The sequence below is a fragment of the Streptococcus sp. AS20 genome, assembly GCF_000524255.1.
Lineage (GTDB): Bacteria > Bacillota > Bacilli > Lactobacillales > Streptococcaceae > Streptococcus > Streptococcus constellatus.
Genome location: NZ_JANS01000013.1, coordinates 1 through 57,671 on the forward strand (window position 1 = coordinate 1; position 57,671 = coordinate 57,671).

A 57,671-nucleotide genomic window follows, 5' to 3' on the forward strand; every position below is an offset into this window, starting at 1 on the left:
TAGTAAGGCTGACCTATATTTGGCACCTTCTTAGGACGTGCACGACAGAGCCAACTATTCTCCTTCATAATTCGATAGACTTTCTTGCGATTAACGATTAGTCCATGGATTTAAGTAGTCGTGTAATAGTACGATAGCCGTAGATAAAATGATGTTCCATACAGAGTTGCTCGATTTTCTCTACAACCTCGTCTCTCTTCTCAAGTTTTTCGCCTCTTGCTTTCCAACGGTAGAAAGTTGAGCGTTTGACGCCGAAACAGGACTGAACCGCTGACCCTCTGCGATTGCCTGACCAAGCTCCGATACTTTTTTAAGAGTTGCACCTGTAATCGTAGTTGTTCTACTTCAGATAGCTCCTCCAGACCTTTACCGTAGGAATCTTGCTTACCAACAGGTGGATGGAAACGGTGGAGCTCTTCGTTCTTATGCCATCTCATCCATGTATAAATCTGACCATCATTCAATCCCAACGTCTTCTTAATGACCTTGTTAGAGTTACCTGCTTTCTTCATTTCGATACAGGCTAACTTAGTTTCCACTGAATAGGCTTTTTTGAGCATAATAAAACACTCCTGTTTCTAGTTTCCTAGATTTCAACAGAAGTGGTTTTCTTATGTCTCATTTTATGGAGCTAGTACCATATATCTAAGCTTGTTTTTATATGTTTTTTATCAATCATGGTATTCGCCGCGATCCCATTTGGCATTTTCTTCGTCAAAGATATGATTATTTTTTGCAATTTCAGGGTTTACTTCAATGACCTTGTCAATTTTTTCAATTAATTTTTGATTAGTTTTTGTTGGTTCGTATTTGGTTTCTAGAAAGACATCAACAATATTGTTAATGAGATTTTGTCCCAGAATGCGTCCTCCGAAAGCAATGATATTGGCATTAAGCTCTTTTTTGGCATATCGTGCTGTTAAGACATCTCCAACGAGGGCAACACGTGTACCAGGAACTTTGTCGGCAGAAGCAGAAATTCCGACACCGGTTCCACAAAGAGCAATTCCAAGATCGGCATTTCCGGAAACGACATTTTCTGCGATTAGGCGACCAAAGATGGGATAATGAGTACGGTGAAAGTCATAGGTACCGACATCAATGACTTCATGTCCAAGCTCTTTTAGGTGTTCAGAGATTTTCATTTTTGTATCTGTGACAATGTGATCACAACCAAGTGCAATTTTCATAGCATTTCCCTCCTAGCACAATTTATTTAACATATCAATCCGTACTTGGTGACGACCCGCATCATAATCTGCAGTTAAATACGCATCCACGCAGGCATTGGCTAATTCTTCACCAAGAATTGCAGATCCGAGAGTGATGATACGAGTAGAATTGTGACGAATTGTCATCATGGCCGAATGTTCATCTGAAACAGCAGCACAGATAATACCTCTATGCTTATTTGCGACCATGTAAGAGCCGACAGCAAAACGGTCAAACAAAATACCACGAGTAGTATCATCTTTTCGTAATTCTTCTACAAGGGCAACTGTTGAATCTATAAAATCAACAGCCCCTTCTTGCTCATTAAGGTCTTTTATCTCATAACCGAGCTGAAGCAAATGAGTTTTCACTTTATTTTTTAACTCAAAACCATCAAGGTCTGTCCCTAGTATAACTTTCATGTTTATACCTCCTTTTTTATTTTGCAACAATATTATAACGTTTAAAACAAACAATGTCAAATATAAAACAACAAAACAAAACACAATAAACTATTGACAACGCTTTCAAATAATTATATAATGATTTTATAAACAAAATAGCACAAACAAACAGAAGGAGAAGATAAGATGGGACTTAATCATTTTTTTGATAAAGATTTAGTCTTTTGTCTGCAAGCTGACAATAAAGAGCATCTTTTTAGCCAAGTTGCGGATCTTCTTGAAAAAAGGAAGATTGTGACCTCTTCTTATAAAAAGGCTTTGATTGAGCGAGAAAAGTCATTTCCGACAGGACTTGACATGGAATTTTTGGGAAAAGGTTTACCTAATGTAGCTATTCCACATACGGATATAGCACACAATTTGGCAGAAAAAGTAGTAGTGGTACGGTTAGAACAATCAGTCATTTTTCATAATATGATTGCTCCTACAAAAGAAGTGGAGGTTTCGCTCTTATTCTTTATTATCAATAATTCTAATGCGAGCCAGACCAATATTTTAGCGCAGCTAATGGATTTCTTTACAGCAGATGGAAAATTGTATGCGCTATCACAATTAAACAATTCTGAAAAAATATTTCATTATTTATCAGAAACAATCAAGGATTAAACTATTAAAAATAAAAAACGGAGGATTTTAAAATGATTAAAATTTTAGCAGCCTGTGGAGCGGGGGTAAATTCTAGCCATCAAATCAAAAGTGCTCTTGAAGAAGAACTTTCTAATCGTGGTTATGATGTCCAATGTGACGCTGTCATGGTCAAAGATGTCAATGAAGACTTGATAAAAGGTTATGATATTTTCACGCCGATAGCAGCGACAGATTTAGGCTTTGAACCAGGAATTCCTGTTATTGAAGCAGGGCCTATCTTGTTTCGGATTCCAGCTATGAGCGCGCCTGTCTATGACAATATTGAGGCAGCTATCAAAGAGCATGGTTTGCACTAAATTCTTTATATAGAGCTTAATAAAATAAAAAATACAATTCAATAAAATATGATCGGGAGGATTTATTTATGAATGTCATTATTGACTTAGCTAATAAATTTTTTAAACCCATACTAGATATGGGTGCACCAATTATTATGCTGATTGTTTTGACTGCTTTGGTTTTGCTTTTTGGAGTAAAATTTTCAAAAGCACTTGAAGGCGGTATTAAATTGGCTATTGCTCTTACTGGTATTGGAGCCATCATCGGAATGTTGAACGGTGCTTTCTCTGCTTCATTGACAAAATTTGTTGAAAATACAGGGATTAAATTGAACATTACAGATGTTGGATGGGCGCCTTTGGCAACGATTACTTGGGGTTCGGCTTGGACACTTTATTTCTTGCTCATCATGCTCATTGTAAATGTAGTTATGTTAGTTACCAAGAAAACAAATACTCTAGATGTTGATATTTTTGACATTTGGCATTTGTCAATTACTGGTCTGTTGATTAAATGGTATGCTGATAATAACGGTGTGAGTCAGGGTGTTTCTCTCTTTGTTGCCACCTTAGCGGTTGTGCTAGTCGGAGTGATGAAAATCATCAATTCAGACTTGATGAAACCAACATTTGACGACTTGCTCAATGCACCAAGTTCTTCGCCGATGACTTCAACTCACATGAATTATATGATGAATCCAGTTATTATGGTGTTGGATAAAATTTTTGATAAATTTTTTCCATGGCTTGATAAATATGACTTTGACGCTGCAAAGCTCAATAAGAAAATCGGTTTCTGGGGTTCTAAATTTTTCATCGGTTTTATTCTCGGTATTGTTATTGGAGTGATGGGAACACCGCATCCAGTTGCAGGTGTAGAAGAAGCTAAATCATGGGAATTGGTTATCAAAAGTTGGTTATCGCTTGGTTTGACTGCTGGTGTCTGCTTGGAATTGTTCTCATTGATTGGTTCTTGGTTTATCGCAGCCGTAGAACCACTGTCGCAAGGTATTACAAATGTTGCAACGAAACGTTTGCAGGGTCGTAAATTCAACATTGGTCTTGACTGGCCATTTATCGCTGGTCGCGCTGAAATTTGGGCATGTGCTAATGTACTGGCTCCAATCATGCTCGTTGAAGCTATTCTTTTATCAAAAGTTGGAAATGGAATTTTACCGTTGGCAGGAATTATCGCTATGGGAGTCACGCCAGCTCTTCTGGTTGTCACACGCGGTAAATTGATTCGGATGATTGTTTTTGGAACCTTACTGCTTCCATTGTTCCTTCTTTCAGGAACCCTTATTGCACCATTTGTTACTGATTTAGCGAAGGGTGTAGATGCGTTCCCTAAAGGTGTAGCAAGCACACAATTAATTACTCACTCTACTCTTGAAGGACCGATTGAAAAGCTATTCGGCTGGACAATTGGAAATGCGACAACAGGTGATGTTAAAGCGATTATTGGAGTGCTTCTTTTCTTAGCATTCTATATCGGAATTTTTGCTTGGTATAAAAAGCAAATGATTAAGCGAAATGAAGAATACGCTGCAAATGCAAAATAAAATAACAATAAGCTAGGCTATTCCTTTTGAAATAGTCTGGCTTTTATGTGAAAAAGAAAGGAAAAAAGATGATTCATTTGGTTTGTCCCAATCCAGCTTTGGATCGGACTGTTTTACTTAGCCATTTTAAAGAAAATGTGGTCAATCGACCAATTCAAGTGCACGAAAATGCTGGCGGAAAAAGTTTTAATGTTGCTTATGTTTTGAATTGCGAGAAAGGCGAAGAGCAAGTGAATTTTTGTATTCACACAATGCTAGGCGGCAAAATGGGGGAATATCTTCAGCAACTAAATAAAGAAAATCAAATTCCATTAGTTGTGACAGAAGTTGATAAGAATACACGTACGTGCACGATTATGGTTGATACAGAATCAGGAAAAAACTACCTTGTGTACGAAGCAGGATTTGAGCTGAGTGAGGAATTGTTAGAACATTTTACGACAAAGCTTCTAAGCCACGTTCAATCTGGTGATAGTGTTGTTTTTTCTGGTTCTTTGATGAAAGGGATGCCGGATGATTATATCGCGCAAATTGGTCGTCTTTTGCCAGAAAATGTGAATTTAGTAGTAGATACTAGTGGTGCAGCTTTGGAAGCAACTCTTCCAGCTAAGCCTAAAGTTGTAAAAATTAACGATGAAGAATTAGCAGAATTAACAGGGCGATCAGTTGAATCGGCAGAAGAAGCAGTGAATCTTCTCAAAGAATACGCTGAAATTCCATATTTCATTGTAACAATGGGAGAAAAGGGAGTTGTTGCGCGTTTGCAAGATGATATTTTTCAGCTCACTTTTCCAAAAATTCAAGTTAAAAATCCAATTGCTTCAGGTGATTTCTTCTTAGGTAGTATCTGTTATTCATTAGAAAATAAAGGACTAGTTGATAGAGAAGCCGTTATTCGTGCCTGTGCTTATGCGACAGCTAATTGTTTGCAATGGACTCCTAAAGTAGGGCTAGAAGATGTGAAAAGGATTATTCAGGAAATGAAACTAACAAGTTTGTAAATTTTTAGGGAACTATATAGCACTTTACACTAATCACAATATATAGTATCTTAAAATAAGATTTTTGTAAATTTGGCAACTATACTTTGTAGTTGTGTAAACAGGTATATAATCCCCTTAATTTAAATGGAGAAGGAGAAAAAGGAATGTCTATTTATGCATTAAAAGGTATTGACGAGTATAAATTAGATGTGGATATTCCAAGAATAGATTGGGATTGGCTAATTACCCTAAAGGTCTTTATGATATGATTATGCGTATTGTTAAAGATTATCCAATTATAAGAAAATTTACATCACAGAAAATGGTTTAGGCTATAAAGATGAGTTTGTAGATAATATGGTTTATGATGATGCTCGGATTGACTATGTTAAGAAACATTTGGAAGTTTTAGCTGATGCTATTGCGGACGGCGTCAATGTAAAAGGCTACTTCTTATGGTTGCTGATGGATGTATTTTCTCGGTCCAACGGTTATGAAAAACGCTATGATCTTTTCTATGTTGACTTTGAAACTCAAGAGCGTTATCCTAAAAAGAGTGCTTGCTGGTGCAAAAAAATAGTGCAAACACGAGAAATTCGTTAACTAAGTTGTTTTTATATTGAGTGACAGTTCAATAGAGCTGTCACTTTTCTATTGTCCTGCTTTGAAAGTATGATTTATGTAAAGATTTTCTAAAATCTGTATGATATTTTTTAAAAGTATTGACTCATAGAATCTTCTCTTTATATAATGAAGTTAATTTTGTTTTTATAAGGAGGTCGTATGACTTTATCAGGACTCATTGTTTTAGCTGTATTTGTATTTCGATTGGTATTTTTGAAAATATCTATTAAAAATGAGAAAGCGATACTAGCAAATGGCGGTCAAGAATTTGGGGTACAAAATACCAAGTACATCACTATTCTTCATATTTTATTTTATCTTTCTTGCTTTGTTGAAGCCACAATACGTCAGGTTCGTTTTGATGCGCTCAGTAGCGTGGGGCTAGGACTATTAGTATTTTCCATGTTCATGCTTTATGTTGTGACACAGCTCTTAGGTGACATTTGGACTGTAAAATTGATGCTGGTTAAGAATCATAAATTTGTTGATCATTGGCTTTTCCGCTATGTCAAACATCCAAATTATTTCTTGAATATCATTCCAGAGTTGATTGGTTTAGCACTGCTTTGCCATGCGCTTCTTTCATTTTGTGTCTTGTTTCCTTTTTATGCTTTTGTTTTATATAATCGTATCAAGGAAGAAGAGAAACTTCTTCAAGAAGTCATTATTCCAAATGGGATTGCACAGAAGTGAGCTTTTTCAAATATGAAATGAAAGAGTTCAAAATTAAACATTATTATCATTTTGTATAATTTTTTAAAAACAAAGTAAGAAATTGAGCTTTACATTGACAAAAGAGACAGAGGTGACATTGGGAGTGACTGTGAAAGCAAATAAAGGTTCTTGGGGGACGATTGACGATTTGCTTTTAACCAAAGAAGATGTGGATAAAACAGATTTGGCAACAGCAATTTCTGCTGCAAAAGAAAAATTGACAAAAGGTACACATTATACAAAAGATTCGCTTGCTAAATTGAAAGTTCAAGTAGAAGAGGCGCAGGCTGTTTTACAAAAAAATGATACAACACAAGCAGAAGTTAATGCAGAAAGCGAAGCTTTACAGACTGCCATTCAAGCACTTGTACCACTAGAAAACCAGTCTTCTTCTACTGTTCAGCATGAAGATGGTAAAAAAATAAAGGAAAATTCTGATAACAAAGAACAAAAAGGAGGAAACTCTCATGCTGGATTGACAGATTCTGATTTGTCTAATAAAAACGAAGAGACCTCTCAAATAACTAAAACCAAAGAAACTTTGCCTACTACAAGCGACGAAAAATTAGCTAAATCCAATGAACTATTACCAAGTATCGTTACTAGCATGTCATATCTAGCTGGTATTGGCGTTGTTTTTCTAAGTGTATTTGTTGCTGTTCTCTCTAAGCAAAGTATTAAGTAAATCATTGCAAAAAAGTAGAAAGCAATAAAACTTTCTACTTTTTCTTATCTGCAATATATTCTAATTTTTGTTGTCGTGTTTTTCTTTTAAAGAGGGCTTCAGCTGACATGGCAGAAGGTTTATCAGGGAATTCTTCTTGGTACAAAAGCGTAACGGGTAATCGTGCACGTGTGTATTTGGCACCCTTTCCAGCATTGTGTATATGAAGTCGTTTTTTGATATCGGTCGTGTAACCTGTGTAGAGAGAACCGTCAGCACATTCAAGGACATACATAAAGGCTTTATTTTCCATAATAAATTTCGTGAATTTCTGGAGTATAACTGCCATCTTGATTGTGAATGAAAAGTGGTGGCAGAATTTTTAGTCCGTCGCGAGAGCCGTCTTTGATAGCTTCAATGAGAAGCATATTGGCTTTTCGATTTGCCTTTGGGTAAACAAACTGAATGCGTTTCGGAGCTAAATTGTGAGCTGTCATGGTCTCAATAATATCAAGGAAGCGTTCAGGACGATGGACCATTGTTAAACGTCCGTTTGATTTTAAAACCCGTTGAGAAATTTGACAGATTTCTTCCAAATTTGTCGCAATTTCATGACGTGCAAGCAAATAATGTCGGCTTGCATTAAGATTAGAATGTTCATCTACTTTAAAATAAGGTGGATTGCAGAGGATCATGTCTACTTTGCTACCACTGATATATCTGGTGAGATATTTCAAATCATCTTGAATGACCTGCATTTGGCTGGTTAGATTATTTAGCTCAATAGAGCGCTGGGCCATATCTGCAAGACGTTCTTGAATCTCAACAGCAATGATTTGGGCTTGCGTGCGCGTGCTTGCAAAAAGTCCAACAGCACCATTTCCGGCACAGAGATCCACGATAAGACCACGCTTAGGTAAGTTTGGAAAGCGGGAGAGGAGCACGCTATCTACTGAATAGCTAAAGACCTCTCGATTTTGGATAATTTTGACGTCAGTAGAAAAGAGCTGATTGATTCGCTCACCGTCTTTTAAAAGAATTTCTGCCATATACCCTTATTATATCATGATGTAGAGGAAAAGAAGCAATAAAAATAAGCAGTAAGACAAAAATGTACGGTTTTTCTTACTGCTATAGGTTAAATTTTACAAATTCTGTTCCCGTTCATTCTGTCTGTGTGTCACAACAATAAAAGTAATTGTAAAGAGGAGCATCAGAATGAAATAGATTGGCAAACTGTTGCTGGTTAAGGTAGTGATTTCAATGTACTTTTGCAGGATAATGGCTGTTCCGAAGAAGCCAATGAGCGACCAGAGGATAAGTAGAATCCGCCAGAGATTGAGCGGAAGGCAGGCTCGGACAACAGATAGAAATCCGATAGAGCCTAATAAATAATAAAGCAAAGTTGAGATTTCTAGTTGTGACCAACCATGCAATCCACCGAAAACGTTGACAAATAAAACACTAAAGACGACCATTAGTCCGCTAGGTAGCGCCTTGAAAATTGCTTTTTTAAGGAAATCTTGTTCAACAGGTTTGATATTCCGCTCAAAGGTGAGGACAAAGGGCGGCAAACCTTCAACAAATTGGTCGATCAAGGTGATTTGAATGGGGATAAATGGAAAGACTAAGAGCCATTCTGCTCGACCCAGTAAGATACTGGAAATACAAATGATTGTCAAAATGAACGAATAAGTTGTTTTAATGAGGAAAATTGGTGCAATGCGGGCGATATTATTAACGACGCGGCGTCCTTCAAAGAGAATTTCAGGTACATCGTTAAAATCAGAATTAAGCAACACCAGATTGGCAACTTGTCGTGTTGCAGGATCCCCTTCAGCCATGGCAATGGAGCAGTCTGCTTCCCGTAAGGCTAGAATATCATTGACTCCGTCACCAGTCATTGCTGTGGTATGCCCTGCTTTTTTCAGGGTTTGAATGATAAGTTTCTTTTGATGAGGAGAAACGCGGCCAAAGATAGCTGTCTTTTCTGTCAACTCAATCAATTCTTGATCCGTTACTTTTGAACAGTCAACATAACTTTGGTAATTTGAAAAACCAGCTTTTGCAGCAATGTTTGATACAGTAATTGGATTGTCACCTGAGATGATTTTTAAGCCCACTTCTTGTGAGCGTAAGTATTCCAAAGTATCAGCTGCTCCGTCACGAATCGGATCTGTGATTTCTAAAATGGCAATGGGTTGAATGCTACTTGGTAAGTGAATGTGTTTATGGTCAATGCGTTCAGGACTAATAGCTAAAGCGAGCACACGCGAACCACGCTTTTGAGCTTCCTGTGCTAGCTCAATTTCTTCATGAAAGAGCATTTCAGGCGCACCGAGAAAGACAGTACCTAAGTTCGACATTTCCATAGCTCCCCATTTACGGTCACTCGAAAATGGAATCATATTACTTGTTTGATAGTCAGTCGGAGTGATAAATTGCTTGCGAATGGCTTGGGCAGTTGGATTATTGTCATCGCTTGCAGTGATATAAGCACTCAGAATGTCAGAGATTGCTTGTTCTGAAAAATCTTCTGTGAGTGGGCTGAAGGTTTCAACGTGCATTTTCCCTTGTGTAATGGTGCCTGTCTTATCAAGACAGAGCATATCAACACGAGCCAATGTTTCAACGGAGTACATTTCTTGTACGAGGACTTTTCGTAAGCCCAGCTTGATGACAGCTGTTAAAAGAGAAGTAATCGTTAAAAGAGCAATTCCTTTTGGTAGCATTCCCAGAAGAGCCGTTGAGGTATTGACAACTGAGTCTTTGACAGGTAAATGTTTTACAAAGAGAGCTTCTAGAAAGAGCGCAATTCCGAAAGGGATAATGATTTTTCCTGTAAAACCTGCAATCCTGTCCATGGATTTCATGATACGAGAATTGATTGGTTTGACAGTCTTAGCCTCTAGCATCAGTTTAGAAGCATAATTATCAGAGCCTACATGAGTGATTTTGGCAATAACACGCCCGCTGGCAAGAAAACTTCCTGAGAGCAATTGCTCCCCAATCTCCTTTTGAACAAGGTCACTTTCACCTGTCAACATGGCTTCGTTCACTTCTGCAAAACCGTCTAAAACAGTTGCGTCACTTGGAATCTGCTCCCCCGTAGCCAGTTGAATACAGTCATCCAAGACTAAGTCTTCTGGATTGATTTGACTAGATTTACCATCGCGAATGACCGTTATCTTTTCTTTGTTTAAAAGATTCAGTTTGTCGACCATGTGTTTAGCTCGCAATTCTGTCACGATACCAGAGAGGGCATTGAAGCAGATAACAGCAAAGAAAACCAAGTTGCTCCATGCTTGCACAGCAACAAGCGCCAGGGCAATTGCAAAATTTAGTGCATTAAATAGCGTAAAAACATTGCGCTTGATGATTTGCCAGGTGCTGGTACTCGTATTGGCTGTAAAATCATTGGTAAGTCCTTGAGCAATTTTTTCTTGGACTTGTTGGTGGGTTAATCCCGTAAATTCTTTCATGTTCATGAGGATAATCATACCATTTTTTTAGTAAAATTTCTAATAGAATCCATTCGGCTGCGACACTTTTATGACGAAAAAAGTTTGCGAGCAAGAATTGGATAAGGTATAATGGAAGAAATAAGAAGGGAGAGGTTATGTTCTACAGATATTTAAGAGGATTAGTGATGTTGATTTTATGGGCTATAAATGGTAATGCTCATTTACATCATCTGGAGAATATTCCTGACCAAGAGGAAAATTATATTTTGGTAGCACCGCACCGTACCTGGTGGGATCCTGTTTATATGGCTTTCGCTACAAGACCCAAGCAATTTATTTTTATGGCAAAAAAAGAATTATTCACGAATCGCGTTTTTGGTTGGTGGATTCGGATGTGTGGTGCTTTTCCGATTGACCGTGAAAATCCTGGAGCATCCGCTATCAAATACCCTGTAAAAATGCTGAAATCAAGCAACCGCTCGTTGATTATGTTTCCAAGTGGCAGCCGTCATTCTAAGGATGTTAAAGGAGGAGTAGCTTTGATTGCCAAAATGGCAAAGGTACGGATTCTTCCGGCCGTTTATGTCGGACCGATGAGCCTGAAAGGTTTAGCAAAAGGTGAGCGTGTGGACATGGATTTTGGCCAGCCGATTGATATTTCAGACATCAAAAAGATGAATGATGAAGGCCTAGAAGAAGTCGCCCGTCGTATTCAGACAGCATTTGATCGTTTAGATGCAGAAGTAGCAGCTCTTGAAGTGAAAAAAAGTCCGAATATATTATTGCTATTGCCACGTTTGATTGCCCTCTTACTATCCCTTGTTGTTGGCTTGTTGACATTTATTTTTAGTTTTATCGCAAGCTTTGTTTGGGATCCTGAAAAGCATAGAAAATAAAATCTCTTATGGAGGATGATAACTATACACCTATCTGGATAGCAGCAATCGTACAGAATGAAATGGAATTTGTATATCTGTTGGCAAAGTAAGTTTATCAAACATCTGATCTATGTTTCTAAAAGGAGCCTCTATGAAAATAGCAGTTTTGTTGTATCCAGCGTGCTCATTGCAGGAAATCATAACTTTGACATCAACGCTTTGTCTTTCTTTTGGGTAGTCTTTGGACTATCTTGCTTCAGAAAAGAAAATTTATACAAGTGAAGAAGGATTGCAAGTTATTCCGGATTTTACTTTTAAAGAAGTTCAAGGTGTAGTGTATGATTGTATCATATTGCCAGGTACACAGGAGCCTTTTGTTAGTCTTTATGATTCTAGACTCATTTCTTTTTTGAAAAATGTAGATATCAAGCGAACAATAGTAGCTGCCATTTCTTCGTCACCTATGTTTTTGGGAAAAGCTGGTTTATTGAGAAATCGATATTATACAGGCGGTTTATATATGGAGTTGGTAGACTATTTTTCTTTTTTGGAAAAAGAAAATATGCTCCATCAGCCAGTTGTAAAAGATAAGAATGTTATCACAGCTATTGGATTTGCCTATACAACATTTTCTCAGACTGTTTTGGATACTTTGGGATTAGAATTACCGAGCGATTTCTTTTTGAGAAAAAATTTCTACAGCCCAGAGGAGTTAACTTATCATTTAGAAGCAAGTGATTACCAAAAAATACTGCAAAAAATCTCACAATATGAACAATGTACCCAGGAATGATTTCCTGGTTTTTTATTGTAAATGTTAGGACAAAAAGAACAATCAATACATAAATTATACATGAAAGCGCTTGCTAAAATAGATTTAAAATAGTATACTAAATTTAAGGTATACGGTTTTAAAAAGGTGATAAGAGTGTGCATTGCTCTTATTTATAAAAAGTTGATGTATTCAACATGCAATGATAAAAGGAGAAATATATGAAAAAATTGATTTTTCGTTTAACAATTTTATTATCTGCTCTCATTCTCTTTCCTTTCCAAGCAGTTGAAGCTTGTACAGGTTTTATTGTTGGGAAGAACTTGACAGCAGATGGTTCGACTTTGTATGGTCGTACAGAGGATTTGGAGCCTCATCATAATAAAGTCTATAAAGTCCATCCAGCTAAGGACAATAAAGCAGGTGCAAAGCTGATTGATGAAGCCAATGGTTTTGAATGGCAGTTACCTGCTCGGAGTTATAAATACACTTCGGTTTCAGACGTCACGCCAAAAGAAGGTATTTTTGACGAAGTAGGCTTCAATGAACATGGAGTATCTATATCAGCCACTGTTTCTGCAAAAGCAAATAAAGCTATTCAAAAAGTTGATCCTTATGTTGAAAAAGGCTTAGCAGAGTCTATTATGACTACAGTCGTTTTACCACATGTAAAAACGGCTCGTGAAGGCGTGGAACTCATCGCGGAGATTGTCAAAAAGCAAGGTGCTGCTGAAGGCAATATCGTGACGATTGCGGATAAAACGGGTGTTTGGTACATGGAAATCCTCTCTGGCCACCAATATGTTGCCATTAAATATCCCGATGATAAATATAGTGTTTTCCCTAATACTTTCTTCTTAGGAAGTGTTGATTTTAATGACAAGGAAAATGTCATTGCTTCAGAAAATGTGGAAAAAGTAGCGCGTGATGCTAATTCTTACAAGGAGATTGATGGTAAATTCCATATTTCCCAATCTTATAATCCACCAATGTCAGAGGCAGATCGTTCGCGTGCTTGGGCAGGTATTAAGGCTTTGAATCCAGACGCACCAGTCAATTATGATGATAAATATTTTGATTTGTTGCAATCTAGCAATAAGAAAATCAGTGTTGCAGATGTGATGCGGATGCAGCGGAATCGTTTTGAAGGAACGCAATTCAAACCACTAGACCAAATGGAATTAGACGGTAAAGGCATTCCTCAACGTGGAAAAGTAGATCCAGTCTATAAATATCCGCTTGGCAACCCAAACGTAATGGAAGCACACATTTTCCAATTGAAAGATAATATCCCTGCCAGCATGGGTGGTGGTACGATGTGGCTTTCCGTTGGAAGTCCTCGTTTCGCTCCATACCTACCATATTATGGAAATATTACCAATACGTATTCAGCTTACCAAGTTGATACAACGAAGTACGATAAAAATTCGTGGTATTGGGTTGCATCTCACATTTACGATATGGCGGCCAAACACCAAAAATTATTTGGCAATAGTGTACAGGAAAAATGGAAAGCTTTAGAAGCACAATGGATTGAAGAACAAGCTAAGGCTGACGAACAATACGCAGCTGCAGGCGGAGCTTCGTCAGAAGAAGTGACTGCAGCTAGTATGGCACGTGCGGAAAAAGTCTTTAAAGAGATGAAAGCTCTAGAAGCTGAAATGGAAGAAAAGATCAAAAATGAGCAAACGCCGCCAAGTTCTAGCACAGAACCATCTTCAAGTACAAGTGAGTCATCTTCAACTTCGTCTACATCTCAATCTTCGTCAAGTACAAACGAAACTTCTACATCTAGTTCATCAGATGTTGAAAAACCAAAACCAAACGAAACTTCTGATACCTTAGTGGATACAGCTACAGGTGTTCGTTTGCAAAATGCAGATTTAGTAAAGGCTAATCTCAAATTAGCAGTTAAAAAGACAATTGAAGAAAATGCAGATAGCTATGATATTACTTTGACCAATCCAAAAGGTGAAGCAGTGTCACAAGTTAGCTCCACATTAGTGACAGTACCAGTGAAACAAGGTGCTATGGTGGAATCTGTTTATGCTATGAAAGATGGTAAACAAGCAGAAAAATTTGACTTTGTTCTCAATAAAGATAAAACGATTAGCTTTAAAACAACTCACTTCTCTACTTACAAAATAAATTATAAAGTTGTAAAAGAAGCGCCAAAGCAAAACAAACGTGGTTTTCTTCCATCAACTGGTGAAAAAGTGACTTTCCTTGGTTTAGTAGGGATCGTTATTTTAGGAATTGTGATCTTTATCTTAGCAAAACGTTCAAAAAAGAATAATGAATAGTTGAAGCAAGAAAGTCAATATCATCTTGAAGAATTCCTTCAAAGTTGGATACAAACTAACTTTGGGGGATTTTTATATGGATTGGATAGCTGTATACTATAAATTGAAAATGATAATATTTATTTTGATAATAATAATTGTCAAAATGACAAATATATGTTGTAATAAAATTGTGAAAGGAGAATATGGTATGAAGTTGAGAAATCGGCTCAAGGAACTTCGAGCAAGAGATAGGCTCAATCAAACAGCACAAGCCAGAAAAGCAGGAATTTCTCGACAAACCGTCAGTTTAATCGAACGGGGAGAGTATGCTCCATCTGTTATTATTGCCTTAAAGATTGCTCATATTTTTGGAGAAAACGTAGAAAATGTAGTTTATCTAGAGGAGAATAGTAATGAAAAAAAGGATGAAAATTAGTGATTTGATGATAGTCAGTGTTTTGATGGGAATTTTTGTAGCCAATAGCTGACTCGAAACTTTCCATTTTCCAACTTTTTTAAATAGTACACTTTTAGGATGGATTATTCGTTTGCTCAATCTGATTTTATTCTGCACGATGATTTATTTACTATCTTCTAGTCGGAAAATTCAGAAACAATCGGAATCAAGAAAATGAGTTAAATGAGTAACTTTACCAGAAGATGTTTAAAAATCTGGAATACGGCACCATTTCCCTAGATGTGATGACAATTTTGGTAATTTTTGATATACTAACTTCACTTAGTTTAGCTATCACTAAAAATAGTTTTTCACTTAGAATCAGTTTGTTTTCTTATTTAACCTTGTCTTTCGTCATATATAGGCAATATTACCTTTAAAAAACAATTGAGCAGGTTAGGCATTTTAAACTACCAACGTTTGCATTTCCTGAAGACATTTTAATATTTATGAAAACTTATGATGAAGCAGAACGAGAAGCGTATTATAAGCAGAACTTTAAAATCCTTTTTCAGTTAAATCAGTTTATTTTGCCAGTACTTTACGTTTTCATCTTTGTCATCTCGCTTAGCTTACGTGAGATTCAATATCTTCCCATTGCAATTGTAGTATTTATCCACTATACGTCAATGTGATGAACTTTTCTATGGTGAAAAATAATTTTAAATAAGCCGTAAACACTGTAAAATAACTAGTGAGAAAGGGAGAATCTTTAATGAAAAAAACAGCCCATATAGGACTTGGAATTTTAAAATTATTGGGATTAATTGTTTTAGTTATGGTCATCAATGGCATTCCTATGTTATTCTTAGCAAAAGGACAAAATCTACCAATATATACAGAAATTTTACTAGTTTTAGCCTACCTTGTGCTCGTGTTTTTTGCTATCCGCACTTTATGGAGAAGATACCAAACACATATCTCAAAAGACGTCAAAGTTCTGTCGTTTTCTTGGGGAGATTTTGGAAAAGCCTTGTTATTCTTTTTAGTGGCGAGAGTGGTAGCAGTAGTTGGAACTTATCTAAATATTCTGTTAACAGGGCAAAGTACAACTAGCAACGATAACGCTTTACAAAATCTAGGAAAAATTATGTCAGTTGATCACATCTTTTTTGCTTTGTTATATGTGATGACGGTTGCAGTGATAGCTCCGATAATTGAAGAACTGGTGTTTCGCGGTTTTGCGACGATCTTTTTCTTTGAAAAAGATCAAAAAATAGTGGCAGCGCTCATAACATCTATCATTTTTGCACTTCCTCATATTTCAAAATGGACAGAATTTCCATTATATTTTGCAATGGGATTAGTGCTTTATGCCGCATTTGCACGTCGGGGAAATCTGAAAGATTCAATCGCTGTACATATCTTAAACAATACACCAGCAGCTATAATCATGCTGATTGCGATGTTTCAATAGTGATCTAAAAATAGTGCAATCATTACAATAAAAACACGAATGGAATTTTGGTTCCAGCTATTTGCTGGTGTTACCTCATTCGTGTTTTTATGTTATCAAATGTTATTTTAATGAGCAGGTGTTTTATAATCCATAATTGTAATCGTCATCTTGCATGGCTTCAACTTCACCAAGAAGATAACCATTTCCAACTTGAGAAAAGAAATCGTGGTTAGAAGTTCCAGTTGAGATACCATTCATGATAATCGGATTGACATCGTCAGCTGTGTCAGGGAAAAGTGGATCTTGTCCGAGATTCATGAGCGCCTTATTAGCATTGTAGCGCAAGAACGTCATAACTTCATCTGTCCATCCTATGGCGTCATAGAGTGTTTTTGTATAGAGTTCTTCATTTTCGTAGAGGGTGTATAGCAGGTCGTACATCCATTCTCGGAATGTTTCTTGTTCTTCTTCTGACAATTCGTTGAAACCAAGTTGAAACTTGTAGCCGATATAAGTACCGTGAACGGATTCGTCACGGATAATCAATTTGATGATTTCAGCGACATTGGCTAATTTGTTATTCCCAAGATAGTAAAGAGGTGTGAAAAAACCAGAGTAGAAAAGAAAGGTTTCAAGGAAAGTTGAAGCGACTTTTTTTTGGAGTGCATTTCCATTGAGGTAAATCTCATTGATGATCTCAGCTTTCTTTTGTAAATAAGGATTGGTATTGGTCCATTCAAAGATTTCGTCAATTTCTGATTTTGTGTTAAGAGTCGAAAAAATAGATGAATAGGACTTAGCATGAACAGACTCCATGAATTGGATATTGTTTAGCACAGCTTCTTCATGAGGCGTGCGAATATCTCCTCGAATAGCTTCCACACCAGATTGAGATTGCATGGTATCAAGAAGTGTCAGCCCGCCAAAGACTTTACCAACAAGGTCTTTTTCTTTAGCTGATAATTTTCTCCAATCATCTAAATCGTTGGAAAGAGGGATTCGTGTGTCGAGCCAGAATTGCTCGGTTAGTTTTTCCCAAGTAGATTTGTCAATGACATCTTCGATGGCATTCCAGTTAATGGCTTTGTAGTAGGTTTTCAAGTAGATTACTCCTCCAATTTTTTATAGGTATCATATACTTTATCAACAGATGATATTCCAATGAATGTAAGCGCTAGCATAAGTATTTGACTGGTTAAAGGCAGTTTGGAATTGAATTCTGTCATCTTTATTAAGAAATGGACTGCAGTAAGTAGTTGCCAATATGATATAGGTAAAATCTTGATAAAAATGTTCTTAGTCTTAATCGATACAATTTTCAAAATTATATATATAAAAATTAGTAAGAAAGTTGTAAAAGTAATGAAATTTATTTCTGTGCTTTTAGGGCTAAGATAGCTGACAATATTTATAAAAATAAGAAAACAAATATCTATAATTAAACTATCAATTAAAAAATAAAAGAGATATTTGCAAAAATTGATGGATTTTTGTTTCGTATTCTTCATGTTTAAATCACACAACTTTCACACTGATTGGCTCCGACTTCACCGCCGTCATCTGTAAAGGTGCGGACATAATAGATAGATTTGATCCCCTTGTTAAAGGCATAGTTGCGCAGAATAGAAAGGTCGCGGGTGGTCTGTTTGCTCTCGGTTTTCCATTCATAGAGACCTTGAGGAATATCGCTGCGTAGAAAGAGAGTCAGAGAAAGCCCTTGATCCACGTGCTCAGTGGCTGCAGCGTAGACATCAATGACCTTACGCATATCCATGTCATAGGCGCTGGTGTAGTAAGGAATAGTCTCAGTTGACAGACCTGCTGCTGGATAGTAAATTTTTCCGATTTTCTTTTCTTGGCGTTCTTCAATGCGTTGGGTAATCGGGTGAATCGAAGCAGATACATCATTGATATAGCTGATAGATCCGTTTGGCGCAACAGCCAAGCGATTTTGATGATAAAGACCGTCTGTCATGACTTTCTCACGCAGCTCAGTCCAATCTTTGGCAGACGGAATAAAGATATTTTGAAAGAGTTTTTTCACTCGATCAGATTTCGGTACAAATTCGCCAGTCACATATTTGTCAAAGTATGAACCGCTTGCGTAGTCAGACTTTTCAAAGTTATGGAAGGTCATACCACGCTCACGGGCAATATTATTGGATTCAATAAGGGTCCAATAATTCATGAGCATAAAGTAAATACTAGTAAACTCAACAGATTCAGCTGAGCCATATTCTATCAATTGCTGAGCTAGGTAACTGTGCAAGCCCATGGCGCCTAGCCCAAAAGTATGAGCTAAGCTGTTGCCATGATCAATTGTTGGAACAGCTTTGATGTGGGAACTATCTGTAACGAAAGTCAGAGCACGAGTCATGGTTCGGATAGACTTGCCAAAGTCTGGTGAAGTCATCATATTAACCACATTGGTAGAACCGAGATTGCAAGAAACATCCGTTCCCAGTTTGATAAATTCTTGCGCATCATTCAACAATGAAGGTTCTTGTACTTGTAAGATTTCAGAGCAGAGGTTGCTCATGATAATCTTACCATTCACTGGATTTGCACGATTAGCGGTGTCAATATTGACGACGTAAGGATAGCCAGATTCCTGCTGCAACTTGGAGATCTCGGTTTCTAAATCACGAGCTTTAATCTTTGTTTTGTTAATCTTAGGATTGGCAACCAATTCGTCATATTTTTCGGTAATATCAATATAGGCGAACGGAACGCCATATTCACGTTCGATAGAATACGGACTGAAAAGGTACATTTCTTCATTCTTGCGAGCCAATTCGTAAAATTTATCTGGAATGACAACACCTAAAGAAAGAGTTTTCACTCGCACTTTTTCATCGGCATTCTCTTTCTTGGTTGAAAGAAAAGAGATAATATCCGGATGGAAGACATTGAGATAAACTACTCCAGCCCCTTGACGCTGACCTAGTTGATTAGAGTATGAGAAACTGTCTTCAAAAAGTTTCATGACTGGCACCACTCCAGATGCGGCCTCTTCATAGCCCTTGATAGGAGCACCAGCTTCACGCAAATTACTGAGGGAAATTCCAACACCGCCGCCAATCCGAGATAGCTGCAGAGCTGAATTGATCGAGCGACCGATAGAGTTCATATCATCCGTTACTTGAATGAGGAAACAGGAGACTAGTTCTCCGCGACGAGACCGGCCGGCATTAAGGAAACTTGGAGTAGCAGGTTGATAACGTTGATGAATGATTTCATTAGCAATATCTTTGGCAATTGCTTCATCACCGTTGGCAAAATAGAGCGCATTAAAAAGAACACGCTCTTCCATGCTTTCGAGGTAATACTCGCCGTCATTTGTTTTGAGAGCATATTGATTATAGAATTTATAAGCTGCCATGAAAGACTTGAAATGGAAATTTTGCTCACGAATAAAAGCAGCCAGTTCTTCGATGTATTCAGGTTTATAAAGTTGGATAAATTCTTTTTCTAAATAGTTTTCTTGAATTAAAAAGTGAATTTTTTCAGTAATAGATGAAAATTGCTTGGTATTTGGTTCCACATTTTCTTTAAAAAATGCCTCCAAAGCTTCCTTATCTTTGTGAAGCATAATTTGTCCGTTGATTGGACGGTTGATTTCGTTATTCAGACGGAAATACGTCACGTCTTCGAGTTGTTTAAGTCCCATATTGTTCCTTTTTCTAAATAATTGAATTGTTTTACAAAAGAAAGAGCTTCTATGGTTTATAGAAGCGGCTGGATAGCTCTATGATTACAACAATTTTATGATAATTTTTTTAATTTACCTGGTTGAAAACCGGAAAATGCTTCTGTTGGAGTTTGGACAATCGGTGCAGCATTGAAACCTAAGCTTTTTACATGATCGATGTATTCAGGCTGTTCGTCCAAGTTGATTTCACGATATTCGACATGATTCGTATCTAAGAAGCGTTTTGTCATTTTGCATTGCACGCAATTATTTTTTGAGTAAATAGTTACCATAATGAACTCCTAATTTCTTTAAATTCAGTATGGATTTAGTATATCCAAAACGAGAAATTTTGTCAACTATTATATTCTAAATGTTGTGCTTATTTTTGTTTTTTGAATTCAATGATACTAGATATAGTATTTTAAAAAATGAAAAATCAAAGGAAAATCACATATTTTGTTTTGTTAAATCAAATTTTTCCCAGCGGATAATGGATTGAAAATGTATTTGTAGATTGGATAATGAAAATATCGTTTTAATAAAATTTCAGTAATTCTCATAAAAAAGGCTTGCTGAATACACATAAAATTCTTGAAAAAATTTTACAAAGATGTTATAATCTAGAATTGTAAGGGTTATCACTTATGACCCCAAAAAGATTACATTAAAGGAGAGTCCAATTATGGCTTCTAAAGATTTCCACATTGTGGCAGAAACAGGTATTCATGCACGTCCAGCAACTTTGTTGGTTCAAACTGCTAGCAAATTTGCTTCAGATATCACTCTTGAATATAAAGGTAAATCAGTAAACCTTAAATCAATCATGGGTGTTATGAGCCTTGGTGTTGGTCAAGGTGCAGATGTAACAATTACTGCTGAAGGTACAGATGCTGACGATGCAATTGTAGCAATCGCAGAAACAATGACAAAAGAAGGATTGGCATAAAATGACAGAAATGCTTAAAGGAATCGCAGCATCTGATGGTGTTGCTGTTGCTAAGGCATATCTACTTGTTCAACCGGATTTATCATTCGAGACTGCTTCAGTCGAAGATACAAATGCAGAAGAGGCTCGTTTGGATGCAGCTCTTGAAGCTTCACAAAACGAGCTTTCTGTTATCCGTGAAAAAGCAGTAGAAACCCTTGGTGAAGAAGCAGCACAAGTATTTGATGCTCATTTAATGGTACTCTCTGACCCAGAAATGATTGGTCAGATTAAGGAAACAATCCGTGCAAAGAAAGTTAATGCAGAATCAGGCTTAAAAGAAGTCACGGATATGTTTATCACGCTTTTTGAGAATATGGAAGATAATCCATATATGCAAGAACGTGCAGCTGATATTCGTGACGTTACAAAACGTGTGCTTGCACATTTGCTTGGAGTTCGCCTACCAAATCCTGCTATGATCAATGAAGAAGTAGTAGTGATTGCACATGATTTAACACCTTCTGATACAGCTCAGTTAGATAAGAATTTTGTTAAAGCTTTTGTAACAAACATCGGTGGACGTACAAGTCACTCTGCTATTATGGCTCGTACTCTTGAAATTGCTGCAGTTCTTGGAACGAATAACATTACCGAATTAGTGAAAGACGGTGATGTGATTGCTGCAAATGGTATCACTGGGGAAGTGATTATCAATCCAACCGAAGAACAAATTGCAGATTTTAAAGCAGCTGGTGAAGCTTATGCCAAACAAAAGGCTGAATGGGATTTACTGAAAGATGCTGAAACAGTAACAGCTGACGGAAAACATTTTGAACTGGCTGCAAACATCGGTACACCAAAAGATGTTGAAGGTGTCAACGCTAATGGCGCTGAAGCTGTCGGACTTTACCGTACTGAATTCCTTTACATGGATTCCCAAGATTTCCCAACAGAAGATGAGCAATATGAAGCTTACAAAGCTGTTTTGGAAGGCATGAATGGTAAGCCAGTTGTTGTCCGTACAATGGATATTGGCGGGGACAAAGAGCTTCCTTACTTTGATCTTCCAAAAGAAATGAATCCATTCCTTGGATTCCGTGCGCTTCGTATTTCAATTTCGGAAACAGGAAATGCAATGTTCCGCACACAATTACGTGCACTTTTGCGTGCATCTGTTCATGGGCAATTGCGGATCATGTTCCCAATGGTTGCTTTGTTGACTGAATTCCGTGCCGCAAAAGGTATTTTGGAAGAAGAAAAAGCTAAATTGCTTGCGGAAGGTGTTGCAGTTGCGGACAATATTCAAGTTGGTATTATGATTGAAATTCCAGCAGCAGCTATGTTGGCTGATCAATTTGCAAAAGAAGTTGACTTCTTCTCAATTGGTACTAATGACTTGATTCAATACACAATGGCTGCAGATCGTATGAATGAACAAGTTTCTTACCTTTATCAACCATACAACCCATCTATCTTACGTTTAGTGGATCGAGTGGTCAAAGCTGCTCATGCTGAAGGCAAGTGGGCTGGTATGTGTGGTGAAATGGCGGGTGATCAAACTGCTGTTCCACTTCTAGTTGGTATTGGTCTGGATGAGTTTTCAATGAGTGCCACATCTGTTCTTCGTACACGTAGTTTGATGAAAAAATTGGATACGAAGAAGATGCAAGAACTGGCTCAACGTGCCCTTACAGAATGTGCAACGATGGAAGAAGTTCTTGAACTTGAAAAAGAATATCTTGATTTTGAATAATATCACAACAGAAACTATTGTCAACGAGGACAATTGTAGTGTTGATGATGAAAAGGCAGGGATAGTAGCATCCCTGCCTTTCTTTGTGATAGCAAAAAATTTTGACACAATAGCCGATTATTAAAAAGTAGTAGGAAAAATTGCGGAGCAAGTCAACCTTTTGTTCGTTTTGTAAATCTGGAGAAATACTCAATGAAAAAAGATTTATTCTATCTACAACCTAAAGTATACTTCTAATAACCTATTTAAACCTTGTGATAGTGAAGCTATGGGCTTAAAATTTTCAATATTTATTTGCTTGCCCTTTTCTATAGTAATCATTTAGGCTGTCGATGTTCCTTTTTACTTCCTTTTAGCTAATTTTGCTATAATGATAATTATGAACAACTTAATTAAATCAAAATTAGAGTTATTGCCAACTGGTCCAGGATGTTATATCCACAAGAATAAAAATGGTACGATTATCTATGTGGGAAAAGCCAAGAATTTGCGCAATCGGGTGCGTTCGTATTTTCGCGGAAGTCATGATACTAAAACGGAAGCGTTAGTGTCTGAGGTTGAGGATTTTGAGTTTATTGTCACTGAGTCTAATATTGAAGCTTTGTTGCTTGAAATCAATCTTATCAAGGAAAATCAACCCAAATACAACATCATGCTTAAGGACGATAAGTCCTATCCTTTTATCAAAATTACCAATGAGACATATCCGCGGCTTATAATCACACGTCAGGTTAAGAAAGATGGTGGTTTATATTTTGGCCCGTATCCTGATGTAGGTGCTGCGAATGAAATTAAGCGCCTACTGGATCGCATTTTCCCTTTCCGCAAGTGTACCAATCCACCTGAGAAAGTTTGCTTCTACTATCATATCGGACAGTGTCGAGCTCATACTATCTGCCATAATGATCCACATTTCTTTCAAGAGATGGCTCAAGAAGTAGCAGATTTCCTCAAAGGTCATGATAATAAGATTATTGATGAATTGAAAGGAAAAATGACTAGTGCTGCTAAAAAGATGGAATTTGAAAAAGCGGCTGAATACCGAGATTTGCTTCAAAGTATTGCGACACTTCGCACCAAGCAACGAGTGATGGCAAGGGATTTACAGAATCGGGATGTCTTTGGTTATTATGTGGACAAAGGATGGATGTGTGTGCAGGTTTTCTTTGTCCGTCAAGGAAAACTCATTGAGCGAGATGTAAATATGTTTCCTTATTACAATGACCCTGACGAGGATTTTTTGACCTATATTGGACAATTTTATCAGAATACATCTCATCTGGTGCCCAATGAAATTTTGATTCCATCTGATATTGACGAGGAATCAGTACGGGCTGTGGTGGATACAAAAATTCTCAAGCCTCAACGAGGAGAAAAGAAACAGCTGGTCAATCTGGCAATTAAGAATGCTCAAGTTAGTTTACAGCAGAAGTTTGACTTATTAGAGAAATCTGTTGAAAAAACGCAAGGAGCAATTGAAAATCTAGGCCGGCTCCTCAATATTCCCACTCCAGTTCGGATTGAGTCGTTTGATAATTCCAATATTATGGGAACAAGTCCTGTTTCAGCTATGGTGGTTTTTATCAATGGCAAACCCAGCAAAAAAGATTATCGCAAGTATAAGATTAAGACAGTTATTGGCCCGGATGACTATGCCAGTATGCGGGAAGTCATCAAGCGTCGCTACAGCCGAGTTATGCGAGATGGTTTAATACCGCCTGATCTGATTGTCATTGATGGTGGTCAGGGCCAAGTCAACATTGCTAAAGACGTCATTCAACATCAATTAGGTTTAGATATTCCTATCGCTGGTTTGCAAAAGAACGACAAGCATCAGACTCATGAATTACTTTTTGGAGATCCATTGGAAGTGGTCGAATTATCTCGCAATTCACAGGAATTTTTCCTTTTGCAACGCATCCAAGATGAAGTCCACCGCTTTGCCATTACCTTCCATCGCCAGCTCCGGTCTAAGAATTCCTTCTCATCACAACTAGATGGCATTGAAGGATTGGGGCCTAAACGTAAGCAAAATCTCATGAAGCATTTCAAATCGCTAACCAAGATTAAAGAAGCAAGTGTTGAGGAAATTGTCGAAGTGGGTGTACCGCGAAAAGTGGCAGAGGCCGTGCAGACCAAACTTCACCTAGAAGTCTAGATACAGGAAAAACTGTTGATGAAAGAAGTGGTAAAGTCTAACAGTAGAGCTAGGATAGTAAGAATAAAAAATACTCCTTAACTAATCTTATCTTAGGATTTTATGAAAATGTAAAAATATATGAATAAAATGCTTGACATTATATATATATATATAATAAAAAGAGACTATTTTAAGGAGAATAATTTATGAAGCAAAATGATGCTTATGCTGTAGTTATACAGACAATCAATGCGGCAAGTCAACTTCCAATCGTGAGGGTAGATAGAGAAGAATTTCTACGTAAACAATTTAAAGATAGTAAATATCTTGATAGTATTTTAGAACATGGGCCTCAACAAGTTTTGACACCAGAGGCATTGAGAAAACGAGCTGAAAAAATAATCAAAGATAGCACCACTAAAACTTCTTTCACTTCTTTTGTTGCTGGATTACCTTCAAATCCGGTAACAGCTGCCGTTGCTGGGGGAGCAGATGTTGCTCAATATATGGGCTTTGCTCTAAATTTAGCTCAACAAATTGCTTATTTATTTGGAGAAGATGATTTATATGAAGGAAACTATAAGGAACTACCTGAAGAAGTGCAAATACGAGTTATCTCTTACCTTGGGATAATGTTCGGTGCGAGTGGCGCGAGTGCATTGATTGCAAATGTTTCTAAGGTAGCAGGAATGAATCTTGGGAAAAAGGTAGCTCAGAAAGCATTAACTAAAACGGCTTGGTATCCTCTTGTGAAAAAAGTCGGGACAATTATTGGCGTAAACATTACAAAAAAATCAGTTGGTTCTATAATTACAAAAACAATTCCAATTATAGGAGGAGTAGCTTCAGGAGGAATTACTTACTTTACATTTAAACCAATGGGAACAAAGCTTGCTGATACATTTGAAAAAATATTAAATGGAGAATTTGAAGTAGAGTTTGATATTGAAGACGAGCTAAAACCAGAATTCAAAGATAGCTTAAATGACAGTGAAATAATTGATGCCGAGTTTTCTGAAATCAAAGAATAAATGTTTATCTTGAATTATAATCATTCACAAACTAAGACCGTGCAAACGGTCTTTTGTGATATAACCTGCTTGAATTTCTAACTTTAAAAAATTTTTAACTAAAAGCAGAGAATTATATAGTTGTTTACACAAATACAAAGTGTAGTTGTCAAATTTACAAAAATCTTGTTTTAAAATACTACATATTGTGATTGATTTAAAGTGCTATATAATTTCCAAATATTATATTATCTGATAAGATGATAGTAAAAAAGTTTCCAAATAGAGTTTTAAAAAATTAATAAAGAAAAGTGATTATGACCTCCAAATAAAATATTTTAGTTCTCACAAAACCCCTGCAAGCTCTTCCAATTTATGGTAAAATGGAATGAGTATAATAAGAAAAGGAAAGTCCTTATGAAATTTCTTGAATTAAATAAAAAGCGTCATGCAACTAAGCATTTCAATGATAAAGCAGTTGATCCAAAAGATGTGCGAATGGCGATTGAAATTGCAACTTTAGCGCCAAGTGCTCATAATAGCCAGCCTTGGAAATTTGTAGTTGTGCGTGAGAGAAATGCAGACTTGGCTGAGATTGCCTTTAATGCTAATCAGGAGCAAATCAAAGAAGCGCCTGTGACGATTGCTCTCTTTACAGATACAGACTTGGTGCAGCGCGCTCGTAAGATTGCTCGTACTGCTGGTATAAAAAATATGTCTGAAGAAAAATTGCAATATTACATGCAAAATCTTCCAACTCAGTACAGTCATTACACCGAACAGCAAAAGAGTGATTATTTAGCTCTTAATGCTGGATTGGTAGCTATGAATTTAGTGTTGGCATTGACTGACCAGGGCATTAGTTCCAATATTATCCTTGGATTTGATAAGTCAAAAGTCAATCAAGTGTTAGATATTGATGAGCGCTTCCGTCCAGAACTTTTAATTACTGTTGGCTACACAGACGATAAACTGGATCCAAGCTATCGTTTGCCAGTGGATGAGATTATTGAAAAACGTTGATAGAAAGGAATCTGATTTTATGACGATTGATTTTAAAGCAGAAGTTGAAAAACGTCGCGATGCTCTGTTGGCTGACTTGTTTAGCCTTTTGGAAATTAATTCCGAGCGAGATGACACGAAAGCAGATAAAGAACATCCTTTTGGGCCTGGACCTGTTAAGGCTTTGGAAAAATTCTTAGAATTAGCCGCGCGTGATGGTTATTCAACGAAGAATGTGGACAATTATGCAGGGCATTTTGAATATGGCGAAGGAGCTGAAGTTCTTGGAATTTTTGCGCACATGGATGTGGTACCGGCTGGAAGCGGTTGGGATACAGATCCTTATACACCAACAATTAAAGATGGAAAACTCTATGCGCGTGGTGCGAGTGATGACAAAGGGCCAACGATGGCTTGCTATTATGGACTGAAAATCATCAAAGAATTAGGTTTGTCGACGTCTAAGAAAGTTCGTTTTGTAGTTGGTACAGATGAAGAATCTGGTTGGGCTGATATGGACTATTATTTCAAACATGTTGGTCTTCCAGAGCCAGATTTTGGTTTTTCGCCAGATGCAGAATTTCCGATTATCAATGGTGAAAAAGGAAATATTACTGAATATCTTCATTTTGCAGGGGAAAATAGCGGAACTGCGCGCTTGCATAGCTTTACTGGCGGACTTCGTGAAAATATGGTTCCTGAATCTGCAACAGCAGTAGTATCAGGAAATATGCCAAATCTTGTAGATAAATTGGACAAATTTGCTAAAGAACATGGACTTCGATTTGAATACCAAGAATTACCGAGTGGTCAAATAACAATTACGATTGTTGGGAAATCCGCTCACGGAGCATCTCCACAATCCGGTGTCAATGGCGCGACTTATCTGGCGAAATTCTTGACCCAGTTTGATTTTGCAGATTCTGCTAAAGACTATCTTGAAGTGGCTGGAAACATTCTTTTAGAAGACCACGAAGGGAAAGCCTTAAAAGTGGACTATGTAGATGAAAAAATGGGTGCTCTTTCTATGAATGCAGGGGTCTTCCGATTTGATGAAACAAGCGATGACAACACCATTGCTCTTAATTTCCGCTATCCACAAGGAACCAATCCAGCATCAATCAAATCTAAATTGGAAAACTTACCTGTGGAAAATGTGACATTGTCGGAGCACGAGCATGTTCCTCACTATGTTCCAATGGAAGATCCGCTTGTGACAACGCTTTTGAACGTGTATGAAAAACAAACAGGTCTAAAAGGTCATGAACAAATTATTGGTGGAGGAACCTTTGGTCGTCTCTTGAAACGCGGTGTTGCTTATGGCGCTATGTTCCCAGATTATACAGATACGATGCACCAAGCAAATGAATTTATAGATATAGAAGACCTGTTCCGAGCTGCTGCTATTTATGCAGAAGCAATTTATGAATTAATCAAATAAAGCATGTAAACTCAGCTAGAAATAGTTGAGTTTCTTTCAAAGAAAGGGGAATATTATGATTTATACAATTACGAGTGCGACAGGTCAATTGGGGCAAAAGGTCGTTGCCGAAGCACAGAAACAGTTAGACACTAATGAAATTCGGTTATCTGTTCGGAGTCCCCAAAAAGCGAGTCAATATGCAGCAGCAGGGATTGATGTCAGATCAGCTGATTATTTAGATGTAGATTCTATGGTCGCAGCTTGGCGTGGAACGGATATCTTGATTTACATTCCAAGTATTTCTCATCCAAGCATTGTGCGTGTGCCAGAATTTGAAAATTCAGTCGTTGCAGCAGAAAGAGCTGGAGTTAAGCACTTTATCTTTGTTGGATTTTTTGCTGATCAAGTCAATAGTCCATTTCACATGGCAGCTTTCTTTGCTTATGCAAATACTCGTCTAGCATCGGCTGGATTTTCTTACAGCATTATCAAAAATGCTATGTATGCTGATCCATTGGTGCCTTACTTACCTGAGTTAATAGAGCGCAAGGCTGTCATTTATCCAATGGGAAATTCGAAAATGAGCTTTATTTCGCGGGAAGATAGTGCAGTAGCCATTGTCAAACTAGCTATGTCGTCTGCTCTACAAGGAAAAACATACATTTTGACTCAAGGTCGTAACTATACAATGCTAGAATTAGCTGATCTTTTGTCTGAAATATCGGGTCATGAAATTGACTACCAACCGGTGACAGTTGAGGAATTTGCTGCTCTTTATGATCAGCCCAAAGGATTTGGAGTTGTGCTGGCTTCTCTCTACCAAGCTGGGAGTCAAGGCTGCTTGGACATTGTGACAGATGATTTTCGGACAATCACAGGACGGCAGGCAACTGATTTGAAAATTTATATGAAGAAAAATTATCAAAAATAGAGGCAAGGAATGGAAACGCTAGAAGACATTAAGAAAGCTATTATGGTTGATCCACAAAATCAAGTATATACAGAGCGAGGAATTGAGCCGCTTTTTGCAGCTCCTAAGTCGGCGCGGATCAATATTGTTGGTCAAGCTCCGGGTATTAAAGCGCAGGAAACACGTTTATATTGGAATGATAAGAGTGGTGATCGTCTGCGTGAATGGATGGGTGTTGACTATGATACATTTTATCATTCTGGCTATTTTGCTGCGATTCCGATGGACTTTTATTTTCCAGGGCATGGAAAATCAGGTGATTTGCCACCTCGCAAGGGTTTTGCTGAAAAATGGCATCAACAGATTTTAGAATTGTTACCAGATCTGGAATTGACTATTCTTATTGGCCAATATGCTCAGAAGTATTATCTTCATCAAAAGGGAACTGTAAAGTTAACCGATACGGTAAAACATTATCAAGATTATTTGCCAGAATATTTCCCACTTGTTCACCCATCTCCACGAAATCAAATCTGGCTGGCCAAGAATCCTTGGTTTGCAGAGCAAGTGATACCAGATTTGCAGGCGAATGTTCAACAGATTATTTCAAGATGAGCACTTGCTCATCTTTTTTTTGAAACCAAATCTTTGACAAAAAAGGTTCGATATAGTATTATAAATAAACTTCTATATCGTATGTTTTAGAAAGAAGAAAAATGGGTAAAAAAGTAGTCAATAGTGGATTTTACATTGGGAAAATTCATCGTTTATCTAATCGATTAATGAATCATATTTTGTTAGAACGAGGGATTCAAGCTTTTAATGGAGAACAGGGACGTATTTTACACGCGCTTTGGCAAAAAGATTATCAAAGCCAAACCGAACTGTCAGAGCAGACTGGCTTGACGTTGAACACTCTGACCAAAATGATTGACCGAATGATTCGCATGCGGCTTGTGGAACGGTGTTCTCATGAAAAAGATAAGCGGAAAAAGATGATTTGTCTGACAGATTATGCAAAAGGATTAAAAGCAGAATATGATGCAATTTCTGATGAAATCATTGAAATCTTTTACAGTGGTTTTTCTGATCTGGAGATCAGTGAATTTGAGATTTATTTAGAGCGTATTTTAGTAAATTTAAGCCAATCAAGAAAGGATGAAGCATGAACGAGTTAATCAAATTAGTCACCAATCAATGGCAGTTTCTGTTAGGTCTTATCTGGGATCATGTCTGGATATCGGGTTTATCTATCTTACTTGCTTTGATTTTTGGAGTTGGACTTGGGATTTTTATTAGTTTCAAAAAAAGCTGGGCTGGAGTCGTTATCGGTTTAGTGAATATTCTTTATACAATTCCCTCTATTGCACTTTTAGGGATTCTGATTTCGATTACGGGGATTGGTAATAAGACAGCAATTGTAGCATTAACCTTATATGCCCTGTTACCAATGGTACGGAGTACTTATACAGGCATTTCTGGTGTTGACCCGCTTCTCATTGAAGCAGCAGAAGGAATGGGTTCTACACGCAAGCAGATTTTAACCAAGGTGCAACTGCCCCTTGCCTTTCCAGTTATGATGGCAGGTTTCCGTAATATGGTTACAATGACCATAGCTCTTGCGGGGATCGCTTCTTTCGTTGGTGCTGGCGGTCTTGGTGTAGCAATTTACCGTGGGATTACGACTAATAACCAAACCCTAACTTTGGTCGGAAGTGTTTTAGTCGCCCTGTTGGCATTGGTCTTTGATTTTCTTCTTTCTTTGGTTGAAAAATCAATCCTACGTCATAAAAAAGTATCTAAAAAATGGTTAGCTGTTTTCAGTTCTATAGTTCTTTTGATGGCAGGAACCATCGCATTTTTCCAAATGAATCCAATGGGCGGAACCGTGAAAATTGCGACCAAACCACAGACAGAAAACTATATCTTAGGTGAAATGCAAAAGCAAGTTATTGAACAATACACCAATCTTAAGGTCAAAATGACTAAAGGTGTCGGTGGTGGGACTGCCAATATTCACCCGGCTATGTTGAAAGGTGATTTTGATATTTATGCAGAATACACCGGTACAATCTGGGAAGTTATTCTTAAAAAATCAGGTTCATATGATGAAAGTCAATTTAAGATACTTGAAAGTCAATATCGTAAAAAATATCAATTAGAATGGGCAAATACATTTGGATTTAATAATACGTATGGTTTGGCAGTTCGTAAGGATATTGCAGAAAAATACAATATTAAAACTTTTAGTGATCTTGCAAAAGCAGGTCCCAATTTAACCTTTGGTGCAGAATACGATTTCTTTGGTCGAGAAGACGGTTTTGCCCGATTGCAATCAACCTATGGTATGAAATTCAAGTCGCAAGTGGACATGGATAGCGGACTGAAATATCAGGCAGTTAAATCTGGCAGAGTGGATGCAATTGATATTTTCACTACAGATGGACAGCTTCATGGAGCAAATCTCGTCGTTTTGAAAGATGATAAAAAAATCTATCCTTCTTATCAAGCAGGAACAGTTGTTCGGTCAACAACTCTTAAAAAATACCCTCAATTGAAAAGAGCACTGGCTAAATTAGATGGTATTTTGAACGATAGCAAAATGGCAGAATTGAACCACAAAGTAGAAAATGATAAAGAAGAACCTGCTAAAGTTGCTCATGACTATCTTGTAGAGAAAGGAATTTTGAAGAAATGATTGAATATAAAAATGTCAGCAAATTTTACGGAAACCGCGACATTATCAAACAATTAGATTTAAAAATTGAAGATGGAGCCTTTCTGACGATTGTAGGAACTTCTGGTTCAGGAAAAACGACATTGTTAAAGATGGTAAATGGTTTGGTCAAGCCGAACCAAGGGCAAATCCTTATCAATGGTCAAGATGTTCAAGACACGGATTTGATTGAATTGCGGCGGAAAATTGGTTATTCTATTCAGGGAAACGGCTTGTTTCCGCATTTGACAGTTGCTGAAAATATTGCTTACGTCTTAAATTTGCAAAAGAAAAGTCAAGCAGACATTGACCGGATTGTAGATAAAAAATTAGCTATGCTAGGCTTGGAAAATGATTTGAAAAATCGTTATCCGTCTGCTCTTTCTGGTGGACAGGCTCAACGAGTGGGGATCGCACGTGCATTAGCTGCAACTCCTAATATTTTGCTAATGGATGAGCCTTTTGGAGCAGTGGATGCTATTACGCGCTATCAACTGCAGCATGAGTTGAAATCCTTGCACGAAGAAACAGGAATTACCGTTATTTTTATTACGCATGATATAGCAGAGGCTCTAAAATTAGGCACTAAAATCTTGGTGTTAGATATGGGAGAAATTCAGCAATATGGCACGCCAGAGGAAATCAAACAACAGCCAGCTAATGAATTTGTAAGAAAATTGCTCGAATTAGCTAGTTAAAATCTATGTTTGCGAATAGGGAATAGGAGGTTTAACTAATGAGAAATAAAATGAAAGCAATGGTGATTTATGAGCCAGGCGGTCCAGAGAAATTTGTTCTAGAAGAACGAGCTATCCCATCTGTAAAAGAAGGATGGACCTTAGTCAAAATCAAAGGTTTTGGTATCAATCATTCAGAAATTTTTACTCGGAAAGGTTTATCTCCAACTGTTCAATTCCCTCGTATTTTAGGAATTGAGTGTGTAGGACAAGTAGTTGAAACGACAAGGAGAGATTTGCAGGAAGGGCAAAAAATTGTTTCTATTATGGGCGAAATGGGACGTGCGTATGACGGTTCTTATGCTGAATATGTATTACTTCCAAATGAGCAGATTTACCCTGTAGACAGTCAATTATCTTGGGAGGAATTAGCAGCAGTACCAGAGACCTACTATACTGCTTTTGGCTCCTTCAAAAATATGCAGATAAAAGAGGGAGACTCAATCTTAGTCCGAGCTGCAACGAGTGGTGTTGGGTTAGCCTTTTTAAAGTTAGTAAAAGCACAATTCCCACAGAATCGTGTAGTTGGTGCAGTTCGTTCTCTTGCTAAAAAAGATTTGCTTCAACAGCAAGGCTTTGATGAAATTATTTTAGATGAAAGAGGAGTTTTGCAAACTGAGGAAAAGTTTGATAAAATCCTTGAATTAGTCGGTCCGGCTACTCTAAAAAATTCATTTGACCATATTCAAAGTGCAGGAATTATCTGTAACACTGGTCAATTAGGTGGCAAATGGTATGTAGAGGAGTTTGATCCAATCGTAGAAATAAGAAACAATAGTTATTTGACTAGTTTTTATTCAGGAAATGTGCATCAGCAGCTTATTGATGAACTTTTTAGCTATATTGATGCTTATAAAATCAATGTATCTCCTCAACGAATCTTTTCGTTAGAGCAAATCCCAGCAGCCCATTCTTATATCGAAAGTCAAGCGGGATTTGGTAAAGTGGTTGTACTAAATAATTAACTATAAAAAAATTAAAAGTATGCAATTGCATGCTTTTTTGAATTGACAGATAGTATATCTACGCCTATAATGAAAATTAGTAAATTCTATAAATGAGGCGATACAGATGAAAAAAAGGATTGGCATTTTATTGTTAGCGAGTTTGTTTCTTTTGACAGCTTGTGGAGGAAAGAAAACAAATGTGAAAACGAAACAAGAAGGAAAAGCTGTATCTGCAAAAGTTAGATCCTCTGAGCAAACAAAGAAAAAAACAAAAGTTCATTATAATGGTTCTTACTATAGTGTAAAAGGGAAATACGATGAAATTGTTATCGCAAATAAACATTATCCATTATCTTCAGATTATAACCCCGGTGAAAATCCTACTGCTAAAGCAAAATTGCTGGAATTGATTGCTGCCATGCAAGGTGAGGGTTATCCTATCAGTCATCAATATAGCGGTTTTCGTAGCTATCAAATGCAAGTGACACTTTATCAAAATTATGTCAATAAAGATGGAAAAGAAGCAGCGGATCGGTATTCTGCTCGGCCTGGCTATAGTGAACACCAAACAGGCTTAGCTTTTGACTTGATTGGCACCGACGGAAATCTAGTGACAGAAAAAAAGGCTAGTCAATGGCTTTTGAAACATGCAGCCGAATATGGATTTGTTGTGCGTTATCTAAATGGAAAAGAGAATGAAACTGGATATATGCCAGAGCAATGGCATCTTCGTTATGTTGGAAAAGAAGCAAAAGCGATTGCAGATTCAGGGCTATCTTTAGAAGAATATTACGGTTTTACTGGGGGAGGTTATAAGGATTAAAACGTTTCAGCATTAGAAGAGTACAATAAGAAATGGTAGATAGGAGAAGAAAGAATAGTTCCTAAACACAAAGCTGATGCTTTGGCGACTGTTGTCTGTCTAGAAGGAAAGATTGATTTTACAGCATCTGGAGAAATAGTCCAACTTGTTCCCAGAAATTTTTTAATCATGGGACCCAATGAGCCTCATAGTTTATAGGGTTTCAAAGATAGCCATATATTGATTATTCAACAATTAAAATACTGAATGCGAAGAAAGAGTAAAAACTTGGAAATCATAATGTAGTAGATTCCAAGTTTTTTGATTGTACTAAAAAACCTTTCCCAAAATGGAAAAGGCTTAATATCAACATTTTTTGTAATGTGAATATGATTCTTATTTGAGACCGTATTTTTTGTTGAAACGATCCACACGTCCGTCTGCTTGAGTGAATTTTTGGCGTCCAGTATAGAATGGATGTGAATCTGATGAAATTTCCACACGGATTAGTGGATAGGTATTTCCATCTTCCCATTCGACAGTTTCGCTAGAATACTTAGTAGAACCACTAAGGAATTTGTAGCCAGTTGAAGTATCCATAAAGACAACAGGACGGTATTCAGGATGAATATCTTTTCTCATTTAAAAAAATTTCCTTTCTGCCATGGTCTCTCTGCGAGCCATAGATTCATTACTTTGATAGTTTACCAAATTTTACCGATTTTGACAAGTCTTTTCTCTCAATTTTAGTGTCTTTTTGCCAATTCTTTTAATTCTTGGTAAATTTTTTCGATTTCTTCTGTAGAGTAAGCATTGGCACCGCTAGCAAGTGGATGACCGCCTCCATCATGTTTTTTAGCCACTTCATTGATAGGGATAAATTTACTCCGTAGACGAACTCGGTAATTGCCATTTTCTTGTTCAACAAAAATTCCCCAAAGTTCAACACTGTCAATCCGCCCTGGAGCTGAAACGATAGCAGAAGTATCGGCATCTGTTAACTGATTGGATTTGAGAAGTTCTTGAGTTAAAATAACACGAGCTGCACCATTTTCATCGACTTCTAAATGATCGTAAACGTAGCCTTGAAGTTTAGCGATTTGATAGCTGAAAGAGTCCATTTTCCGAGCCAAAGCAGCAAAGTTAAAAGGGTATTCGCGAAGTTTGCTGGCGATAGCCATAGTTCGGGCAGTTGTGGCAGGATATAGGAAACGCCCAGTATCACCAACGATTCCAGCATAAAGTAACTTAGCAGAATAATCATCTAATTTTAGATGATTTTCTAATGCAAAGAGAGCAATTAACTCACTAGCGCTACTTGAGCTAGTATCTACCCAAGCAATGTCTCCATAAATATCATCGTTTGGATGATGATCGATTTTGATGAGAAAGTCTCCTTTACTGTAGCGTTCATCATCAATTCGTGCAGTATTTGCTGTATCGCAAACAATCACTAAAGCATTTTTGTAATCATCGTCTGAAACATTATCCATTTTGGCCAACCAAGCAAGAGTTGGTTCAGTTTTTCCTGCTGCTTTAATCTTTTTCTCTGGAAAATTGACTTGAAGTAATTTTTTTAAACCGACTTGACTTCCTAATGCATCGGGATCGGGTCGCATGTGACGATGGATGATGATTGTATCATATTCTTTAATTTTATGTAAAATTTGCTTGAAAATTTCCATATTCTAACCTCCACTCTACCTTCTATTTATTGTATCATAAGGTAGCTATTTTAAAAAGTAAAAGTGAGGAGCAACCAACCTTCAAGAGGTTTCAAGTGCAACTATTTGTTCAATATGTTATAATAAATTGATAGAATTTTTTGGAGGAAATTATGGCATTAGCAAAAATTGTATTTGCGAGTATGACAGGAAATACAGAAGAAATTGCAGATATTGTAGCTGATAAATTAAAAGAACTTGGTTTAGAAGTAGATATTGATGAATGTACAACGGTTGATGCAGAGGAATTTCTAGAAGCAGATATCGCAATCATTGCTTCTTACACATATGGTGACGGTGAGTTGCCTGATGAAATTGTTGATTTTTATGAAGATTTAGCTAGTCTTGACTTGACCGGAAAGATTTATGGTGTTGTCGGATCGGGCGATACATTCTATGATGAGTTTTGTAAGGCCGTAGATGACTTTGATCGTGCTTTTGCGGCAACAGGTGCTGAAAAAGGCGCTGAAAATGTCAAAGTCGATCTATCAGCAGAAGATGAAGATATTGAAAATCTGGAGAAATTCGCTGAAGCATTAGCCGAAAAAGTACGGTAATCATGTAAGAAGGCTGGGAAATTTTCCTAGTCTTTTTTAGCTTAATTTATTATATTTTAGGCATATATTCTGACATTTCTAATATAGAATAGTATAATAAGAGAAGATAATTTGTATCAATGGGAGGAATGAGATGACGAAAGTACGAGATTATGCTTTTGGATTTCATGACGATGTGAAGCCTTTGTTCTCGACAGGTAAAGGTTTGACAGAAGAAGTTGTTCGTGAAATTTCTGAAATTAAAAATGAGCCGCAATGGATGTTGGATTATCGCTTGCGTTCTTTAGAATTGTTCCATAAGTTGCCCATGCCTGATTTTGGACCAGATTTATCCGGCATACGATTTGATGATATTATCTATTATCAAAAATTAAGTGGAGATCGGGCTAGAAGTTGGGATGAAGTGCCAGATGAAATAAAGAAAACCTTTGAGCGTTTAGGTATTCCTGAAGCAGAGCGCCAATTTTTGTCAGGAGCTGTTGCTCAATATGAATCTGAGGTAGTCTATCATAACATGAAAGAAGAATTTGCCAAGCAAGGCATTATCTTTACCGATACCGACACGGCAGTACAAGAATATCCGGATTTGGTGAAAAAATACTTTGGCACAGTCATTTCTAATGCAGAGCATAAGTTTTCCGCTTTAAACAGTGCAGTTTGGTCGGGTGGGACCTTTATCTATGTGCCAAAAAATGTTCAATGTCAGGTGCCGGTTCAGACATACTTTCGTATCAATGGAGAAAATGCTGGTCAATTTGAACGCTCGCTCATTATCGTAGAAGAGGGTGGCTCTATTCAATACATTGAGGGCTGCACAGCGCCGACTTATACGACCAATAGTCTTCATGCTGCAAATGTAGAAATTATTGTTAAAAAGGATGCTTTCTTCCGCTATACAACGATTCAAAATTGGTCGGACAATGTTTATAATCTGGTGACCGAGCGTGGAACGGTTGAAGAAGGCGGTACTCTGGAATGGATTGACGGAAATCTAGGCAGCAAGGTTAATATGAAATATCCTTGTAGCATTCTTAATGGTCGCAATGCAAGAACTTCGGTCCTTTCTATGTCCTTTGCTAATTATGGTCAGCATTTAGATGCAGGCTGTAAAGTTTATCACAATGCGCCAAAGACTTCTAGCACATTAATTTCTAAGTCTGTTGCAAAAGACGGAGGTAAGACAGATTATCGCGGTCAAGTCCGTTTTGGCAAGAATAGTGCTGGTTCAAAGTCTCACATTGAGTGCGACACGATTCTTATGGATGGTGAATCCAGCTCAGATACCATTCCATTTAATGAAATTCACAATTCGAATGTTGCACTGGAACACGAAGCTAAGGTTTCTAAGGTTTCGGAGGATCAGCTTTATTATCTCATGAGCCGTGGCATTAGCGAAGAAGAAGCAACGGCTATGATTATCAATGGTTTCATGGAACCGATCACCAAAGAACTTCCAATGGAATACGCAGTGGAGCTCAACCAACTCATTAACATGAGTATGGAAGGCTCAGTAGGATAAAAGTAAAAACAGTCGTGAGGCTGTTTTTTTGTGTTCCTGATTGAAATAAAAGAAATAAAAAAGCACCGAATCGGTGCGCACTTTTTAAGTTGAGTACGGACAAAGCCTTATTTTAACTTGCTGTGCTGTTTCGAATGATTCCAAAACTAACCTATTCTTTTCTTCCAAATTCCCAAAATTCCCAAAAATTCATACACAACCCATCTGATTATAAAGCTTGCAAATTTTTTTAATCGTGCTATAATATTTCTTAGAGACATACCGCTGGTTGGAATTTTTTAGAGAACGCGTGGGGCTGGAAAGCGTGTAGAGGAAGGCAGTTGGGACTACTCTAAAGTAACTTTTATGCAAACATAAAACGGTGGCTACGTTAAAGCCAGTCTGAGGTGTAGGTCTTTTTGATATGCACGAATGAAGGTGGAACCACGTTGCGACGTCCTTTTATGGATGCCGCTTTTTATTTTGTCAGAAGGAGGAAGAATTATGCTTTATATGATTGGCGGATCGCCTTGCAGCGGGAAGTCAACAATTGCTTCACTTCTTGCTAGACAGTATCAGCTGCTTCATATCAAGCTGGATAATTTGGTAGACGAGATGATGAGTCAAGCAAGTGTAGACTCACGGCCGATTTGCCTTCTTAGACAGGACAGAAATCCGGAACAAATCTGGATGAGAAATCCAGAAGAGATGGCAGATGAAGAATGGCGCTTTTATGAAGAGATTTTTCCTTATGTAAAATCTTACTTGATAAAAAATCAAGATAGACCACTCTTGGTGGAGGGGGCAGGACTTTTGCCTCACTTGGTAAAGGAGCTTGAATGGCCAGCGTCTTCCTATCTATGCTTGACTCCGACAGCTGATTTTCAGAAAAAGCATTATAAACAGAGAGAATGGGTTCCTTATGTCTTAGAGGGAACAACTAATCCTGAGCAGGCTTTTGAAAACTGGATGCAGCGAGACATTCTTTTTGCCCAAATGGTTCGAAAGGAAGCGATGGAATTAGGCTATCCTAGCCTCATAGCAGATGGTAGTCAATCAGAAAAGCAGACTGTGGAAGAGGTTGCTCGGCTTTTAAAATTGTCCAATATAGAATAGATATTAAAGGAGAAAATTATGATTAACATTACTTTCCCAGATGGCGCTGTGCGTGAATTCGAATCTGGCGTAACAACTTTTGAAATTGCTCAATCTATCAGCAATTCTCTTGCTAAGAAAGCCTTGGCTGGTAAATTCAACGGCAAACTCATCGATACCACTCGTGCCATTACAGAAGATGGATCAATCGAGATTGTGACACCTGACCACGAAGACGCTTTGGATATCTTGCGTCACTCTGCCGCTCACTTGTTTGCGCAAGCTACTCGTCGTCTCTTCCCAGAGATTCACTTAGGGGTTGGTCCTGCTATTCAGGATGGTTTCTACTACGATACGGACAATACAGCTGGTCAAATCTCTAACGAAGATCTGCCTCGTATCGAAGAAGAAATGAAGAAGATTGTCAAGGAAAATTTCCCGTCAATCCGCGAAGAAGTGACAAAGGATGAAGCACGAGAAATTTTCAAAAACGATCCTTACAAGTTAGAATTGATTGAGGAGCATTCAGAAGACGAAGGAGGTCTTACAATTTACCGTCAAGGTGAATATGTGGATCTCTGCCGTGGACCTCACGTACCGTCAACTGGGCGTATTCAAATTTTCCATTTGCTCAATGTAGCAGGTGCTTACTGGCGTGGGAACAGTGACAATGCTATGATGCAACGGATTTATGGAACAGCTTGGTTTGATAAGAAAGACCTAAAAAACTATCTTCAAATGCGTGAAGAAGCCAAGGAACGTGATCATCGTAAGCTCGGTAAAGAGCTTGATCTTTTCATGATTTCTCCTGAGGTTGGGCAAGGTCTTCCATTTTGGCTTCCAGATGGTGCGACTATTCGTCGTATCGTAGAACGCTATATTACAGACCGTGAAGTCAATGATGGTTACCAACATGTATATACACCACCACTTGCAAGTGTAGAATTATATAAAACTTCTGGTCACTGGGAACATTACCAAGAAGATATGTTTCCACCGATGGATATGGGAGATGGTGAACAATTTGTTCTTCGTCCGATGAATTGCCCACACCATATTGAGGTTTATAAAAACCATGTTCATTCTTATCGTGAGTTACCTATTCGTATTGCGGAACTTGGTATGATGCATCGCTTTGAAAAATCAGGTGCACTTTCAGGACTCCAACGTGTTCGTGAAATGACCCTAAACGATTCTCACTTATTTGTCATGCCGGAGCAAATTCAAGAAGAGTTTAAACATGTACTGGATTTGATGATTGACGTTTACAAAGACTTCAACATCACCGATTATCGTTTCCGTCTGTCTTATCGTGATCCGAATGACAAACATAAATATTTTGACAATGATGAAATGTGGGAAAATGCTCAACGCATGCTAAAAGGAGCAATGGATGATTTAGGTTTGGACTATTTTGAGGCAGAAGGCGAAGCTGCTTTCTACGGTCCTAAGTTGGATGTTCAAGTAAAAACAGCTCTTGGAAATGAAGAAACTCTTTCCACTATTCAATTGGACTTCTTGCTACCAGAACGTTTCGACCTTCATTATGTCGGAGCAGACGGTGAAGAGCATCGTCCAGTCATGATTCACCGTGGTATTGTGTCTACTATGGAGCGCTTTATTGCTTACTTGATTGAAACATACAAAGGTGCTTTCCCAACTTGGCTTGCTCCTCATCAAGTGACAGTCATTCCGATTTCTAATGAAGCACATGCTGACTATGCTTGGAAAGTGGCGAAAGAACTGCGCAATCGTGGTGTCCGTGTGGATGTCGATGAACGCAATGAAAAAATGCAATACAAGATTCGTCAAAGTCAAACTCATAAAGTTCCTTATCAATTGATTGTAGGGGACAAGGAACAAGCAGATGGTACGGTGAATGTCCGTCGTTATGGCAGCAAACAAACGCATACAGAAACACTTGCAGAATTTGTAGACCATATTTTGGCTGATATTGCTAGAAAATCACGCATAGATGATAAGGACAACTAAGCTAAAAAGTAGATGATAGGTTGCAATGATGACATGACTGGTTATAAAGATATGCAATAGAACATCATAGTTTGTATGCTGTCGTCTCATTTTACAACCTTTCAATTTCTGAGCTTTAGAAAAAATGTATATCAAAAACTCTATTTCTAATTGAGGAAATCCCTTTTATAGAAATAGAGTTTTTTAGTTTACAATCGCCAAGCATCGTAATCAAAGGTTTGTAAAATCATATTCGTCATTTCTTCAGGCGTTTCTTTAGTGCCGCTTGAAATCCAGAGTGAGATAATGCCCTCTATGCTAGATAGAAAAACTTCAAGTGCATATTTTTCAGAAATGGGGAAATTTTCTTTTAAAAAGTGTTCGGTTTGAACTTTGTGCTGATCGTTCGTTAAAATACTAAGCATAAATTCACGGATTGTTTCACGGAAATTGAGGTAATGACTTTGAGAAACAGCATAAATTAGGTCGTGGTTTTGTTGGAGATAGCTTAGATTGGTAATGATTAGGTCATGTGTGTTTGTAGTTTCTTCAAAATTTTTACGTAATTGGGTAATAATTTCTTCTTTTAGTGTTTCAATTAGGTCGAATTTATCAAGATAATGAAGGTAGAAAGTTCCACGGTTGATACCTGCTCGTTGACAGAGTTTACTAACGGAAATTGTTTCAAATTTTTCTTCTAACAAGAGCTGAATGAGGGCTTCTCTGATATGCTGCTTGGTTGCTGTTTGTCGATTTTGTACCATAATACTCCTTAAATGAACACTCTGTTGATAATTGATGATTGCCTTTATGTTAAGTCTATTTTATAATAAAGATAGGATTCAATCAACAGTTTGTTTATTTAATTGGACATGGAAACTGAAAGAGGAAAAGGCGATGGCTTATATTGAAATGAAGCATAGTTACAAACGATATCAAATGGGAGACACAGAAATCATTGCTAACAATGACATCTCTTTTGAAATTGAAAAAGGTGAGCTAGTCATCATTCTTGGAGCTTCAGGCGCTGGAAAATCAACGATTTTGAATATTCTTGGTGGAATGGACAGCAATGACGAGGGAGATGTCCTGATTGATGGGCAAAATATAGCACATTACAACGCTCACCAGTTGACGGACTATCGGAGAAATGATGTTGGTTTTGTCTTTCAATTTTATAATTTAGTTCCTAATCTGACGGCGCTAGAGAATGTTGAGCTGGCTTCAGAAATTGTTCAAGATGCACAGGATGCAGCAGAAGCGCTAGCAGCAGTTGGCTTGGAAAATCGTCTCAATAATTTTCCTACTCAATTATCTGGTGGCGAGCAGCAACGTGTTTCCATTGCGCGTGCCGTGGCAAAAAATCCTAAAATTTTGCTTTGTGATGAACCAACAGGCGCGCTGGATTATAAAACAGGTAAGCATGTGTTGCAAATCCTTCAAGATATGTCACGTAAACAAGGTGCGACAGTGATTATTGTGACCCATAATAGTGCCTTAGCTCCGATTGCAGACCGTGTGATTCATATGCATGACGCACAGATACAGTCCGTCACTTTGAATGAACATCCTCAAGATATTGCAAGTCTAGAGTATTAGTGAGGAGTGGTGATATGAAAAAATCCATTCTAAATAAGGACATCAGGCTCTCTTTTCGTCAGTCCAAAGGACGCTTTCTGTCTATTATGTTTTTAATGATGTTAGGTTCTTTTGCGTTAGTAGGACTGAAAGCAGCCAGTCCAGACATTGAAAATTCAGCCAATCGTTATCTTTCGCAGATGAAAATGATGGATGTGGCAGTGATGTCAGACTATGGTATTAGCAAAGCTGATCAAAAAGAACTGAATGCAATTCCAAATACATATGTGGAATATGGCTATTTTACGGATACGGTGATTGGGGACAGCTCTGCGTCTGTCCGCGTTTTCTCCAAAACAGATAAAATATCCCAATTTAAACTGGTTTCAGGTCATTTTCCAAGCAAGGAAAATCAAGTGGCTTTGGCTAGTTTTTATCAAGGAAAATACAAGATTGGCGATAGTATTACTTTAAACGAGGAGGGAACCAATGATTATGCTTTAAAGCAACATACCTTTACGGTGACAGGGTTCGTCAATTCAAGTGAATTAGCTTCGACGATTTCTCTTGGCAATTCTAACTCAGGGAGTGGTACCTTATCTGCTTATGCAGTGGTGATGCCAAAAACATTTCAAAGTGCAGTCTATACAGTCGCGCGTTTGAGGTATGATGATTTAAAAACACTCAACTCCTTTGGGGATTCCTATAGGAAAAAGGTAAAACAGCATGAAGATGAGTTAGAAAAGCTACTGGCTGATAATGGAAAAAAACGTTTATCAGAGATAAAAGCCCAAGCACAGACAAAAATTGCGGACGGAGAAGCAAAAATTCAAACTTCTCAACAAGCATTGGCAGATGCCCAGCAGCAACTAAGGAATGCGCAGGATCAAATTGATCAAAAAAGAGCAGATTTAGAGGTTGCTCAAGGTCAACTAACTGAAAAAGAAAGCTTGCTTGCACAGGGCGCAGCTCAAATTGCACAGGCTGAACAAATTTTAGCAAGCTCGAAAGCAAAATTGGATACAGCCGCTGCTCAACTTTCTTCAGGTTGGGCACAATTGAACCAAATAAAAGCCCAATTAGATCAGGCGGCTAGTCAGTTGTCTGCTGCAAAAGAAAATGTAACAAATACTCAAGCTACATTAGCCATAGCGCAGGCGGAATTGGAAAAAGGTCAAGTTCAATTAGCAGCAGCTAAAGCGGATTTGCAGAAAAAAATGACCGCGCTTCAAGCACAAGGAATTGATCCAGCAACAGTGCCTGAAATTGTGGCAGCACAAACTCAACTAGCACAAGAAGAAGCGAAATTAAATCTTGCTCGTGCAGAATTAGAGAAAAAGCAGGCTGAATTTCAAGCTGGATTGTCACAGTACCAAAGCCAAGAAACGGTTTATCAAACGGGACTTGCCCAATACCAATCTGCTGTCGTGACATTGCGTGCGAAACAAGCTGAATATGACGCAGGCTTGGCTCAATATCAAAGTGGTCAGGCAACCTTAAGAGATAAGCAAGCCGAGTACCAAGCAGGCCAAGCCCAATTGGCGCAAGCAAAACAACAAATTGCAGATGGTCAGGCGCAATTGGATCAAGCTCAGGCGACATTGAACGATAAAAAAACTGAATATGCGAAGCAAAAGAAAGATGCTGGAACAAAAATAAAAAATGGTCAAGCGGACATTCGAAAGGCAAAAGATGAAGTAGCTAGTTTGTCTGTGCCAACCTACCGTGTGTATACACGCCGTACATTTCCAGGAGCGGACGAGTACACAACAACTGGCAATCGTGCTTATGGCATCTCAGCCGTAGGGAATGCTTTTCCGATTGTACTGTATCTGGTAGCGGCCCTTGTAACAGTCACAACGATGACACGTTTTGTCAGCGAAGAACGCACAAATGCTGGCGTTTTAAAAGCCTTAGGTTATCGAAACCAAGATGTCGTTAAAAAATTTGCCGTCTATGGCTTGGTTTCAAGTTTAATCGGTTCAGTAATTGGAATTTTAGCGGGGACTTATTTCTTACCTTATATTTTAGGGAAAACTATTTTTAAGACATCAACTTATCCAGCTTTGCGATTAGACTTTTATTGGGAAATTAGTCTCATTGCTCTTTTATGCTCGGTCTTGTGTGGCGTCGCACCAGCCCTCTATATTGCACATAAAGAATTGAAAGAAAAGCCGTCTCAATTATTGTTACCCAAGGCGCCTACCAAAGGCTCAAAAATTTTGTTAGAGCGGATTGACTTCATCTGGCGTCGGCTTAGCTTTACGCAAAAAGTGACGGCTCGAAATATCTTTCGTTACAAGCAAAGAATGCTGATGACCATTTTTGGTGTGGCAGGCTCCGTCGCCCTCTTATTTGCCGGTTTGGGGATGTCTTCTTCCATGGAAGGTATGGGAAATCGGCAGTATGGAGAAATTATCAAATACGATGCGGTCATTTCGCAAAAACAGCATCTCAAATTAGACGAGCAAGCAGCAATCAATCATTTATTAGCAGATAAAAAAATAGCTAAAAAACGCGGTATTTATCAAGAAATATTTACCAAAAAAATCAAGGGTGCTAAAGATGAACAATCTCTCGCGTTATTTGTGACAACAGGCAAGGATTTTCATCATTTCATAGAGTTATATGATAGTCAAAGCAAAGCGAGCTTGAACTTGTCTTCGCATGGAGCGGTCATTTCTCAGAAATTAGCAACCATTATGCATGTTTCTGTTGGAGATACTTTTGAGGTGACATCCGACGAAGGAAAACGCTATAAAATCAAAGTTTCTGGTATCGCTGAAATGTACGCAGGGCATTTTATCTTTATGAATCAGGACTATTATCAAACGGTATTTGCTCGCAAGTTCCAAGAAAATGCTTATCTGATAAAATTAAAAGATTCCTCTAGTAAAAATGTACAAGATACCGCAGCAGCTTTCATGAAATTAACAGGCGTGCGAGCAGTCGTACAAAATACAGGTATTTTGGAACAAATTGATGTCATTGTCAAATCTCTTGGCTTTGTGATGCAGATTTTAACTGTTGCCTCTATTTTACTAGCCATTGTGATTCTTTATAACTTGATGAATATCAATGTTGCAGAGCGGATTCGAGAATTATCAACGATTAAAGTATTGGGATTTCATAATAAAGAAGTCACGCTTTACATTTATCGAGAAACCATTCTTTTGTCTGTTATTGGTATTATCGTAGGCTTGTTTTTGGGGAATATCTTACATCGCTCCCTTTTAGAGACGATTGCCCCAGACGCCTTTCTTCTCAATCCGGCAGTATCGGTATTTGTATATCTTGTACCAGTCTTTTCTATCATCATGATTTTGATTGTCTTAGGATTTATGGTCAATGCAATATTGAGACGCATTGATATGTTAGAAGCATTGAAGTCGGTAGATTGATGAGGCAGTAAAACTTTCACTCAAACTTGGGAGTGGAAGTTTTTTCTTGGTTTGTTATAATATTTTTATAAAGGACAGACGAAACGATACAATGAAACGAAAAATTGCTTTATTATCAGATATTCATGGAAATGTAACGGCATTAGAAGCTGTTTTAGCGGACGCCAAAAAGGAACAGGTGACCGATTACTGGTTTTTGGGAGATTTATTGGCACCCGGAACGGGGCGAAAGAAAATTCTTGACTTAATGGCTACTTTACCGATTAGTCTTCAAGTGCGGGGAAATTGGGAAGATAGCATTTGGAATGCTCTTCATGGGAAATTAGATATCAGTCGCCCTAGTCATTTATATATGGTTTGTTTATGCCAGTATCTTTTGGAAGAAGTCACACCTGAAGAACTGAACCGATTGCATGAGTTGCCTTTGCAGCTTTTGACAAAAGTCGGTGATTTAGAAATTGCTGTGACTCATCATTTACCAGATAAAAATTGGGGACGAGAGTTGATTCATATTGGTCAACAAGAGAATTTTGATCGGCTGTTTGAAGGTAACAATTGTGCCATTGCCATTTATGGTCATATTCATCAGCAATTTCTTCGTTATGCGACGGGGGGACAGATGATTATCAATCCGGGCTCTATTGGTCAGCCGTTTTTTCTAGATGCTTGTTTGCGAAAGGATCTGCGAGCTCAGTATGCTATTTTAAAAATTGATGAACAGGGATTAGCAGATGTCGATTTTCGACGAGTGGCTTATGATGTAAATAAAGAATTGGAAATGGCTAGAACATTGAAGTTGCCTTATTATGAAGTATATTACGAAAGCCTTGTCAATGGGATTCATCACACCCATAACCATGATTTACTTCGAGCAATTAGTGAGCGAGAAGACTATGTTGCGCAGCTTAAGGAGTTTTTTAGACGTAATATATGAAGTCATAACGTAAATAAAGTATATGAGTAATAGAATCAGCAAATGAAAGGAGTTTAACATGCAAATTTCGAGTCGTTTTACCATTGCTACACACATGTTGACTGTTATAGCACTAGAATGTCAAGAGCACAAAGTAACGAGTGATGTTCTAGCAGCTAGCGTTGGAGTAAACCCTGTTATTATTCGCAAAATCTTATCGCAATTGAAAAGTGCGGATTTGATTTCTGTAGCGCGTGGGAGGGGAGGAGCTATCATTAGGAAAGATTTAAAGGATATTACCCTTTTGGATGTCTATCAAGCAGTAGAAAGTCTGGGAAAATCGGGACAACTCTTTAGCTTTCATGAGCATCCCAATCCGTCTTGTCCCATTGGCAGAAATATTCATTTCGTTTTAGATGATAAATTATCAGAAATTCAAGTAGCAATGGAAAAAGAACTGAGTAAAACCAGCCTTGCAGATGTCGTTGCATCTGCCCAAGAAAAGATAAAAAAATAATCCATTTCGTAAGAAATGGATTATTTTTTGGAGAAAAAGAGGAGCTAAAAATAACAGTTGATTTCATAATCAAGAAAAACTTGCTGATAATCATAGAGGTCTTCCGGATGTAGAGCTTGCACATTTTCCATTTCATAAGAACGTTTTAGTAATTTATATTTATTTTCACCGAATTGATGAAAAGGTAAGAGTTGTACTTGGTCAATAGATAATTTTTTAAATAAAATAGCAAATTGTTCGGCATCTTCTAGAGAGTCATTAAAGCTAGGGATAACAGGAATACGCAGGACAATGGTTTTTTGTTGCGAAAAAGCATAATGAATATTTTTGATAATTAGTTCATTTTTGACCCCTGTGACTTTGCGGTGATTGATGGTGTTGTAATGTTTTAAGTCAGTATAGATAAAATCTACATACTGGAGCAAATCAACGAATTTGTTATGATCTACAAAGGCTGTCGTTTCAATCGCTGTATGGATACCTTTTTCTTTGGCAGCTTTAAGGATTGCTTTGGCAAATTCAAATTGGGCAAAGATTTCTCCACCAGACAAGGTCAGGCCTCCACCTGATTCTTCATAAAATTCTCTATCTTTGAGAACTTCTTTGATAATCTCTTCAACGCTTTTTTCCTCTCCCATGGTGATAGTCTTTTTGCTAGAAGCGTCTAACATGGGCTCAGGTTTAAATTTCTGAGATTCTGGATTGGCACACCAAGGACAGCGTAAGGGACAGCCTTTTAGAAAAACAGTTGTCCGAATTCCTGGTCCGTCGTGAATACTAAAATGTTGAATATTAAAAATGATTCCTTTTTCTGCACTCATGATGTACACTCTTTTCTTGCTTATTTTCTTTTATTATATCAAACAAACGAAAGAAAAACAATTACGAATGAAACTATTTTTTATTTTATTTATTCCTTAAATTCTGTTAAAATAAAGAATGAGGTGAATAAAATGGAACGTTTAGATGAAATCGTTAAGCTCGTTTCAGAGTTTGAAAAAATTGATGTTAATACTTTATCTGATAAATTAAAAGTCTCTAAAGTTACGATTCGGAAAGACTTGGATAAGCTGGAAATGAAAGGCTTACTTCATCGGGAGCACGGTTATGCGGTCTTAAATAGTGGTGATGACTTGAATGTCCGGCTTTCTTTTCATTATGATACCAAGCGAAAGATAGCACAAGAAGCGGCAAAAATTGTTGCAGACAATGAAACGATTATCATTGAATCTGGTTCAACTTGTGCTCTGTTAGCTGAAGAAATCTGTCGTACTAAGAAGAATGTGAAAATTATTACAAATTCTTATTTTATCGCAGACTATGTGAGAAAAGTAGATTCTTGCAAGATTATCTTGCTAGGCGGTGAATTTCAGAACGATTCGCAAGTTACGGTCGGTCCTTTGCTTAAGGAAATGATTCAATTTTTCCATGTAGAACATGCTTTTGTAGGGACTGATGGCTATGATGAAGAGCTTGGTTTTACAGGTAAGGATTTAATGCGTAGCGAAGTGGTGCAATATATGTCGGAAGCATCTGATAAAATGATTGTGTTAACAGATTCGAGTAAATTTGACAAAAGAGGGACTGTCAAACGCTTTGGTTTGAAACAGGTTTCGCAGGTGGTAACCGATCAAGCTATTCCGACAGCCGCGGTTCAACGCCTAAAAGCAGCCAATATCAAATTGACTCTAGTCTGATAAGTAGAGGGAGATAAGATGAAAAGTGAAAGAAAAAGGCTATTAGCTAAGATTGCTTATCTTTATTATGTAGAGGAGAAAAGTCAGGCAGAAATTGCAGCAGAGACAGGGATTTATCGGACAACTGTGAGTCGTATGCTGGCTGAAGCTAAAAAGGAAGGCATTGTCAAAATCGAGATTGAAGCCTTTGATACGCGTTTGTTTCATTTAGAAAATGTAGTGAAAGAGAAGTATGGGTTAAAAGGACTTGAAATCGTAGCAAATCAAGTGGATGATTCACCTTCTGATTTGGAGCAGCGGTTAGCTCAATCAGCGGCAGGAATGCTTCGGGGGATGATTGATGACAATGCTAAAGTTGGATTTTCATGGGGAAAGAGTCTTAGTCTCTTGGTAGAACACTCGGGCAGTCGGCACTTGAATAATGTGCATTTTTTTCCATTAGCTGGCGGACCTAGCCATATTCATGCTCGTTATCATGTTAATACCCTCATTTACAGTATGGCTAATAAATACCATGGGGATTGTCGCTTTATGAATGCGACGATTATACAGGAAGACGAGATCTTAGCAAAAGGAATTTTATCTTCTAAATATTTTGAGGACTTAAAAAGAAGTTGGCAAGAACTAGATGTGGTTGTTGTTGGTATTGGCGGACAAGTGGATGAAAAGAATCGGCAGTGGTTGGATATGCTGACGGCTGAAGATTTTCGTACAGTGGAAAATGAAGGAGCTGTCGGAGAAATTTGTTGCCGCTTTTTTGATGAAAATGGTGAGTTGGTTGATGAACAGTTGCAAAATCGAACAGTTGCTATTTCTTTAGATTATTTAAAAACAGTTCCTCACAGTCTGGCTTTCGCCTATGGTCGTCAAAAAGCTGCCGCTATTTTGGCGGTTTTACGTGCTGGGTATATCAACTATTTAGTTACAGATGAAGCAACTATTTTAAAAGTGTTGGAATTGGATAATAGTGCAGTTAATTAATTAGTAGTTTATAACAATTCTCCTTTTCCTCATTATTTCATTTTCAAAAGGTCAAGAATAATGATTCTGACCCTTTTTATTTTACTCTATAAGCACAAATGTGCGATAAATATAAAAAAAGAGAATTTGTTCAGTGATATATTGACGGAATAAGAGAAAGATGATAAATTTGAGTTACAAACAAAAATAAAACGCTTTCAAATAAAAGAAAGATATATTTTGTAAATAAAAATAGGAGTAACGTTAAATATGGAAGTGATTGTAGCTGATCAAATCATTATGGGGTTAATCTTGCATGCTGGGGATGCCAAACAGCATATTTACCAAGCTTTGTCATTAGCAAAAAATGGTGAGTTTGAAAAGTGTAATGAATATCTAGAATTGGCAGATCAGGCATTATTAGAAGCTCATAATCTTCAAACGGAGTTTTTGGCACAGGAAGCGGGGGGAACAAAGACAGAAATTACAGCTTTGTTTGTCCACTCTCAGGATCATTTGATGACCAGTATTACAGAAATTAATCTTATCAAGGAAATCATTGACTTGAGAAAAGAATTACAAGTGAAAAAATAAATCATCAGGAGGATGAAGATATGATTAAAATTGGGTTGTTTTGTGCAGCAGGTTTTTCAACAGGAATGTTGGTCAATAATATGAAAATAGCTGCGAAAGAAGCTGGTTTAGAGGTTGAGATTGATGCTTATTCTCAGGCCAAGTTAGCAGATTATGCACCAAACTTGGATGTTGCTTTGTTAGGACCACAAGTAGCTTATACTTTGGATAAGTCAGCTGCCATTTGCGAAGAGAACCATATTCCAATTGCGGTCATTCCAATGGCGGACTATGGCATGCTAGATGGTAAAAAAGTATTGAATCTCGCTTTGGGGCTTTTGGAACAAAAACAAGGAGCTTAGTTATGGCTAAAATAGATACTCAAAAAATTATTGCGCCGATTATGAAATTTGTCAATATGCGCGGTATTATTGCCTTAAAGGATGGTATGTTGGCAATTCTGCCCTTGACAGTTGTTGGAAGTATCTTTCTGATTGTAGGACAGTTACCATTTGAAGGCCTCAATCAGGCGATTGCAGGTATTTTTGGGAAAAATTGGACTGAGCCATTTATGCAGGTTTACTCAGGAACTTTTGCGATTATGGGTTTGATTTCCTGTTTCTCCATAGGATATTCTTATGCTAAAAATAGTGGTGTAGAGCCTCTGCCAGCAGGGGTGTTATCCGTGTCCTCGTTCTTCATTCTTTTAAAATCTTCTTATGTACCGACAAAAGGTGAACCTATTGCAGATGCTATTACTAAAGTTTGGTTTGGTGGTCAGGGGATTATTGGAGCCATTATTATTGGTTTGGTTGTCGGTAGTATCTATACCATGTTTATTCAAAAGCATATTGTTATTAAAATGCCAGAGCAAGTTCCTCAAGCGATCGCCAAGCAATTTGAAGCTATGATTCCAGCTTTTGTGATATTCTTTCTTTCCATGGTAGTCTATATTCTTGCTAAAATGCTGACAAAGGGTGGTACTTTTATCGAAATGATTTACGGTGTGATTCAAGTACCGCTGCAAGGATTGACTGGTTCCCTTTACGGTGCAATCGGTATTGCCTTTTTCATCTCTTTCCTATGGTGGTTTGGTGTACACGGACAATCTGTTGTCAATGGTGTAGTGACCGCTCTCTTACTTTCAAATCTGGATGCTAATAAAGCCTTGCTTGCTGCTGGAAAGTTATCTGTTGGAAAAGGTGCTCACATTGTCACTCAGCAATTCTTGGATAGTTTCCTTATTTTGTCTGGTTCTGGTATTACTTTTGGTTTGGTGGTAGCCATGCTCTTTGCAGCTAAGTCCAAGCAATACAAAGCACTAGGAAAGGTTGCTGCTTTTCCAGCAATCTTTAATGTCAATGAACCGATTGTCTTTGGATTCCCAATTGTTATGAATCCCGTCATGTTCTTGCCTTTTATTCTTGTACCTGTTTTAGCGGCTGTAATTGTTTATGGCTCTATAGCAATTGGCTTTATGCAGCCATTTTCAGGGGTGACCTTGCCATGGAGTACACCAGCTATTATTTCTGGTTTCTTAGTGGCAGGATGGCAAGGTGCTCTCATCCAAGTTGTCATTTTAGCTATGTCCACTCTCATCTATTTCCCATTCTTTAAATTCCAAGACAATCTTGCTTACAGTAATGAACTGAAAGCGGAAGGATAAACCACATTGTATCACTGTAAAGAAATTATTTTAACGTTGATTGAGCACAAATGTGCAAAAAATCTTTAATTCGATAATTGATTATAAATGATTGAATTTTTGCATCTTGCATGCTACAATAGTTACGAAAGAAATAAAAATAATTTCATAAGAAAGGTTGTGTTGTGATGACTAATGTAAAAGAAATAGAAAAAACGACGATACAAACGAATTATTTTGGTAGTTTAACGGACCGAATGAACAAGTATCGGGAAGATGTGCTGGACAAGAAACCTTATATTGATGCTGAACGTGCTGTTCTTGCAACAAGAGCTTATCAAGAGCATAAAGAAAAGCCAAATGTTCTGAAGCGTGCTTATATGCTTAAGGAAATTTTGGAAAATATGACGCTTTATATTGAAGATGAGACCATGATTGTTGGAAATCAGGCTTCATCTAATAAAGATGCACCTATTTTCCCAGAGTATACTTTAGAATTTGTACTCAATGAATTAGATCTTTTTGAAAAGCGCGATGGCGATGTTTTCTATATTACAGAGGAAACTAAAGAACAGCTCCGCGGCATCGCTCCCTTCTGGGAAAACAATAACCTCCGTGCTAGAGCTGGGGCTTTACTTCCAGAAGAAGTTCAGGTTTATATGGAAACTGGCTTCTTTGGCATGGAAGGAAAGATGAACTCTGGTGATGCTCACTTGGCAGTCAACTATCAAAAATTGCTTCAATATGGTTTGAAAGGTTTTGAAGAAAAAGCTCGGGCAGCTAAGGAGGCCTTGGATTTGACAGATCCGGCTAGTATTGATAAATATCATTTCTATGATTCCATTTTCATTGTAGTGGATGCTGTGAAAGCTTATGCGGAGCGTTTTGTCAAATTAGCTCAAGATATGGCAGAGTCTGCAAGCCCAGAGCGCCGTCAAGAATTATTGGAAATTGCTCGAATTTGTTCCAAAGTGCCTTACGAACCAGCTGAAACGTTTGCTGAAGCTATTCAGTCTGTCTGGTTTATCCAGTGTATTTTACAGATTGAGTCTAATGGTCACTCCCTCTCTTATGGGCGCTTTGACCAATACATGTATCCTTATGTTAAGTCGGACTTGGAAGCTGGTCGCGAGACGGAAGAAAGCATTGTCGAACGCTTAACCAATCTTTGGATTAAGACGATTACGATCAATAAAGTACGCAGCCAGGCTCATACTTTCTCATCTGCTGGTAGTCCTTTGTATCAAAATGTGACAATTGGTGGACAAACACGTGATAAGAAAGATGCTGTAAATCCCCTTTCTTATCTGGTTTTGAGATCTGTTGCACAGACGCATTTGCCACAGCCAAACTTAACAGTTCGCTACCATGCTGGTCTAGATGCTCGTTTTATGAACGAATGCATAGAAGTTATGAAACTAGGTTTTGGAATGCCTGCTTTCAATAATGACGAGATTATTATTCCGTCCTTTATTGCCAAAGGCGTTTTGGAAGAAGATGCATACGACTACAGTGCTATCGGCTGTGTGGAGACAGCTGTGCCAGGTAAATGGGGCTACCGTTGTACGGGTATGAGCTATATGAACTTCCCTAAGGTGCTTCTCATCACTATGAACGATGGGATTGATCCCGCATCTGGCAAGCGTTTTGCACCAAGCTTCGGTCATTTTAAAGACATGAAGAGCTTTGCTGAGCTGCAAACAGCTTGGGACAAGACTTTGCGTCACTTGACTCGTATGAGTGTCATCGTGGAAAACGCGATTGACCTTTCTCTAGAAAGAGAAGTACCAGATATTCTCTGCTCAGCTTTGACAGACGATTGTATCGGTCGTGGAAAGCATTTGAAAGAAGGCGGAGCTGTCTATGACTATATTTCCGGTTTGCAAGTTGGAATTGCCAATCTATCAGACTCACTAGCAGCAATCAAGAAGCTAGTCTTTGAAGAAGGCAAACTGACTCCAGCTGAACTCTGGCATGCGCTTGAAACGGACTATGCAGGTGAGCGCGGCAAGGAAATTCAAGAGATGTTGATTTCTGATGCACCGAAATATGGTAATGATGATGATTACGCTGATAAGCTGGTGACTGATGCTTATGATATTTATGTGGATGAAATTGCTAAATATCCAAATACCCGTTATGGACGTGGTCCAATTGGCGGTATCCGCTACTCAGGAACATCTTCTATTTCAGCCAATGTTGGTCAAGGTCGTGGTACTTTGGCGACACCAGATGGCCGCAATGCAGGGACACCGCTCGCTGAAGGCTGTTCTCCATCTCACAATATGGACAAGAATGGTCCGACTTCTGTATTGAAATCTGTTTCTAAATTGCCGACAGATGAAATCGTTGGGGGCGTTCTGCTCAATCAAAAAGTCAATCCTCAGACCCTGTCTAAGGAAGAAGATAAAATTAAATTGATTGCTTTACTTCGTACGTTCTTTAACCGTTTGCACGGTTATCATATTCAATACAATGTTGTTTCTAGAGAAACCTTGATTGATGCGCAAAAACATCCTGAAAAACACCGTGATTTGATTGTGCGTGTTGCAGGATATTCGGCATTCTTCAATGTACTCTCCAAAGCAACACAAGATGATATTATCGGACGTACAGAACACACATTATAAAAGAGGTCCAGTTTATGGAATTCATGCTTGATACATTAAATGTAGAAGAAATAAAAAAATGGTCGCAAATTCTCCCCTTGGCAGGAGTGACTTCTAACCCGACCATCGCTAAAAAAGAGGGGGAGATTGATTTCTTTAAACGCATCCAAGAAGTTAGAGAAATTATTGGGGAAGCTCCTTCCATTCATATTCAGGTTGTTGCCAAAGATTATCAGGGAATTTTAAAAGATGCCGCTGAAATTCGCAAGCATTGTAGTGGAAATGTGTTTGTCAAAGTACCTGTAACCCCTGAAGGTTTAGCCGCTATAAAGGTTTTAAAAGCAGAAGGTTACAAGATTACGGCAACTGCTATTTATACCATTTTCCAAGGTTTATTAGCCATTCAAGCAGGCGCAGATTATTTAGCTCCTTATTATAACCGTATGGAAAATTTGAACATTGATTCAGATGTAGTTATTGGTCAATTGGCAGATGCGATTGCGAAAGAAGGTTCATCTAGCAAAATTTTAGCAGCTTCCTTTAAAAATGTAGGACAAGTCAACAAGGCTTTTGCTGATGGTACCCATGCTATTACAGCAGGTGCAGATGTCTTTGAATCAGCTTTTGCTATGCCGTCTATTTCAAAGGCAGTAAATGATTTTGCAGCAGATTGGTCATTCATTCATGGTCAAAAGTACATCTAATCTCCATTTTTGCGTAGGAAGAGGTATTTTATGAGAACTTTTGCAAGCCCTTCTCGCTATATTCAAGGTGAAGATGCCTTATTTGAAAATGCAAAACAGATTTTGAACTTAGGAAACCATCCAGTTTTGCTTTGTGACAACACTGTTTATCGAATTGTAGGAAAGAAGTTCCAATCCTGTCTTACTCGCTATGGACTTCATATATTGCATGTCAGTTTTAATGGTGAAGCTTCGGATAATGAAATCAATCGGGTAGCTGCTTTAGCTGAAAAAGATGGAGCAGATCTAGTGATTGGTCTTGGTGGTGGAAAAACAATTGACAGTGCTAAGGCAATTGCAGATTTATTGGGAAATCCCGTCGTGATTGCACCGACTATTGCTTCGACAGATGCACCAACATCAGCTCTTTCAGTAATTTATACTGAGGAAGGAGCATTTGAAAAATATATTTTTTACACCAAGAACCCAGATCTTGTTCTAGTAGATTCAAAGGTCATTGCTCAAGCTCCAAAGCGCTTGTTGGCTTCTGGAATTGCAGATGGTTTAGCGACTTGGGTTGAAGCGCGTGCGGTTATGCAGGCAAATGGAGAGACCATGCTGGGACAAAGACAGACTTTAGCAGGCGCAGCTATTGCTCAAAAATGTGAAGAAACTCTTTTTGCAGATGGTTTACAAGCACTGGCTGCTTGTGAGGCGCAGGTGGTAACACCAGCTCTTGAGCATATCATTGAGGCTAATACGCTTCTCAGCGGTGTTGGTTTTGAAAGTGGTGGATTGGCTGCTGCTCATGCCATTCACAATGGATTTACAGCTCTGACTGGTGATATTCATCATCTGACTCATGGAGAAAAAGTAGCTTATGGAACGCTAACACAGCTCTTTCTTGAAAACCGTCCAAAAGAGGAGTTGGAAAAATATATTCGTTTCTATCAGAAAATTGGTATGCCCACGACCTTGGCAGAAATGTATTTAGAAAATGCCAGCTATGATGATTTGCTCAAGGTTGGTAAGCAAGCTACTATTGAAGGTGAAACCATTCATCAGATGCCGTTTAAGATTTCAGCATCTGATATTGCAGGTGCTATCCTAGCAGTCGATCGTTATGTAAACTCCTTATAAAAATAAAAAGGAAACAAGTCTGATTAGATTGGACTTGTTTTTTCGTGTAGTGATAGCTAAAAGTTTTAATCAGAAATAATAAACGCCTGATGCACATTGAAAATGTTATAATGATAATAAATGTGAGAAATAAATGCAAACTAGTGGAGAACAGATTGAGTAAAAAATTAGAAGATATGAGTTTAGAAGAATTATGGCAGTTGTTTCCCATATTTCTTGTAAAACATAATAAAGAATGGGCGGATTGGTATGATGAGGAAGCAACTGCTATTTTGTCCCTGATACCAGCTAAATATATAGTAAGAATATCTCATATTGGTAGTACTGCGGTTCAAAATATATGGGCAAAGAATATAGTAGATATATTACTTGAGGTTCGATTAGCCGAAGAATTAGAAATAGTGAAAAATATTCTTGTTGAAAATAATTGGTGATGCATGAGTCAAAGTACACGACGAATCTCATTAAATAAAGGATACACGGAGCAAGGTTTTGCAGACAAAGTCTTTCATCTTCACATTAGAGTTGTCGGAGATAATGATGAACTATATTTCAGAGATTACTTACGTGAGAATCATAATGTAGCGAAAGAATATGAACATTTAAAGCTGAACTTATGGAAGAAATTTGAACATGATAGAGAC

General features: G+C 37.8%; 53 protein-coding genes and 5 pseudogenes (1 of these 58 running past the window's edge). 44 read left to right on the forward strand and 14 right to left on the reverse strand.

The window, feature by feature from the left end; genetic code table 11:
* The 4 genes from HMPREF1514_RS09825 to lacA all read right to left on the reverse strand — a co-directional run.
* Nucleotides 1-68, reverse strand: a 68-nt coding sequence (locus HMPREF1514_RS09825; RefSeq protein WP_443030964.1) for a hypothetical protein, incomplete at its 3' end; no start/stop codon positions are given.
* Between the two features lie 132 nt (nucleotides 69-200).
* Complete coding sequence (locus tag HMPREF1514_RS09590; RefSeq protein ID WP_198014310.1) at nucleotides 201-539, reverse strand: hypothetical protein; 339 nt, start codon at nucleotides 537-539, stop codon at nucleotides 201-203.
* 132 nt (nucleotides 540-671) lie between these two features.
* Nucleotides 672-1,190 (reverse strand): galactose-6-phosphate isomerase subunit LacB, encoded by a 519-nt coding sequence (gene lacB / locus HMPREF1514_RS07765; protein ID WP_006269641.1) that lies wholly within the window; start codon nucleotides 1,188-1,190, stop codon nucleotides 672-674.
* A gap of 12 nt (nucleotides 1,191-1,202) precedes the next feature.
* Nucleotides 1,203-1,634, reverse strand: a complete 432-nt coding sequence (gene lacA / locus HMPREF1514_RS07770; RefSeq protein WP_037598516.1) for a galactose-6-phosphate isomerase subunit LacA — start codon at nucleotides 1,632-1,634, stop codon at nucleotides 1,203-1,205.
* A 168-nt stretch (nucleotides 1,635-1,802) separates the two neighbouring features.
* On the opposite strand from lacA, the gene HMPREF1514_RS07775 reads away from it, so the two are divergent.
* From HMPREF1514_RS07775 to HMPREF1514_RS07810, 7 genes and pseudogenes are all read left to right on the forward strand, one after another.
* Nucleotides 1,803-2,282 (forward strand): PTS sugar transporter subunit IIA, encoded by a 480-nt coding sequence (locus HMPREF1514_RS07775; protein WP_006269673.1) that lies wholly within the window; start codon nucleotides 1,803-1,805, stop codon nucleotides 2,280-2,282.
* A 32-nt stretch (nucleotides 2,283-2,314) separates the two neighbouring features.
* A complete protein-coding gene (locus HMPREF1514_RS07780; RefSeq protein WP_037598519.1) occupies nucleotides 2,315-2,620 on the forward strand; it encodes a PTS sugar transporter subunit IIB in 306 nt (101 codons plus the stop codon).
* 68 nt (nucleotides 2,621-2,688) lie between these two features.
* Entirely contained in the window at nucleotides 2,689-4,164 is a 1,476-nt protein-coding gene (locus HMPREF1514_RS07785; protein WP_037598522.1) for a PTS galactitol transporter subunit IIC, read from the forward strand.
* A 68-nt stretch (nucleotides 4,165-4,232) separates the two neighbouring features.
* Nucleotides 4,233-5,165, forward strand: a complete 933-nt coding sequence (locus tag HMPREF1514_RS07790; protein ID WP_037598526.1) for a 1-phosphofructokinase family hexose kinase — start codon at nucleotides 4,233-4,235, stop codon at nucleotides 5,163-5,165.
* A gap of 125 nt (nucleotides 5,166-5,290) precedes the next feature.
* Nucleotides 5,291-5,750 (forward strand): annotated as a pseudogene (locus HMPREF1514_RS09305) (family 1 glycosylhydrolase); the annotation flags it as partial.
* 180 nt (nucleotides 5,751-5,930) lie between these two features.
* Nucleotides 5,931-6,464 (forward strand): isoprenylcysteine carboxyl methyltransferase family protein, encoded by a 534-nt coding sequence (locus HMPREF1514_RS07805; RefSeq protein WP_037598530.1) that lies wholly within the window; start codon nucleotides 5,931-5,933, stop codon nucleotides 6,462-6,464.
* A 112-nt stretch (nucleotides 6,465-6,576) separates the two neighbouring features.
* Nucleotides 6,577-7,170, forward strand: coding sequence for a hypothetical protein (locus tag HMPREF1514_RS07810; protein ID WP_232216488.1), 594 nt, complete (start codon nucleotides 6,577-6,579; stop codon nucleotides 7,168-7,170).
* 34 nt (nucleotides 7,171-7,204) lie between these two features.
* Here the strand turns inward: HMPREF1514_RS07810 and HMPREF1514_RS07815 are convergent, their stop codons facing one another.
* The 3 genes from HMPREF1514_RS07815 to HMPREF1514_RS07825 form a co-directional block, all read right to left on the reverse strand.
* The gene (locus HMPREF1514_RS07815; RefSeq protein WP_003068423.1) at nucleotides 7,205-7,462 is read right to left on the reverse strand and encodes a GIY-YIG nuclease family protein; all 258 of its coding nucleotides are present in this window, start codon (nucleotides 7,460-7,462) and stop codon (nucleotides 7,205-7,207) included.
* Entirely contained in the window at nucleotides 7,452-8,198 is a 747-nt protein-coding gene (locus tag HMPREF1514_RS07820; RefSeq protein ID WP_006268464.1) for a tRNA1(Val) (adenine(37)-N6)-methyltransferase, read from the reverse strand. The genes HMPREF1514_RS07815 and HMPREF1514_RS07820 overlap by 11 nt, the downstream gene beginning before the upstream one ends.
* Nucleotides 8,199-8,294: 96 nt before the next feature.
* Nucleotides 8,295-10,649, reverse strand: a complete 2,355-nt coding sequence (locus HMPREF1514_RS07825; RefSeq protein WP_037598535.1) for a cation-translocating P-type ATPase — start codon at nucleotides 10,647-10,649, stop codon at nucleotides 8,295-8,297.
* Between the two features lie 119 nt (nucleotides 10,650-10,768).
* Here HMPREF1514_RS07825 and HMPREF1514_RS07830 point away from each other — a divergent pair, with 119 nt between their 5' ends.
* The 6 genes and pseudogenes from HMPREF1514_RS07830 to HMPREF1514_RS07855 all read left to right on the forward strand — a co-directional run bounded on the left by HMPREF1514_RS07830 (nucleotide 10,769) and on the right by HMPREF1514_RS07855 (nucleotide 16,422).
* A complete protein-coding gene (locus tag HMPREF1514_RS07830; protein ID WP_037598537.1) occupies nucleotides 10,769-11,509 on the forward strand; it encodes a lysophospholipid acyltransferase family protein in 741 nt (246 codons plus the stop codon).
* A gap of 133 nt (nucleotides 11,510-11,642) precedes the next feature.
* Nucleotides 11,643-12,284, forward strand: a pseudogene (locus tag HMPREF1514_RS07835) (DJ-1/PfpI family protein).
* A 200-nt stretch (nucleotides 12,285-12,484) separates the two neighbouring features.
* On the forward strand, nucleotides 12,485-14,566 hold the full coding sequence (locus tag HMPREF1514_RS07840; RefSeq protein ID WP_037598538.1) for a C69 family dipeptidase: 2,082 nt from the start codon (nucleotides 12,485-12,487) through the stop codon (nucleotides 14,564-14,566).
* Between the two features lie 190 nt (nucleotides 14,567-14,756).
* Nucleotides 14,757-14,984: a helix-turn-helix transcriptional regulator gene (locus tag HMPREF1514_RS07845; RefSeq protein WP_037598540.1), complete on the forward strand. Its 228-nt coding sequence runs from the start codon at nucleotides 14,757-14,759 to the stop codon at nucleotides 14,982-14,984.
* Nucleotides 14,985-15,454: 470 nt separating this feature from the next.
* The gene (locus HMPREF1514_RS09705; RefSeq protein WP_006269611.1) at nucleotides 15,455-15,640 is read left to right on the forward strand and encodes a DUF3169 family protein; all 186 of its coding nucleotides are present in this window, start codon (nucleotides 15,455-15,457) and stop codon (nucleotides 15,638-15,640) included.
* Nucleotides 15,641-15,720: 80 nt separating this feature from the next.
* Nucleotides 15,721-16,422, forward strand: a complete 702-nt coding sequence (locus tag HMPREF1514_RS07855) for a CPBP family intramembrane glutamic endopeptidase (protein WP_037598542.1) — start codon at nucleotides 15,721-15,723, stop codon at nucleotides 16,420-16,422.
* Nucleotides 16,423-16,545: 123 nt separating this feature from the next.
* On the opposite strand, the gene nrdF is transcribed toward HMPREF1514_RS07855, so the two are convergent.
* From nrdF to nrdH, 3 genes are all read right to left on the reverse strand, one after another.
* Entirely contained in the window at nucleotides 16,546-17,505 is a 960-nt protein-coding gene (gene nrdF, locus HMPREF1514_RS07860; RefSeq protein ID WP_006269622.1) for a class 1b ribonucleoside-diphosphate reductase subunit beta, read from the reverse strand.
* A gap of 409 nt (nucleotides 17,506-17,914) precedes the next feature.
* Complete coding sequence (gene nrdE / locus HMPREF1514_RS07870) at nucleotides 17,915-20,074, reverse strand: class 1b ribonucleoside-diphosphate reductase subunit alpha (RefSeq protein WP_037598547.1); 2,160 nt, start codon at nucleotides 20,072-20,074, stop codon at nucleotides 17,915-17,917.
* A 95-nt stretch (nucleotides 20,075-20,169) separates the two neighbouring features.
* Nucleotides 20,170-20,388 (reverse strand): glutaredoxin-like protein NrdH, encoded by a 219-nt coding sequence (gene nrdH, locus HMPREF1514_RS07875; RefSeq protein ID WP_006269677.1) that lies wholly within the window; start codon nucleotides 20,386-20,388, stop codon nucleotides 20,170-20,172.
* Nucleotides 20,389-20,780: 392 nt separating this feature from the next.
* On the opposite strand from nrdH, the gene HMPREF1514_RS07880 reads away from it, so the two are divergent.
* From HMPREF1514_RS07880 to HMPREF1514_RS09830, 14 genes and pseudogenes are all read left to right on the forward strand, one after another.
* Nucleotides 20,781-21,044: a phosphocarrier protein HPr gene (locus HMPREF1514_RS07880; RefSeq protein WP_003068444.1), complete on the forward strand. Its 264-nt coding sequence runs from the start codon at nucleotides 20,781-20,783 to the stop codon at nucleotides 21,042-21,044.
* Nucleotide 21,045: 1 nt separating this feature from the next.
* A complete protein-coding gene (ptsP, locus tag HMPREF1514_RS07885) occupies nucleotides 21,046-22,779 on the forward strand; it encodes a phosphoenolpyruvate--protein phosphotransferase (RefSeq protein ID WP_003068445.1) in 1,734 nt (577 codons plus the stop codon).
* Between the two features lie 379 nt (nucleotides 22,780-23,158).
* On the forward strand, nucleotides 23,159-24,937 hold the full coding sequence (gene uvrC, locus HMPREF1514_RS07890; protein ID WP_037598549.1) for an excinuclease ABC subunit UvrC: 1,779 nt from the start codon (nucleotides 23,159-23,161) through the stop codon (nucleotides 24,935-24,937).
* A 188-nt stretch (nucleotides 24,938-25,125) separates the two neighbouring features.
* On the forward strand, nucleotides 25,126-25,950 hold the full coding sequence (locus HMPREF1514_RS07895) for a hypothetical protein (protein ID WP_037598552.1): 825 nt from the start codon (nucleotides 25,126-25,128) through the stop codon (nucleotides 25,948-25,950).
* 396 nt (nucleotides 25,951-26,346) lie between these two features.
* Entirely contained in the window at nucleotides 26,347-26,952 is a 606-nt protein-coding gene (locus HMPREF1514_RS07900) for a nitroreductase family protein (protein WP_003068452.1), read from the forward strand.
* Nucleotides 26,953-26,971: 19 nt separating this feature from the next.
* The gene (gene pepV, locus HMPREF1514_RS07905; protein WP_037598612.1) at nucleotides 26,972-28,372 is read left to right on the forward strand and encodes a dipeptidase PepV; all 1,401 of its coding nucleotides are present in this window, start codon (nucleotides 26,972-26,974) and stop codon (nucleotides 28,370-28,372) included.
* 55 nt (nucleotides 28,373-28,427) lie between these two features.
* On the forward strand, nucleotides 28,428-29,285 hold the full coding sequence (locus HMPREF1514_RS07910) for an SDR family oxidoreductase (protein WP_003068455.1): 858 nt from the start codon (nucleotides 28,428-28,430) through the stop codon (nucleotides 29,283-29,285).
* Between the two features lie 9 nt (nucleotides 29,286-29,294).
* Nucleotides 29,295-29,879, forward strand: coding sequence for a uracil-DNA glycosylase family protein (locus HMPREF1514_RS07915; protein WP_003068457.1), 585 nt, complete (start codon nucleotides 29,295-29,297; stop codon nucleotides 29,877-29,879).
* Nucleotides 29,880-29,980: 101 nt separating this feature from the next.
* Nucleotides 29,981-30,433: a MarR family transcriptional regulator gene (locus tag HMPREF1514_RS07920; RefSeq protein WP_037598553.1), complete on the forward strand. Its 453-nt coding sequence runs from the start codon at nucleotides 29,981-29,983 to the stop codon at nucleotides 30,431-30,433.
* The gene (locus tag HMPREF1514_RS07925) at nucleotides 30,430-31,962 is read left to right on the forward strand and encodes an ABC transporter permease/substrate-binding protein (protein WP_037598554.1); all 1,533 of its coding nucleotides are present in this window, start codon (nucleotides 30,430-30,432) and stop codon (nucleotides 31,960-31,962) included. Before HMPREF1514_RS07920 ends, HMPREF1514_RS07925 begins: the two co-directional genes overlap by 4 nt.
* Nucleotides 31,959-32,678 carry an ATP-binding cassette domain-containing protein gene (locus tag HMPREF1514_RS07930; protein WP_003068463.1) on the forward strand — a complete coding sequence of 240 codons (720 nt, stop codon included), beginning with the start codon at nucleotides 31,959-31,961 and terminating at the stop codon, nucleotides 32,676-32,678. Before HMPREF1514_RS07925 ends, HMPREF1514_RS07930 begins: the two co-directional genes overlap by 4 nt.
* Before the next feature lie 38 nt (nucleotides 32,679-32,716).
* Nucleotides 32,717-33,682 carry a zinc-binding alcohol dehydrogenase family protein gene (locus tag HMPREF1514_RS07935; protein ID WP_156921878.1) on the forward strand — a complete coding sequence of 322 codons (966 nt, stop codon included), beginning with the start codon at nucleotides 32,717-32,719 and terminating at the stop codon, nucleotides 33,680-33,682.
* A 106-nt stretch (nucleotides 33,683-33,788) separates the two neighbouring features.
* On the forward strand, nucleotides 33,789-34,487 hold the full coding sequence (gene ldcB, locus HMPREF1514_RS07940; protein ID WP_037598556.1) for an LD-carboxypeptidase LdcB/DacB: 699 nt from the start codon (nucleotides 33,789-33,791) through the stop codon (nucleotides 34,485-34,487).
* A 57-nt stretch (nucleotides 34,488-34,544) separates the two neighbouring features.
* Nucleotides 34,545-34,685 (forward strand): annotated as a pseudogene (locus HMPREF1514_RS09830) (cupin); the annotation flags it as partial.
* A gap of 177 nt (nucleotides 34,686-34,862) precedes the next feature.
* Here the strand turns inward: HMPREF1514_RS09830 and HMPREF1514_RS07945 are convergent.
* Nucleotides 34,863-35,108, reverse strand: coding sequence for a type B 50S ribosomal protein L31 (locus HMPREF1514_RS07945; RefSeq protein WP_003023866.1), 246 nt, complete (start codon nucleotides 35,106-35,108; stop codon nucleotides 34,863-34,865).
* Nucleotides 35,109-35,212: 104 nt separating this feature from the next.
* Nucleotides 35,213-36,151, reverse strand: coding sequence for a DHH family phosphoesterase (locus tag HMPREF1514_RS07950; protein WP_037598557.1), 939 nt, complete (start codon nucleotides 36,149-36,151; stop codon nucleotides 35,213-35,215).
* 152 nt (nucleotides 36,152-36,303) lie between these two features.
* Here HMPREF1514_RS07950 and HMPREF1514_RS07955 point away from each other — a divergent pair, with 152 nt between their 5' ends.
* The 4 genes and pseudogenes from HMPREF1514_RS07955 (at nucleotide 36,304) to thrS (ending at nucleotide 41,332) form a co-directional block, all read left to right on the forward strand.
* Nucleotides 36,304-36,747, forward strand: a complete 444-nt coding sequence (locus HMPREF1514_RS07955; RefSeq protein WP_003023869.1) for a flavodoxin — start codon at nucleotides 36,304-36,306, stop codon at nucleotides 36,745-36,747.
* Nucleotides 36,748-36,880: 133 nt separating this feature from the next.
* On the forward strand, nucleotides 36,881-38,266 hold the full coding sequence (gene sufB / locus HMPREF1514_RS07960; protein ID WP_003036119.1) for a Fe-S cluster assembly protein SufB: 1,386 nt from the start codon (nucleotides 36,881-36,883) through the stop codon (nucleotides 38,264-38,266).
* Nucleotides 38,267-38,749: 483 nt separating this feature from the next.
* Nucleotides 38,750-39,387, forward strand: a pseudogene (locus HMPREF1514_RS07965) (AAA family ATPase).
* Nucleotides 39,380-41,332 carry a threonine--tRNA ligase gene (gene thrS / locus HMPREF1514_RS07970; RefSeq protein WP_037598560.1) on the forward strand — a complete coding sequence of 651 codons (1,953 nt, stop codon included), beginning with the start codon at nucleotides 39,380-39,382 and terminating at the stop codon, nucleotides 41,330-41,332. Before HMPREF1514_RS07965 ends, thrS begins: the two are co-directional and overlap by 8 nt.
* Before the next feature lie 188 nt (nucleotides 41,333-41,520).
* On the opposite strand, the gene HMPREF1514_RS07975 is transcribed toward thrS, so the two are convergent.
* The gene (locus tag HMPREF1514_RS07975) at nucleotides 41,521-42,075 is read right to left on the reverse strand and encodes a TetR/AcrR family transcriptional regulator (protein WP_037598561.1); all 555 of its coding nucleotides are present in this window, start codon (nucleotides 42,073-42,075) and stop codon (nucleotides 41,521-41,523) included.
* Nucleotides 42,076-42,208: 133 nt separating this feature from the next.
* On the opposite strand from HMPREF1514_RS07975, the gene HMPREF1514_RS07980 reads away from it, so the two are divergent.
* From HMPREF1514_RS07980 to HMPREF1514_RS07995, 4 genes are all read left to right on the forward strand, one after another.
* Nucleotides 42,209-42,910: an ABC transporter ATP-binding protein gene (locus tag HMPREF1514_RS07980; protein ID WP_037598562.1), complete on the forward strand. Its 702-nt coding sequence runs from the start codon at nucleotides 42,209-42,211 to the stop codon at nucleotides 42,908-42,910.
* A 14-nt stretch (nucleotides 42,911-42,924) separates the two neighbouring features.
* The gene (locus HMPREF1514_RS07985) at nucleotides 42,925-46,290 is read left to right on the forward strand and encodes an FtsX-like permease family protein (protein ID WP_037598564.1); all 3,366 of its coding nucleotides are present in this window, start codon (nucleotides 42,925-42,927) and stop codon (nucleotides 46,288-46,290) included.
* A gap of 91 nt (nucleotides 46,291-46,381) precedes the next feature.
* Nucleotides 46,382-47,224, forward strand: a complete 843-nt coding sequence (locus tag HMPREF1514_RS07990; protein WP_037598565.1) for a metallophosphoesterase family protein — start codon at nucleotides 46,382-46,384, stop codon at nucleotides 47,222-47,224.
* 58 nt (nucleotides 47,225-47,282) lie between these two features.
* The gene (locus HMPREF1514_RS07995; protein WP_037598567.1) at nucleotides 47,283-47,720 is read left to right on the forward strand and encodes an Rrf2 family transcriptional regulator; all 438 of its coding nucleotides are present in this window, start codon (nucleotides 47,283-47,285) and stop codon (nucleotides 47,718-47,720) included.
* A 44-nt stretch (nucleotides 47,721-47,764) separates the two neighbouring features.
* Here the strand turns inward: HMPREF1514_RS07995 and HMPREF1514_RS08000 are convergent, their stop codons facing one another.
* Nucleotides 47,765-48,541 carry a glycyl-radical enzyme activating protein gene (locus tag HMPREF1514_RS08000; protein WP_003023885.1) on the reverse strand — a complete coding sequence of 259 codons (777 nt, stop codon included), beginning with the start codon at nucleotides 48,539-48,541 and terminating at the stop codon, nucleotides 47,765-47,767.
* Nucleotides 48,542-48,673: 132 nt separating this feature from the next.
* Between HMPREF1514_RS08000 and HMPREF1514_RS08005 the strand changes: the two genes are divergently transcribed.
* From HMPREF1514_RS08005 to HMPREF1514_RS09530, 9 genes and pseudogenes are all read left to right on the forward strand, one after another.
* Entirely contained in the window at nucleotides 48,674-49,417 is a 744-nt protein-coding gene (locus HMPREF1514_RS08005; RefSeq protein ID WP_003028982.1) for a DeoR/GlpR family DNA-binding transcription regulator, read from the forward strand.
* An 18-nt stretch (nucleotides 49,418-49,435) separates the two neighbouring features.
* Nucleotides 49,436-50,398 carry a sugar-binding transcriptional regulator gene (locus HMPREF1514_RS08010; protein ID WP_037598570.1) on the forward strand — a complete coding sequence of 321 codons (963 nt, stop codon included), beginning with the start codon at nucleotides 49,436-49,438 and terminating at the stop codon, nucleotides 50,396-50,398.
* A gap of 249 nt (nucleotides 50,399-50,647) precedes the next feature.
* Nucleotides 50,648-50,971, forward strand: a complete 324-nt coding sequence (locus tag HMPREF1514_RS08015) for a PTS lactose/cellobiose transporter subunit IIA (RefSeq protein ID WP_003023891.1) — start codon at nucleotides 50,648-50,650, stop codon at nucleotides 50,969-50,971.
* Between the two features lie 20 nt (nucleotides 50,972-50,991).
* The gene (locus HMPREF1514_RS08020; protein WP_003023895.1) at nucleotides 50,992-51,312 is read left to right on the forward strand and encodes a PTS sugar transporter subunit IIB; all 321 of its coding nucleotides are present in this window, start codon (nucleotides 50,992-50,994) and stop codon (nucleotides 51,310-51,312) included.
* Between the two features lie 2 nt (nucleotides 51,313-51,314).
* A complete protein-coding gene (locus tag HMPREF1514_RS08025; protein WP_037598572.1) occupies nucleotides 51,315-52,616 on the forward strand; it encodes a PTS sugar transporter subunit IIC in 1,302 nt (433 codons plus the stop codon).
* A 167-nt stretch (nucleotides 52,617-52,783) separates the two neighbouring features.
* Nucleotides 52,784-55,225, forward strand: coding sequence for a glycyl radical protein (locus HMPREF1514_RS08030; protein ID WP_037598575.1), 2,442 nt, complete (start codon nucleotides 52,784-52,786; stop codon nucleotides 55,223-55,225).
* A gap of 14 nt (nucleotides 55,226-55,239) precedes the next feature.
* Complete coding sequence (locus HMPREF1514_RS08035) at nucleotides 55,240-55,908, forward strand: fructose-6-phosphate aldolase (protein ID WP_003068492.1); 669 nt, start codon at nucleotides 55,240-55,242, stop codon at nucleotides 55,906-55,908.
* A 30-nt stretch (nucleotides 55,909-55,938) separates the two neighbouring features.
* Nucleotides 55,939-57,027, forward strand: coding sequence for a glycerol dehydrogenase (locus HMPREF1514_RS08040; protein ID WP_037598577.1), 1,089 nt, complete (start codon nucleotides 55,939-55,941; stop codon nucleotides 57,025-57,027).
* Between the two features lie 155 nt (nucleotides 57,028-57,182).
* Nucleotides 57,183-57,671 (forward strand): annotated as a pseudogene (locus HMPREF1514_RS09530) (GrpB family protein) (it continues 78 nt past the right edge of the window).

What these genes read in the sequence shown, in the direction of transcription:
- HMPREF1514_RS07990 (WP_037598565.1), top strand. Translation starts at nt 46,382, where the DNA reads ATGAAACGAAAAATTGCTTTATTATCAGATATTCATGGAAATGTAACG.
- HMPREF1514_RS07920 (WP_037598553.1), top strand. Translation starts at nt 29,981, where the DNA reads ATGGGTAAAAAAGTAGTCAATAGTGGATTTTACATTGGGAAAATTCAT.
- HMPREF1514_RS08020 (WP_003023895.1), top strand. Translation starts at nt 50,992, where the DNA reads ATGATTAAAATTGGGTTGTTTTGTGCAGCAGGTTTTTCAACAGGAATG.
- HMPREF1514_RS07995 (WP_037598567.1), top strand. Translation starts at nt 47,283, where the DNA reads ATGCAAATTTCGAGTCGTTTTACCATTGCTACACACATGTTGACTGTT.
- HMPREF1514_RS08025 (WP_037598572.1), top strand. Translation starts at nt 51,315, where the DNA reads ATGGCTAAAATAGATACTCAAAAAATTATTGCGCCGATTATGAAATTT.
- pepV (WP_037598612.1), top strand. Translation starts at nt 26,972, where the DNA reads ATGACGATTGATTTTAAAGCAGAAGTTGAAAAACGTCGCGATGCTCTG.
- HMPREF1514_RS07935 (WP_156921878.1), top strand. Translation starts at nt 32,717, where the DNA reads ATGAGAAATAAAATGAAAGCAATGGTGATTTATGAGCCAGGCGGTCCA.
- lacB (WP_006269641.1), bottom strand. Translation starts at nt 1,190, where the DNA reads ATGAAAATTGCACTTGGTTGTGATCACATTGTCACAGATACAAAAATG.
- HMPREF1514_RS07880 (WP_003068444.1), top strand. Translation starts at nt 20,781, where the DNA reads ATGGCTTCTAAAGATTTCCACATTGTGGCAGAAACAGGTATTCATGCA.
- sufB (WP_003036119.1), top strand. Translation starts at nt 36,881, where the DNA reads ATGACGAAAGTACGAGATTATGCTTTTGGATTTCATGACGATGTGAAG.
- nrdH (WP_006269677.1), bottom strand. Translation starts at nt 20,388, where the DNA reads ATGGTAACTATTTACTCAAAAAATAATTGCGTGCAATGCAAAATGACA.
- HMPREF1514_RS08005 (WP_003028982.1), top strand. Translation starts at nt 48,674, where the DNA reads ATGGAACGTTTAGATGAAATCGTTAAGCTCGTTTCAGAGTTTGAAAAA.
- HMPREF1514_RS08030 (WP_037598575.1), top strand. Translation starts at nt 52,784, where the DNA reads ATGACTAATGTAAAAGAAATAGAAAAAACGACGATACAAACGAATTAT.
- HMPREF1514_RS07780 (WP_037598519.1), top strand. Translation starts at nt 2,315, where the DNA reads ATGATTAAAATTTTAGCAGCCTGTGGAGCGGGGGTAAATTCTAGCCAT.
- thrS (WP_037598560.1), top strand. Translation starts at nt 39,380, where the DNA reads ATGATTAACATTACTTTCCCAGATGGCGCTGTGCGTGAATTCGAATCT.
- HMPREF1514_RS07915 (WP_003068457.1), top strand. Translation starts at nt 29,295, where the DNA reads ATGGAAACGCTAGAAGACATTAAGAAAGCTATTATGGTTGATCCACAA.
- lacA (WP_037598516.1), bottom strand. Translation starts at nt 1,634, where the DNA reads ATGAAAGTTATACTAGGGACAGACCTTGATGGTTTTGAGTTAAAAAAT.
- HMPREF1514_RS08040 (WP_037598577.1), top strand. Translation starts at nt 55,939, where the DNA reads ATGAGAACTTTTGCAAGCCCTTCTCGCTATATTCAAGGTGAAGATGCC.
- ptsP (WP_003068445.1), top strand. Translation starts at nt 21,046, where the DNA reads ATGACAGAAATGCTTAAAGGAATCGCAGCATCTGATGGTGTTGCTGTT.
- HMPREF1514_RS07945 (WP_003023866.1), bottom strand. Translation starts at nt 35,108, where the DNA reads ATGAGAAAAGATATTCATCCTGAATACCGTCCTGTTGTCTTTATGGAT.
- HMPREF1514_RS07805 (WP_037598530.1), top strand. Translation starts at nt 5,931, where the DNA reads ATGACTTTATCAGGACTCATTGTTTTAGCTGTATTTGTATTTCGATTG.
- ldcB (WP_037598556.1), top strand. Translation starts at nt 33,789, where the DNA reads ATGAAAAAAAGGATTGGCATTTTATTGTTAGCGAGTTTGTTTCTTTTG.
- nrdE (WP_037598547.1), bottom strand. Translation starts at nt 20,074, where the DNA reads ATGGGACTTAAACAACTCGAAGACGTGACGTATTTCCGTCTGAATAAC.
- HMPREF1514_RS07855 (WP_037598542.1), top strand. Translation starts at nt 15,721, where the DNA reads ATGAAAAAAACAGCCCATATAGGACTTGGAATTTTAAAATTATTGGGA.
- HMPREF1514_RS07925 (WP_037598554.1), top strand. Translation starts at nt 30,430, where the DNA reads ATGAACGAGTTAATCAAATTAGTCACCAATCAATGGCAGTTTCTGTTA.
- HMPREF1514_RS07790 (WP_037598526.1), top strand. Translation starts at nt 4,233, where the DNA reads ATGATTCATTTGGTTTGTCCCAATCCAGCTTTGGATCGGACTGTTTTA.
- HMPREF1514_RS08015 (WP_003023891.1), top strand. Translation starts at nt 50,648, where the DNA reads ATGGAAGTGATTGTAGCTGATCAAATCATTATGGGGTTAATCTTGCAT.
- HMPREF1514_RS07775 (WP_006269673.1), top strand. Translation starts at nt 1,803, where the DNA reads ATGGGACTTAATCATTTTTTTGATAAAGATTTAGTCTTTTGTCTGCAA.
- HMPREF1514_RS07985 (WP_037598564.1), top strand. Translation starts at nt 42,925, where the DNA reads ATGAAAAAATCCATTCTAAATAAGGACATCAGGCTCTCTTTTCGTCAG.
- uvrC (WP_037598549.1), top strand. Translation starts at nt 23,159, where the DNA reads ATGAACAACTTAATTAAATCAAAATTAGAGTTATTGCCAACTGGTCCA.
- HMPREF1514_RS07820 (WP_006268464.1), bottom strand. Translation starts at nt 8,198, where the DNA reads ATGGCAGAAATTCTTTTAAAAGACGGTGAGCGAATCAATCAGCTCTTT.
- HMPREF1514_RS07840 (WP_037598538.1), top strand. Translation starts at nt 12,485, where the DNA reads ATGAAAAAATTGATTTTTCGTTTAACAATTTTATTATCTGCTCTCATT.
- HMPREF1514_RS07825 (WP_037598535.1), bottom strand. Translation starts at nt 10,649, where the DNA reads ATGATTATCCTCATGAACATGAAAGAATTTACGGGATTAACCCACCAA.
- HMPREF1514_RS07930 (WP_003068463.1), top strand. Translation starts at nt 31,959, where the DNA reads ATGATTGAATATAAAAATGTCAGCAAATTTTACGGAAACCGCGACATT.
- HMPREF1514_RS07785 (WP_037598522.1), top strand. Translation starts at nt 2,689, where the DNA reads ATGAATGTCATTATTGACTTAGCTAATAAATTTTTTAAACCCATACTA.
- HMPREF1514_RS07980 (WP_037598562.1), top strand. Translation starts at nt 42,209, where the DNA reads ATGGCTTATATTGAAATGAAGCATAGTTACAAACGATATCAAATGGGA.
- HMPREF1514_RS08000 (WP_003023885.1), bottom strand. Translation starts at nt 48,541, where the DNA reads ATGAGTGCAGAAAAAGGAATCATTTTTAATATTCAACATTTTAGTATT.
- HMPREF1514_RS08010 (WP_037598570.1), top strand. Translation starts at nt 49,436, where the DNA reads ATGAAAAGTGAAAGAAAAAGGCTATTAGCTAAGATTGCTTATCTTTAT.
- HMPREF1514_RS09705 (WP_006269611.1), top strand. Translation starts at nt 15,455, where the DNA reads ATGAAAACTTATGATGAAGCAGAACGAGAAGCGTATTATAAGCAGAAC.
- HMPREF1514_RS07895 (WP_037598552.1), top strand. Translation starts at nt 25,126, where the DNA reads ATGAAGCAAAATGATGCTTATGCTGTAGTTATACAGACAATCAATGCG.
- HMPREF1514_RS08035 (WP_003068492.1), top strand. Translation starts at nt 55,240, where the DNA reads ATGGAATTCATGCTTGATACATTAAATGTAGAAGAAATAAAAAAATGG.
- HMPREF1514_RS07910 (WP_003068455.1), top strand. Translation starts at nt 28,428, where the DNA reads ATGATTTATACAATTACGAGTGCGACAGGTCAATTGGGGCAAAAGGTC.
- HMPREF1514_RS07975 (WP_037598561.1), bottom strand. Translation starts at nt 42,075, where the DNA reads ATGGTACAAAATCGACAAACAGCAACCAAGCAGCATATCAGAGAAGCC.
- HMPREF1514_RS07955 (WP_003023869.1), top strand. Translation starts at nt 36,304, where the DNA reads ATGGCATTAGCAAAAATTGTATTTGCGAGTATGACAGGAAATACAGAA.
- HMPREF1514_RS07900 (WP_003068452.1), top strand. Translation starts at nt 26,347, where the DNA reads ATGAAATTTCTTGAATTAAATAAAAAGCGTCATGCAACTAAGCATTTC.
- HMPREF1514_RS07815 (WP_003068423.1), bottom strand. Translation starts at nt 7,462, where the DNA reads ATGGAAAATAAAGCCTTTATGTATGTCCTTGAATGTGCTGACGGTTCT.
- HMPREF1514_RS07950 (WP_037598557.1), bottom strand. Translation starts at nt 36,151, where the DNA reads ATGGAAATTTTCAAGCAAATTTTACATAAAATTAAAGAATATGATACA.
- HMPREF1514_RS07845 (WP_037598540.1), top strand. Translation starts at nt 14,757, where the DNA reads ATGAAGTTGAGAAATCGGCTCAAGGAACTTCGAGCAAGAGATAGGCTC.
- HMPREF1514_RS07830 (WP_037598537.1), top strand. Translation starts at nt 10,769, where the DNA reads ATGTTCTACAGATATTTAAGAGGATTAGTGATGTTGATTTTATGGGCT.